General features: G+C 72.7%; 50 protein-coding genes (2 of these 50 only partly in view). 29 read left to right on the top strand and 21 right to left on the bottom strand.

The features are described from left to right. Both ACIQF6_RS26100 and ACIQF6_RS26105 read left to right on the top strand, forming a co-directional pair. Positions 1–333: the final stretch of a hypothetical protein gene (locus ACIQF6_RS26100; protein ID WP_400899091.1), read on the top strand. It extends 336 nt beyond the left edge of the window; the window shows 333 of its 669 coding nt (coding positions 337–669); its start codon lies beyond the left edge, outside the window; it ends in the stop codon at positions 331–333. Between the two features lie 333 nt (positions 334–666). Then, on the top strand, positions 667–858 hold the full coding sequence (locus ACIQF6_RS26105) for a DUF5999 family protein (RefSeq protein WP_387633798.1): 192 nt from the start codon (positions 667–669) through the stop codon (positions 856–858). A 175-nt stretch (positions 859–1,033) separates the two neighbouring features. On the opposite strand, the gene ACIQF6_RS26110 is transcribed toward ACIQF6_RS26105, so the two are convergent. Continuing rightward, positions 1,034–1,753, bottom strand: coding sequence for a GNAT family N-acetyltransferase (locus tag ACIQF6_RS26110; protein ID WP_400899094.1), 720 nt, complete (start codon positions 1,751–1,753; stop codon positions 1,034–1,036). A gap of 278 nt (positions 1,754–2,031) precedes the next feature. On the opposite strand from ACIQF6_RS26110, the gene ACIQF6_RS26115 reads away from it, so the two are divergent. Further along, a complete protein-coding gene (locus ACIQF6_RS26115; protein ID WP_400899096.1) occupies positions 2,032–5,151 on the top strand; it encodes a phosphocholine-specific phospholipase C in 3,120 nt (1,039 codons plus the stop codon). A gap of 58 nt (positions 5,152–5,209) precedes the next feature. Here the strand turns inward: ACIQF6_RS26115 and ACIQF6_RS26120 are convergent, their stop codons facing one another. Together ACIQF6_RS26120 and ACIQF6_RS26125 are read right to left on the bottom strand one after the other, a co-directional pair. Beyond that, positions 5,210–5,563 carry a beta/gamma crystallin domain-containing protein gene (locus ACIQF6_RS26120; protein WP_400899098.1) on the bottom strand — a complete coding sequence of 118 codons (354 nt, stop codon included), beginning with the start codon at positions 5,561–5,563 and terminating at the stop codon, positions 5,210–5,212. 159 nt (positions 5,564–5,722) lie between these two features. After that, positions 5,723–6,457 (bottom strand): SseB family protein, encoded by a 735-nt coding sequence (locus ACIQF6_RS26125; RefSeq protein ID WP_400899100.1) that lies wholly within the window; start codon positions 6,455–6,457, stop codon positions 5,723–5,725. A gap of 217 nt (positions 6,458–6,674) precedes the next feature. Here ACIQF6_RS26125 and ACIQF6_RS26130 point away from each other — a divergent pair, with 217 nt between their 5' ends. Together ACIQF6_RS26130 and ACIQF6_RS26135 are read left to right on the top strand one after the other, a co-directional pair. Beyond that, positions 6,675–6,998, top strand: a complete 324-nt coding sequence (locus ACIQF6_RS26130; RefSeq protein ID WP_400899102.1) for a hypothetical protein — start codon at positions 6,675–6,677, stop codon at positions 6,996–6,998. Between the two features lie 91 nt (positions 6,999–7,089). Next, on the top strand, positions 7,090–8,124 hold the full coding sequence (locus ACIQF6_RS26135; RefSeq protein WP_400899104.1) for an ABC transporter substrate-binding protein: 1,035 nt from the start codon (positions 7,090–7,092) through the stop codon (positions 8,122–8,124). Between the two features lie 177 nt (positions 8,125–8,301). On the opposite strand, the gene ACIQF6_RS26140 is transcribed toward ACIQF6_RS26135, so the two are convergent. After that, positions 8,302–12,678, bottom strand: coding sequence for a hypothetical protein (locus ACIQF6_RS26140; protein WP_400899106.1), 4,377 nt, complete (start codon positions 12,676–12,678; stop codon positions 8,302–8,304). 132 nt (positions 12,679–12,810) lie between these two features. On the opposite strand from ACIQF6_RS26140, the gene ACIQF6_RS26145 reads away from it, so the two are divergent. From ACIQF6_RS26145 to ACIQF6_RS26155, 3 genes are all read left to right on the top strand, one after another. Then, positions 12,811–14,031: an alanine racemase gene (locus ACIQF6_RS26145; RefSeq protein WP_400899108.1), complete on the top strand. Its 1,221-nt coding sequence runs from the start codon at positions 12,811–12,813 to the stop codon at positions 14,029–14,031. 102 nt (positions 14,032–14,133) lie between these two features. Next, entirely contained in the window at positions 14,134–14,544 is a 411-nt protein-coding gene (locus ACIQF6_RS26150) for a YciI family protein (RefSeq protein ID WP_400899110.1), read from the top strand. Between the two features lie 20 nt (positions 14,545–14,564). Then, complete coding sequence (locus tag ACIQF6_RS26155; RefSeq protein WP_400899374.1) at positions 14,565–15,719, top strand: RNA polymerase sigma factor; 1,155 nt, start codon at positions 14,565–14,567, stop codon at positions 15,717–15,719. 16 nt (positions 15,720–15,735) lie between these two features. Here ACIQF6_RS26155 and ACIQF6_RS26160 read toward each other — a convergent pair whose 3' ends face one another. Next, entirely contained in the window at positions 15,736–16,911 is a 1,176-nt protein-coding gene (locus ACIQF6_RS26160) for a DUF2510 domain-containing protein (protein ID WP_400899112.1), read from the bottom strand. A gap of 196 nt (positions 16,912–17,107) precedes the next feature. On the opposite strand from ACIQF6_RS26160, the gene ACIQF6_RS26165 reads away from it, so the two are divergent. Further along, positions 17,108–17,842 carry a gamma-glutamyl-gamma-aminobutyrate hydrolase family protein gene (locus ACIQF6_RS26165; RefSeq protein ID WP_400899114.1) on the top strand — a complete coding sequence of 245 codons (735 nt, stop codon included), beginning with the start codon at positions 17,108–17,110 and terminating at the stop codon, positions 17,840–17,842. A gap of 73 nt (positions 17,843–17,915) precedes the next feature. Here the strand turns inward: ACIQF6_RS26165 and ACIQF6_RS26170 are convergent, their stop codons facing one another. Then, positions 17,916–18,215: a hypothetical protein gene (locus ACIQF6_RS26170; RefSeq protein WP_400899116.1), complete on the bottom strand. Its 300-nt coding sequence runs from the start codon at positions 18,213–18,215 to the stop codon at positions 17,916–17,918. A 97-nt stretch (positions 18,216–18,312) separates the two neighbouring features. Next, positions 18,313–19,608: a chromate transporter gene (locus ACIQF6_RS26175; protein WP_400899118.1), complete on the bottom strand. Its 1,296-nt coding sequence runs from the start codon at positions 19,606–19,608 to the stop codon at positions 18,313–18,315. A 177-nt stretch (positions 19,609–19,785) separates the two neighbouring features. On the opposite strand from ACIQF6_RS26175, the gene ACIQF6_RS26180 reads away from it, so the two are divergent. Together ACIQF6_RS26180 and ACIQF6_RS26185 are read left to right on the top strand one after the other, a co-directional pair. After that, positions 19,786–20,853 carry a cation diffusion facilitator family transporter gene (locus tag ACIQF6_RS26180; protein ID WP_400899120.1) on the top strand — a complete coding sequence of 356 codons (1,068 nt, stop codon included), beginning with the start codon at positions 19,786–19,788 and terminating at the stop codon, positions 20,851–20,853. 74 nt (positions 20,854–20,927) lie between these two features. After that, a complete protein-coding gene (locus ACIQF6_RS26185) occupies positions 20,928–21,833 on the top strand; it encodes a 5'-3' exonuclease H3TH domain-containing protein (protein ID WP_400899376.1) in 906 nt (301 codons plus the stop codon). A 200-nt stretch (positions 21,834–22,033) separates the two neighbouring features. Here the strand turns inward: ACIQF6_RS26185 and ACIQF6_RS26190 are convergent, their stop codons facing one another. From ACIQF6_RS26190 to ACIQF6_RS26200, 3 genes are all read right to left on the bottom strand, one after another. Next, positions 22,034–23,119 carry a hypothetical protein gene (locus tag ACIQF6_RS26190; RefSeq protein ID WP_400899122.1) on the bottom strand — a complete coding sequence of 362 codons (1,086 nt, stop codon included), beginning with the start codon at positions 23,117–23,119 and terminating at the stop codon, positions 22,034–22,036. A gap of 349 nt (positions 23,120–23,468) precedes the next feature. After that, positions 23,469–24,242 (bottom strand): hypothetical protein, encoded by a 774-nt coding sequence (locus ACIQF6_RS26195; protein ID WP_400899124.1) that lies wholly within the window; start codon positions 24,240–24,242, stop codon positions 23,469–23,471. A 2-nt stretch (positions 24,243–24,244) separates the two neighbouring features. Continuing rightward, positions 24,245–24,799 carry a sigma-70 family RNA polymerase sigma factor gene (locus ACIQF6_RS26200; RefSeq protein ID WP_400899126.1) on the bottom strand — a complete coding sequence of 185 codons (555 nt, stop codon included), beginning with the start codon at positions 24,797–24,799 and terminating at the stop codon, positions 24,245–24,247. A 320-nt stretch (positions 24,800–25,119) separates the two neighbouring features. Here ACIQF6_RS26200 and ACIQF6_RS26205 point away from each other — a divergent pair, with 320 nt between their 5' ends. After that, positions 25,120–25,959, top strand: a complete 840-nt coding sequence (locus ACIQF6_RS26205) for an SAM-dependent methyltransferase (protein WP_400899128.1) — start codon at positions 25,120–25,122, stop codon at positions 25,957–25,959. 66 nt (positions 25,960–26,025) lie between these two features. Here ACIQF6_RS26205 and ACIQF6_RS26210 read toward each other — a convergent pair whose 3' ends face one another. Further along, positions 26,026–28,875 carry a DEAD/DEAH box helicase gene (locus ACIQF6_RS26210; RefSeq protein ID WP_400899130.1) on the bottom strand — a complete coding sequence of 950 codons (2,850 nt, stop codon included), beginning with the start codon at positions 28,873–28,875 and terminating at the stop codon, positions 26,026–26,028. Positions 28,876–29,265: 390 nt separating this feature from the next. Between ACIQF6_RS26210 and ACIQF6_RS26215 the strand changes: the two genes are divergently transcribed. From ACIQF6_RS26215 to ACIQF6_RS26265, 11 genes are all read left to right on the top strand, one after another. Continuing rightward, positions 29,266–29,997, top strand: coding sequence for a hypothetical protein (locus ACIQF6_RS26215; RefSeq protein WP_400899132.1), 732 nt, complete (start codon positions 29,266–29,268; stop codon positions 29,995–29,997). 672 nt (positions 29,998–30,669) lie between these two features. Further along, complete coding sequence (locus ACIQF6_RS26220; RefSeq protein WP_100584647.1) at positions 30,670–31,044, top strand: hypothetical protein; 375 nt, start codon at positions 30,670–30,672, stop codon at positions 31,042–31,044. Positions 31,045–31,091: 47 nt separating this feature from the next. Next, the gene (locus ACIQF6_RS26225) at positions 31,092–31,421 is read left to right on the top strand and encodes a helix-turn-helix transcriptional regulator (RefSeq protein WP_033212866.1); all 330 of its coding nucleotides are present in this window, start codon (positions 31,092–31,094) and stop codon (positions 31,419–31,421) included. A gap of 274 nt (positions 31,422–31,695) precedes the next feature. Further along, on the top strand, positions 31,696–33,876 hold the full coding sequence (locus tag ACIQF6_RS26230; protein ID WP_400899135.1) for a prolyl oligopeptidase family serine peptidase: 2,181 nt from the start codon (positions 31,696–31,698) through the stop codon (positions 33,874–33,876). A 65-nt stretch (positions 33,877–33,941) separates the two neighbouring features. Beyond that, a complete protein-coding gene (locus ACIQF6_RS26235) occupies positions 33,942–36,290 on the top strand; it encodes an immune inhibitor A domain-containing protein (RefSeq protein WP_400899137.1) in 2,349 nt (782 codons plus the stop codon). A gap of 64 nt (positions 36,291–36,354) precedes the next feature. Beyond that, complete coding sequence (locus ACIQF6_RS26240; protein WP_400899139.1) at positions 36,355–36,927, top strand: helix-turn-helix domain-containing protein; 573 nt, start codon at positions 36,355–36,357, stop codon at positions 36,925–36,927. After that, entirely contained in the window at positions 36,924–38,222 is a 1,299-nt protein-coding gene (locus ACIQF6_RS26245) for an MFS transporter (protein WP_400899141.1), read from the top strand. Before ACIQF6_RS26240 ends, ACIQF6_RS26245 begins: the two co-directional genes overlap by 4 nt. Positions 38,223–38,401: 179 nt before the next feature. Continuing rightward, complete coding sequence (locus ACIQF6_RS26250) at positions 38,402–38,785, top strand: hypothetical protein (protein ID WP_400899143.1); 384 nt, start codon at positions 38,402–38,404, stop codon at positions 38,783–38,785. Next, on the top strand, positions 38,785–39,873 hold the full coding sequence (locus ACIQF6_RS26255; protein WP_400899145.1) for a transcriptional regulator: 1,089 nt from the start codon (positions 38,785–38,787) through the stop codon (positions 39,871–39,873). Before ACIQF6_RS26250 ends, ACIQF6_RS26255 begins: the two co-directional genes overlap by 1 nt. 37 nt (positions 39,874–39,910) lie before the next feature. Next, on the top strand, positions 39,911–40,342 hold the full coding sequence (locus tag ACIQF6_RS26260) for a roadblock/LC7 domain-containing protein (RefSeq protein ID WP_400899147.1): 432 nt from the start codon (positions 39,911–39,913) through the stop codon (positions 40,340–40,342). A gap of 139 nt (positions 40,343–40,481) precedes the next feature. Then, positions 40,482–40,856, top strand: a complete 375-nt coding sequence (locus tag ACIQF6_RS26265) for a hypothetical protein (protein ID WP_400899149.1) — start codon at positions 40,482–40,484, stop codon at positions 40,854–40,856. Between the two features lie 12 nt (positions 40,857–40,868). On the opposite strand, the gene ACIQF6_RS26270 is transcribed toward ACIQF6_RS26265, so the two are convergent. The 6 genes from ACIQF6_RS26270 to ACIQF6_RS26295 form a co-directional block, all read right to left on the bottom strand. After that, the gene (locus ACIQF6_RS26270) at positions 40,869–42,668 is read right to left on the bottom strand and encodes a glycoside hydrolase family 36 protein (protein ID WP_400899151.1); all 1,800 of its coding nucleotides are present in this window, start codon (positions 42,666–42,668) and stop codon (positions 40,869–40,871) included. A gap of 143 nt (positions 42,669–42,811) precedes the next feature. After that, the gene (locus tag ACIQF6_RS26275; protein ID WP_400899153.1) at positions 42,812–43,828 is read right to left on the bottom strand and encodes an ABC transporter ATP-binding protein; all 1,017 of its coding nucleotides are present in this window, start codon (positions 43,826–43,828) and stop codon (positions 42,812–42,814) included. Next, positions 43,825–44,811: an ABC transporter ATP-binding protein gene (locus tag ACIQF6_RS26280; protein ID WP_400899155.1), complete on the bottom strand. Its 987-nt coding sequence runs from the start codon at positions 44,809–44,811 to the stop codon at positions 43,825–43,827. The genes ACIQF6_RS26275 and ACIQF6_RS26280 overlap by 4 nt, the downstream gene beginning before the upstream one ends. Next, the gene (locus tag ACIQF6_RS26285) at positions 44,808–45,797 is read right to left on the bottom strand and encodes an ABC transporter permease (RefSeq protein ID WP_400899157.1); all 990 of its coding nucleotides are present in this window, start codon (positions 45,795–45,797) and stop codon (positions 44,808–44,810) included. Before ACIQF6_RS26285 ends, ACIQF6_RS26280 begins: the two co-directional genes overlap by 4 nt. Then, a complete protein-coding gene (locus tag ACIQF6_RS26290; protein ID WP_400899159.1) occupies positions 45,794–46,753 on the bottom strand; it encodes an ABC transporter permease in 960 nt (319 codons plus the stop codon). Before ACIQF6_RS26290 ends, ACIQF6_RS26285 begins: the two co-directional genes overlap by 4 nt. Before the next feature lie 17 nt (positions 46,754–46,770). After that, complete coding sequence (locus ACIQF6_RS26295; protein ID WP_400899161.1) at positions 46,771–48,510, bottom strand: ABC transporter substrate-binding protein; 1,740 nt, start codon at positions 48,508–48,510, stop codon at positions 46,771–46,773. 219 nt (positions 48,511–48,729) lie between these two features. On the opposite strand from ACIQF6_RS26295, the gene ACIQF6_RS26300 reads away from it, so the two are divergent. Further along, positions 48,730–50,175, top strand: a complete 1,446-nt coding sequence (locus ACIQF6_RS26300) for an aminopeptidase P family protein (protein WP_400899163.1) — start codon at positions 48,730–48,732, stop codon at positions 50,173–50,175. Between the two features lie 103 nt (positions 50,176–50,278). Here the strand turns inward: ACIQF6_RS26300 and ACIQF6_RS26305 are convergent, their stop codons facing one another. Beyond that, positions 50,279–50,956 (bottom strand): RibD family protein, encoded by a 678-nt coding sequence (locus tag ACIQF6_RS26305; protein ID WP_400899165.1) that lies wholly within the window; start codon positions 50,954–50,956, stop codon positions 50,279–50,281. A 126-nt stretch (positions 50,957–51,082) separates the two neighbouring features. Between ACIQF6_RS26305 and ACIQF6_RS26310 the strand changes: the two genes are divergently transcribed. After that, positions 51,083–51,442 carry a nuclear transport factor 2 family protein gene (locus tag ACIQF6_RS26310; RefSeq protein ID WP_400899167.1) on the top strand — a complete coding sequence of 120 codons (360 nt, stop codon included), beginning with the start codon at positions 51,083–51,085 and terminating at the stop codon, positions 51,440–51,442. 25 nt (positions 51,443–51,467) lie between these two features. Further along, positions 51,468–51,962, top strand: a complete 495-nt coding sequence (locus ACIQF6_RS26315; protein ID WP_400899169.1) for a GNAT family N-acetyltransferase — start codon at positions 51,468–51,470, stop codon at positions 51,960–51,962. 447 nt (positions 51,963–52,409) lie between these two features. On the opposite strand, the gene ACIQF6_RS26320 is transcribed toward ACIQF6_RS26315, so the two are convergent. Together ACIQF6_RS26320 and ACIQF6_RS26325 are read right to left on the bottom strand one after the other, a co-directional pair. Next, positions 52,410–53,429, bottom strand: coding sequence for a nitronate monooxygenase (locus ACIQF6_RS26320; RefSeq protein WP_400899171.1), 1,020 nt, complete (start codon positions 53,427–53,429; stop codon positions 52,410–52,412). Between the two features lie 100 nt (positions 53,430–53,529). Further along, a complete protein-coding gene (locus ACIQF6_RS26325; protein ID WP_400899173.1) occupies positions 53,530–53,766 on the bottom strand; it encodes a hypothetical protein in 237 nt (78 codons plus the stop codon). 711 nt (positions 53,767–54,477) lie between these two features. On the opposite strand from ACIQF6_RS26325, the gene ACIQF6_RS26330 reads away from it, so the two are divergent. Continuing rightward, positions 54,478–55,488: a hypothetical protein gene (locus ACIQF6_RS26330; protein ID WP_400899175.1), complete on the top strand. Its 1,011-nt coding sequence runs from the start codon at positions 54,478–54,480 to the stop codon at positions 55,486–55,488. 66 nt (positions 55,489–55,554) lie between these two features. Further along, the gene (locus tag ACIQF6_RS26335; protein ID WP_400899177.1) at positions 55,555–56,064 is read left to right on the top strand and encodes a hypothetical protein; all 510 of its coding nucleotides are present in this window, start codon (positions 55,555–55,557) and stop codon (positions 56,062–56,064) included. Between the two features lie 42 nt (positions 56,065–56,106). Here the strand turns inward: ACIQF6_RS26335 and ACIQF6_RS26340 are convergent, their stop codons facing one another. Continuing rightward, complete coding sequence (locus ACIQF6_RS26340; RefSeq protein WP_400899179.1) at positions 56,107–56,679, bottom strand: LLM class flavin-dependent oxidoreductase; 573 nt, start codon at positions 56,677–56,679, stop codon at positions 56,107–56,109. A gap of 333 nt (positions 56,680–57,012) precedes the next feature. Here ACIQF6_RS26340 and ACIQF6_RS26345 point away from each other — a divergent pair, with 333 nt between their 5' ends. Then, on the top strand, positions 57,013–57,140 hold the beginning of the coding sequence (locus ACIQF6_RS26345) for a carboxymuconolactone decarboxylase family protein (RefSeq protein WP_400899182.1). Its footprint extends 346 nt past the window's final position; the window shows 128 of its 474 coding nt (coding positions 1–128); the start codon lies at positions 57,013–57,015; its stop codon lies beyond the right edge, outside the window.

Below are 57,140 nucleotides of genomic sequence, written 5' to 3' on the forward strand. Positions count from 1 at the left end.
GTGGCCGCCGCCGAGGTCGCCGCCGGCGCGGACGGGCCGGTGTTCTCGCACCTGCACGCCGGGCCCTACCTGGACTCCACGGTGCGGGCGCTGCGCCAGGCCTGGCAGCTGGTGCACCCCTCCCCCGCCCGCTACGAGCCGCGGCTGCTGTCGCTGCCCGAGCACTACGCGTCCGCGCTGTGGCTGCACAGCGCGCCGCCCGGGGAGGACCTGCTGATCCCGCTGGCCCCCGCCCCGCTCGGGGTGGCGGCCCATCAGGTGCTGCCCGCCGCGGAGCTGCTGGCCCGGCTGGCGCACGCCCCCGCCGCCCGACCCACCGCGCTGATCGGCTGACCCACCGCCGCAGACCACTGCGGCACCACCCGGACGGGCCATGCCGCACTGATCCGATCGGATCGTTGCGGGATGGCCCGTTCGGGCTCGGATCGGACCGCCCGCCGCCCGGTAGGGTGATCTCGACCGATCTTCTGTGGCGCATGTCACCAAATGCCTGCGCGATCGCCCGGAGAGTCGGACACTGGTGTCGGTCGGGAGGAGGACCAGACGTCCTACCCGGCTGACGCCGTTTCACACCTGATGCGGTGAGAAAAAATTTCCGTCGGCAGGGCGGGCGCCCCGGGGGTGGCCGTGCGGCGGCGCGAATCCCGAGCGAAGCGAGGTACAACGATGTGCCAGCACCGAACCGACTGTCCGTCCGCCGAGTCGTCCGACCGTGAAGCGGCCGAGGCGGTCGCCCGCCACCCCGAGCAGGGCTGGAGCCTGCTGTGCAACGGGGTGCTGCTGTTCGACGACACCGGCGAGCTGCTGCCGGACGGCCGCGTGATCGCCCCGCGCCGCACCCTGCTGATCGCCGCCTGAACGCCGCTCCGATCCACCCCGTCGCAACCGATCACCGCCCGCCAGGAGTGCGCCCTCCCGGCGGGCGTCGGCATGTCCGAGCCCCTCGACGCAACGGCACGCCACAACCTCGCGACGCAGCCCCTCGGCCCAGCCGCACGGTGAAGCGGCACGCCACAGCCTGCGCGACGCAGCCTCACGAACCGCCGAGCGGGTGCTCGGTGGGCGTGGACGGGTCGTACCAGAGGCTGAGCATCGGGGCGTGCCACCGCCAGCCGAGGGCGGTGTAGAGGGCGCGCCCCTCGGTGGTGCCGACCAGCAGGCCGGTGCGCGCGCCGGCCGCGTGCGCCTCGCGCTGCAGGGTGCGCATCAGCAGCGAGCCGAGGCCGCGGCGGCGGTGCTCGGGGGCCGTCTCGATCTGGTCGGCGACGGCGAGCAGCGGGGCGTCCGGCGCGACACCGACCGCGGGGCCGGGGCCGACCGCGGGGCCGAGGCCGATCTGCCCGCGTGCGGCGTACTCGCCGTCGACGGTGCGGACCAGGGCGCGGATCACGCCGCCGCGGCTCCAGGTGGTGATCCGGTAGCCGTCCGGGACGGCCGGGTCCTCGGGGCGCAGCCGGCAGGTCATCAGATGGCCGGGGACGTCCACGTGCCAGCCCGGCCCGATCCAGGGCAGGGCGCGTTCGTCCACGTCGAACAGCTTGAGCCAGGTCCACGGGACGGTGGTGCCCTCGGTGAGTTCGCGGACGTCCGTCTCGACGGGGGCGGGCAGCACGTGCCGCCAGGGGTGGCGGGGTTGGCCGACGTCGATGCTCCAGCCCCAGGGCTCGGCCCGGGGGTCGGCGGCGCCGCGGGAGACCGTCCAGCCGCTGATCCAGGCGCGGACGAGGGCGGGGACGGTCGGGTCGTCGGGCATGGCCACACTCCACGGCAGGCAACGGTCTCGCGGGCAGGGGTTCCGCAGGCAAGGGCCTCGAAGGTAAGGGTCCAAGTGCGCTTGTGGATCTTACCGAACGTGGGCGCGGGCCGTCACGGGGTTTTCCCCGCCCGCCCCTCGCCTCCGAGATGTCTGTACAGGTTGCGGAGCGCGTCATCCGCCGGCCATCCGCCGCACCGGTCCAGTCCACTTGGGCGGCCTAGGAATGGTCGCGGCCGGGCGGAGCGAAGCCCGGCACCGTGCACGAGGAGCCCCCGATGAGTCCCGAACTGTCGCGCCGCACCCTGCTGGGCGGCGCCGCCGCTGCGGCCGTGCTGTCCGCGCTGCCGCTGAGCGTCCGTCAGGCGCTGGCCGCCCCCGCCCGCCCGGGCAAGCTGGAGGACATCCAGCATGTGGTGATCTTCATGCAGGAGAACCGGGCGTTCGACCACTACTTCGGCACCCTGCCCGGAGTCCGCGGCTTCGGCGACCGCGCCGCGGTGCGCGGCGTCAACGGCCGCTCGGTCTTCCACCAGCCCGACCCGTCCCGGCCCGAGGGCTACCTGCTGCCGTTCCCGATGAACGCCGCCCACACCAGCGCCTACCAGCAGGGCGCGCCCGCGTTCGGCTACGGCGACTCGATGAACGCCTGGAACGACGGCCGGGCGGACGGCTCGGTGACCCGGCGCTCGTCCGGCTGGCTCGGCCAGGGCTACTACGAGAGCGCCGACATGCCCTTCTACCACGCGCTGGCCTCGGTGTTCACCACCTGCGACGCGTACTACGCCTCGGTGCAGTGCAACACCAACACCAACCGCGAGCACTTCATGTCGGGCACCAGCGGCGGCACCGTCCGCGACATCCCGATGACCGACAACTCCGAGCCCGCCGCCGGCTTCGAGTGGACCACCTACGCGGAGCGGCTGGAGCGCGCCGGGATCAGCTGGCAGACGTACCAGGCGCTGGACAACTTCGACGACAACGCGCTGGCCTGGTTCACCAACTTCATTCAGGCCAAGCCGGGTTCGGCGCTGTACGAGCGCGGCCTGCGGCAGGTCGGCGACCCGGCGAAGAAGGGCGACCCGTTCGCCATGGGCGACGCCCTGGTGGACGCGTTCGCCTCCGACGTGCGGGCCGACAAGCTTCCGCAGGTGTCCTGGCTGATCGCGCCGGCCGCGCTGTCCGAGCACGCCAACTACGCACCCCCGAACGGGGAGCATCTGACGGCCCGGCTGCTCGCCGCGCTGGCCGCCAACCCTGACGTGTGGGCGAAGACCGTGTTCATCCTCAACTACGACGAGCACGGCGGCTTCTTCGACCACCAGCTGCCGCCCGTCCCGCCGCTGGCCGCCGGGCGCGGCGCCTCCACCGTGTCGGTGGACGGCGAGGTGGTGGTGCGGGTGTCCAAGGGCGGCTCGACCTACCACCGGGTGGTCGGGCAGGACGGCCGCTACCGGGTCAGGAACGCGGACGGCAGCCTCGGCTGGTCGACCGCGCTGCCCGCCGGGGAGACCCTGGTGGCCGGGCCGTTCCCGATGGGCCTGGGCGTGCGGGTGCCGATGGTGGTGGTCTCGCCCTGGACCCGCGGCGGCGTGGTCGACTCCACGGTGTACGACCACACCTCGGTGATCCGGTTCCTGGAGAAGCGCTTCGGCGTCGCCGAGCCGAACATCTCGCCGTGGCGGCGGGCGATCACCGGCGACCTCACCAACCTGTTCGACTTCTCCGGGCAGGACCCGGCGTGGCCGACGCTGCCCGACACCTCCGGCAACCGGCAGAAGGTCACCGACACCGGCAAGCTGCCCGCGCCGACCGTGCCCAAGCCGCAGGCCTTCCCGCAGCAGCCGCGCGCCACCCGCACCGCCCGGCCCGTCCCGTACCACCTGCAGGTCAAGGCGCGGGTCCGCAAGGGCGTGCTCACCCTGGACCTGGCCAACCCCGGCCGGCAGGGCGCGGTGATCGCCGCCTACCCGGAGCCCGGCACCGCGCCCCGGCACTACACGGTGGACGTCAAGGGCAAGCTCTCCGACAGCTGGCAGCTCGGCCCGGACGGCTACGACCTGCGGCTGCACGGCCCGAACGGCGCGCTGTGGCACCTGCGCGGCGACGCGGCCAGCTCGTACGAGACGTCCGTCTCCGAGGACGGCGGGGGCGGCTGGCAGCTGGCCGTCGAGGTCGCCAACCGCACCGACGTCAGCCGGGTGATGACCATCGGCGACCTCGCCTACGGCGGCGGGCAGCGCGAGGTGCGGCTCGGCGCGGGCGAGTCCGCGGTCGTCAACCTGCCGGTGGGCAAGGAGGGTTGGTACGACGTGGTGGTCACTGCCCGGGACGACGCCCGCTACCGCTTCCGCCGGGCCGGCCGCCTGCCGAACCAGGCCGTCGGCCGCACCGACCCGGCGATCGGCCTGGCCGACCCGCTGGTCGTCGACGTCTCGCTGGGCTCCGCGTCCGCCACCATCGACGAGCCGCTGCTGCTCGCCGGGAAGCCCACCCGGCTCAAGGCCCGGTTCACCGCCGGCGCCGACCTCACCGCGCTGGACGCCGCGCCGATCCTGCCGGCCGGCTGGAGCGCCGCCCGCGTGGTGACCGCGCCGCCCGCGACTCTGGCCGCCGGCACGGCCGTCGACGCCGAGTGGGAGATCCTGCCGCCCGCCGCGCTGCCCGCGACCGGCACCGGCCGACTGCTGGTCACCGTCCGGGCGAGCGCCGGCGACCGCTACGCCGTCGCCGACGGGGAGGTCGCGGCGCGCATCGCCCCGTCGATGGGCGGCTACCTGCTCGGCGAGGACTTCGAGTCGCTGGCCCCGCAGCTCACCGCCGTCTCCGGCCTGCTCGGCTGGACTCCGAAGGCGCCCGCCGGCTGGTCCGTGGTCAACGCGCCCGGCATGCCGCAGGGCACCGTCCGGCTCCAGGGCTGGACCTTCCACACCAAGCGCGAATGGGCCTCCCTCGGCGAGCAGAACCGCGGCAACTTCACCCGCGGCCTCGGCCTCCTCGCCGTCGCCGACCCCGACGACTGGGACGACACCGGAAACCCGTCCGCCAAGGGCCGGTTCGACTCCACCCTGGTCTCCCCCGCCGTCCCGATCCCGCCCGGCACCGCCGACCTGTACCTCGCCTTCGACTCCCACTACCGCCAGGAGGCCCCCCAGAAGGCGTCCGTCACCGCCGTCTTCGACACCGGCGCCGAAACCCGCCTGCTCGCCTACAGCAGCGACACCACCGGCAACGACAACGCCGGCAAGGACGTCGAGAACACCTTCGTCACCCGCCGGTTCGCCGTCCCCGCGGACGCCAGGACGGTCACCCTGAAGTTCCGCATGTACGACGCGGGCAACAACTGGTACTGGGCGATCGACCACGTCCGCCTGGACGTCCGCCCGATCACCGGCTGATCCGGCGGCCGGGCCCCGTTCCTGACGCCTCGTCAGGAACGGGGCCCGGCCGGGCCGTTCAGAGGATCTGGATCGACCGGACCTTGGCCGGGCGGTTGGGGTAGGTGATGTCCGTCCCCCGGTCGAGGCGCACCGAGTCGCCGTTGACGTCGTAGTAGATCAGGTCGTTGTTGCCGGTGAAGATGCGGTCCACCCACCGCCCGCCGAAGTCGGTGGTGCCGGCGTTGGCGTAACAGTCCACGCGGTCCCCGCCGTCGCCGTGCGACCAGATCTTCAGGAAGTTCTCGCCGCCGACGCACTGCACGTGGTCGATGGCGAACGCGTGGCCGCTCGGCACGGTGACGGTGAACGCGACCGCAGCCGCGAACGCCGTGGCCAGCGAGCAGACGGCCCTCTTGGTCCTCGAGAACACGGGATCTCCCCTTCACGCGGAGCCGGCCGGCGGGCGGCCCGCTGCCGCCCGCCCGCTCCGGGAGCCCTCAAGTTAGCGAGGGCGGTCCCCCGTTCGGCCGCAACACTCCGAACGCGAACCGCCCTCGCGTGACTTCACCCGTTCGTGTCAGGGCAGTTGTCAGGGACGGGAGAAGAACGGTTTCTGGTCCAGCTGTTGGGGCAGGAACGCCAGCTGAAGGCCGTGGTCCAGCCGCAGGCGGAGGGTGTCGTCGGCGGCCAGCGCCTGGGCCAGGCGGCCGGCCAGCGGGCGCGGGTCGGCGGCGGGGTCGGCGAGGACCAGGGCGAGGGTGGCGTCCGCCTCGGGGGACGGGACGAGGTGGGCGGCGGAGACCTCCGGCTCGGCGGCCAGCAGGTCGCGCAGCGCCCGGTGCACCTCGGGGTCGGTGTGCGGCGGCAGGTAGGGCCGGTTCTCGGCGACGGCGCGCAGGCGGGCGCCGCCGAGCAGGTACGTGACCGGGCCGGCCGGGTCGACCAGCAGGATCTCGGCGCGCTCGGAGAAGGCGACCATCGCCGCCTGCGGGGCGGCCACCGGCGCGGGCCGGGCGTCCGCGCGCCAGCGGGTCATCGTCTCCATCGAGGTGAACGCGGGCAGCGCGCGCCGCCCGTCGGCGGCCTCCAGCACCGGCACCGCCATGTCGCTGGTCTTCTCGCGCTTGTGCCCGTTCTCGTCGAACTCCACCTCCCCGAGCACGGCCACGATCGGCACCATCAGCCGGCTCGGCGTCAACGCGGTCAGCAACTCGCCCTCGGTGGAAGGGTCCTGCTGCCAGGCGGCGAGGGCCGCGGCGAGGACGGGGTCGGCACTGCCGTCGTCCTCGGCGAACCCGGGATCGGGGATGTTCTTGCGCTCCACCCGTCGAGCGTATGCCACGTTTACGTCGGGGCGGTCGGCGGGCGCGGGCGCCGGACGGTCGGCGGGCGCGGGCGGGGCCTGCGGGAGGACGTACGGGGGGACGTACGAGCGGCCCGCCCCGGCGGGTTTGCCCGCGGGCGCGGCAGGGATGCGGCACGCTGGGCGCAGACGGTGGAAAAGGGTGGCAGATAGTGGCGGACGGTGGCGGATGCTGCCGGTGGAAGGGGAGCTCGTGGGGTACGACCCGATGTTCGCGGTCCGCAGGGCGGCCGAGGCGGTATCCGACGCGGCGAAGGACGTGGCCGCCGGGCACACCGGGTGGGACCGGCCGGCCGACGCCGCCAATTCGCTGGAGCAGATGGAGAAGCTGACCACCGCGCTGGCGGACCTGATGCGGCAGCAGGCCGAGGTGCTGCCCGGGCTGACCGCGGACCCGCAGGCGGTGGAGGCGGCGAAGCTGGTCTCGGAGGCGGTGGCCGGCGCCTCGAAGCTGGGCGAGCAGATCCGGAAGGCCGGCGGCGCGGCGCGCGCCGTTCGCTGACCCCGGGCCGTCGACGACCGCCCGCCGCCGTCATGATGATCGGATCGGCCCACCGGGTGTGGGCGCGTCGTCGGGCGGGAGTGGTACGGGCATGGGTGGGGTGCGGATCGGCGTCCTGGCGCCGTTGAGTCGGCCCGGCTGGGTCGAGGCCGGTCAACAGCTGCTGGGCGGAATGGAGTTGGCCGCCCGGGAGATCAACGCGGCGGGCGGCGTCGACGGCCGGCCGGTGGAACTGCTGGTGCGGGACACGGCCGCCGACCCGCAGCGGGCCGCCGCGGCGGTGACCGAACTGGCCGGCCTCGGGGTGACGGCGCTGGCGGGCGAGTTCCACAGCGTGGTGGCCCGCGCGGCCGCGGCGCAGGCGGACCGGCTGGGCGTGCCGTTCCTCTGCTCGTCGGCGGTGCTGGACGCGCTGACCGACGGCCCGACGGACGCGGTGGCGCGACTGGCGCCCGCGCAGTCGCACGGCTGGCGGGTGTACGCGGACTTCCTGCTCGCCGCCGGCCACCGCCGGATCGCGGTGGCGACCCAGCGCGGCACGTACTGGGAGTCCGGCGCCCGCATCCTGCGCGAGCGCCTCGCGGCGCACGGCGGCAGCGTGGTCGAACTCGATCCGGCCGACGTCCCTGGCGCACTGGCCGCCTCGGGGGCGAGCGCCGTCCTGCTGCTGACGGGCTTCCCGGAACCGGCGGTGCCGCTGGTCCGGGCCGTCCGCGCGGACCGACGGCTCGCCGACGTGCTGATCGGCGCCCCGGCCGGGCAGCCCGAATTCGCCGAGTGGGCAGCCCTGTTGGGCGCAGCGGGTGCGGGCGTGCCGTTCCTGCGCTACCTGCCGCGGCGCCTCGACCCGCTCGGGGCGCGGGTCGCGGACGCGCTGCGCGAGCACCTCGGCGGCGAGCCGTCGTTCGTCGCGTTCGAGGGCTGGGACACCGTCACCGTGCTGGCGGCGACGGCGGGTTCGGGCGCCGTCGACTGGTCCGCCGTGCGGGTGGCCGGCAGCCGGGGGCCGATCCGGTTCGAGCGGGTGCCGGGGATCGGCGTGTGGCAGTGGGCGTGGGCCCCGGTCCAGGTCGTCGACCGGGATCCGGCCGATCCGGCGCGCCTGCGGGTGCTGCACGGGGGTTGAGCCGCCGGACAGTGAGGTGCCCGCCCCCCGGGATTGCGTCCGGTGGGGGCGAGCACCGTGTCTCCCGGTCGGCCGTGGCGTCTGCGGACGGACAGCAGACGGGGGTTGAGCTGCCGGACAGTGAGGTGCCCGCCCCCCGGGATTGCGTCCGGTGGGGGCGGGCACCGTGTTTTCCGGTCAGCCGTGGCGTCTGCGGACGGACAGCATCAGGACCGTTCCGGCCAGCAGGATCAGTGCCGCGTACCCGAGCACGGGCGCGGTGGCCGTGCCGGAATGGGCGAGTTCGTGGCCGGGACGGGTCGGGCCGGGTGTCGGCGGGGCCGGGGGCGCGGGCGGGACGGGGCCGGTCGGCTCGACCGCCACCAGGGCGGTGGACTCGGGCGAGGTGACGGTCTCGCCGCCCGGCGCGTGCCCGGTGTCGATCGCGGTGTTGCTGATCAGGCTCTCCCGCAGGTCGTCCTCGGTGACGGTGTAGTCGGCGGTGCAGACCACCTGCTGGCCGGGGAGCAGCCGGGCGGTGTCGGCCGCCGGGCAGTCGGGTGTCGGCGGGGTGCCGTGGCCGGTGAACGCGGTCTCGGTGACGGTGATGTCGGTCTCGGTGACGTTGCCGGTGTTGGTGACGGTGAAGGTGTAGTGGACGGTTTCGCCGGCCTGGTGGACGACGGTCGGGGTCGCGGTCTTCACCAGGGTCAGGGCCGGGGTGGCCCGGGCGGGGAAGACGGCGGTGGCGTCCTCGGCGTGCACGGTGCGGCCGTCGGGGTCGGTGGCGCTCGCCGTGGCGGTGTTGGTGATCCGCCCGGCGTCGGCGTCGGCCGCGGTGACGGTGTAGGTGGCGGTGCAGGCGATGGCGACGCCGGGGGCGAGGGAGGCGGCCTCCGGCGGGCAGGTCACGGTCGGCGGGGTGCCGTGGCCGTCGAACGCGGTCTCCTGGACGTCGAGTCCGGTGAGGGTGACGTTGCCGGTGTTGGTGGCGAGGAACTGGTAGGTCACCGTGCTGCCTTCGGCGAGCGGGGTGTCGGCGGGGCCCGCGGTCTTGGTCAGGGTGAGGGCGGGCGCGGCGGTGGCGGTGACGGTGGCGCGGGCCTCGGCGGAGACGGGGTTGGCGAAGCCTTCCGGTGCCTGGCCGGTGGCGGTGGCGGTGTTGGTGATCGTGCCGGCGTCGATGTCGGCCTGGGTGGTGGTGTAGGCGGCGGTGCAGATCACGGAGGTGTTCGGGGCGAGGGTGAGCGCGGCGGCCGGGCAGTCGACCAGTGGCGCGCCGCCGGAGCCGGTGAACGCGGTCTCGTCGATGTGCACGTCGGTGAGGGTGACGCCGCCGGTGTTGGTGACGGTGAAGGCGTAGGAGAGGACGGCGCCCGCCCGGTCGACGGTGCCCGGGGTGACGCTCTTGGTGAGTGCGATGCCGGGTTCGGCGACGGTGAGCACGGTGGCGGTGGCGGCGTTGCTGACCGGGTCGGGCCCTTCTGCCGCGGTGCCGGTGGCGGTGGCGGTGTTGGTGATGGATCCGCCGGCCACGTCCTGCGCGGTGACGGTGTAGGTGGCCGTGCAGGTGGTGGTGGCGGCGGGGGCGAGGTCGGCGGGCAGGCAGACGGGGGCGGGTCTGCCGCCACTGCCGGTGAAGACGCTCTCGGTGATGGTGACGCCGGTGACCGGGACGGTGCCGGTGTTGGCGACCTCGTAGGTGTAGGTGATGGTGTCGCCGGTGGTGGCGGCGGCCCGGTCGACCTTCTTGCTGAGGCTCAGTTCGGCGTCGGTGCCCAGCGGGGTGGAGCTGATGACCTGCTGGTCGGCCTGCGGGCCGAGGCTGGCGATCACGGCGGGGTTGATCACCGTGGGGCCGGTGTAGTGCAGGCCGGCGGGCGGGGTCGGCGGCGGGTCCTCGGTGATGGTGCACTGCTGGCCGTCGTAGAAGGTGAGCGGTGCGGCGGTGGCGCTGCTCGCGCCGGCGGGGATGGTGACCGTCCAGGTCTGCGGCGGCTGGGTGCCGCAGGTGACGGTGCCGGTGAAGGTGAGCGGGGCGGGTAGGCCGCCGGCGGGGAGGCCGGTGAGCTGCTTGGTGACGGTGATGGTGGAGGCGGTGTTGTAGACCTGGAGCGAGACGGTGCTCTCGTTCGAGGCGGGGATGGCGTCGAGGAAGGCGTCGGGGCCGGTGGAGGACCGGGCGGTCGCGGTGTTGGAGTAGGTGCCGGGGATCGGTCCGGCCTTGCCGGTGACGGTGATGGTGACGTAGTCCTGTCCGCCGGCGATCTGCGGGATGGTGGAGGTGATGGTGCGGGTCGCCGGGTCGAACACCAGCGGGCCGCAGACCGAGGCGGCGGAGTTCGCCGTGCAGGTCGCCGAGCCGTACTCGAACGCGGTGGCCGGGGGCAGCGGGTCGGAGAACTCCACCGACTTGGCGGTCTGCGGCGCGGCGTTGGAGACCTTGATGGTGTAGGTGACGTCCTGTCCGGCCTGGACGGCGGCCGGCGTCACCGCCTTGTTGACGGCGATGTCGGCGCAGGGAACCGCCGCCGAGGTGGCGGCGCTGCTGCTGCCGGTGTTGACCAGCGGCTGCGCGACGAAGAAGTTCGTGCTGTTGGCGACCGTCAAGGTGGTGTTCGGGCAGGCCGCCAGCGGGGTCGGGTCGACCGGGTCGAGGGTCAGCACAATGGTCAGTTTGGCGCCGGGCGGGAACGCCCCGATGGTTCCCGAGAAGGCCATCTGACTGTCGTTGATGGTGGTGTCCTGGAGGAACGACGGGCAGCTGGCGCCGCCCTCGGCGGTGCACGACACGATGTGCACGTGGTAGGAGCGGTAGAGGGTCGTCTGCTGGCTCGGGTAGTCGCGGATCGTCGCGCCGTCCGCCGCGTTCGGGCCGTTGTTCGTGTAGGTGACGGTGTAGGTGTTGGGCATGCCCGGCAGCAGCAGCGGGTTGCTCTGCGTCTTGGTGACGGAGATGTTCGTCTCCGGGCACTTGTCGGGGGTCAGCCCGGTCGCGGTGGTTCCCGCCGTGCTGGTGCCGGTGTTGACCAGCGGCGCGGCGGTGAACACCTGCGCGGTGTTGAAGATCCGGTCGACGGTCGGGTTCCGGGTACAGGCGGTGGGCGTGCCGGACGGGTCGACCGTCATGACGACGGTCAGCACGGCGCCGGGCGGGAACGCGCCCAGGTCGCCGGAGTAGACCATGGTGTTGTTGGTGGCCGTGGTGTCCTGGATGAACGACGGGCAACTCACCCCGCCGGTGCCGTCGCAGGAGACGATGTGCACGGCGTACGAGGTGAAGATGTTCTGGTCGGAGCTCAGGTAGTCGCGGATCAGTGTGCCGTCCGCCGCGAGCGGGCCGTTGTTCTTGTAGGTGACGGTGTAGGTGTTGGGCATGCCCGGCAGGATCTGTGTGTTGGCCTGCGTCTTGGTGACGGAGATGTTCGTCTGCGGGCACTGGCTCGGGGTGAGGCCGGTCGCCGAGACGTACGCCTGGCTGGACAGGGTGTTGGTGACACCGTTCGGCGTGAAGAAGTTGGCGGTGTTGCCGACGATGTCCGCGGCCGGCGCCGAGGAGCAGGCCGGCTCCGGACCGAACGGGTCGACCGTCATCACCACCGTCAGGCTCGCCCCGGGCGGGAACGGCCCGGGGTCACCGGAGAAGATCATGGTGCTGTTGGTGGCGGTGGTGTCGTGGATGAACGACGGGCAGGACGCGCCGCCGGTGCCGTCGCAGGACACGATGTGCACGGCGTACGAGGTGTACAGCGACCTCGACGAGGACAGGTAGTCGCGGATCAGCGAGCCGTCCGCCCAGCCGTCGCCCTCGTTGCTGAACGTGACGGTGTAGGTGTTCGGTTGGCCCGGCAGGATCGTGGTCGACGATTGGGACTTGGTGACCCGCAGGCTCATCTGGTTCTTGATCGTGGTGCTGACCGAGCTGTCGTTGGAGCTCGGGTCCGAGTCGGTGGCCCCCGGCGGCGGGTCGATGTGGGAGGACGCCGTCACCGAGGACGGCGAGGGGGCGCCGTAGCGGCCGGTCACGGTCAGGGTCAGCACGCCGAGGTGCGGCAGGCTGACGGCGGTGCCGGAGATCTGACTGTTCGTCACCGTCAGCGCCGCCGGGCAGGCGGCGCCGGCGGCGGCCGAGCAGGTGGCGGCCACGTTCGTCGCGGCGGCGGGCAGGGTCACGGTGAACGGCGCTCCGTCGGCCGCGGTCAGCGTGTTGTCCGTCATGGTCACCGTGTAGGTGAACTCCTGGCCGGCGGAGGCGCTGGTCGGCCCGGAGATGTTGGTCGTCACGTCGACGACGTCCCCGGCCGCGGCCGGATCCACCGGAGGCGCGACGCGTTCCGGCTGCGGCGCGACGGGCTCTGGCGACGCAGCCGGGGCCGCTGCCGGCGCCAGCGGGTCGGCTGCGGCCAGCGGCGGGGCGGAGAGTGCCACCAGCCCCCAGGTCAGCAGCGCGGCCAGGAAGGGCGCACACCGTCTCCGTCGAAATGCCGACCACGCCTCGACCATGTAGGACCAGCCCTCGGTGTCGGCCGATCGGGCCGGGCAGCCCCGGGTCCTGACCGGCGGATGAGCACGCAACGGGCCCCACGCTCGCCCGCCGACGTGCACCCGACCGGCAGGCAGGCACGGAGAGCGCCGGAAAATCAGTCGTATGAACTACCCGGAACGGGGATCTACCGCCCGGTAGGGCGATGTGGCAGGGTGCGGGCCATGGCTCTCGCTGAAACCGCCGCGACCAGCGGCACCGTGTCCGACCGCGCCAGGTACGACCGGGCGACGGCCCACCTGGACGCGCCGCTGGCGATCGTCGACCTGGCCGCGTTCGACGCCAACGCGGCGGACCTGGTGCGGCGGGCCGGCGGGAAGCCCGTCCGGGTGGCGTCGAAGTCGGTGCGCTGCCGGGCGCTGCTGGAACGGGTGCTGGCGCGGGACGGCTTCGCGGGCGTCATGAGTTTCACCCTCGCCGAGTCGCTGTGGCTGGCCGGCAGCGGGTTCACGGACGTGCTGCTGGCGTACCCGTCGGCGGACCGGGCCGGGTTCGGCCGGCTGACGGCGGACCCGGAGCTGGCCCGGCAGGTGACGGTGCTGGTGGACGACGTGGCGCAGTTGGAGCTGATCGACGCGGCCCGGGAGGGTTCGGCGACGGTGCGGGTCTGCCTGGAGCTGGACACCTCGCTGCACCTGCTGGGCGGCCGGGTCCGGGTCGGGGCCCGGCGCTCCCCGCTGCGGACGCCCGAGCAGCTGGGCCGGCTCGCCGAGACGGTGAACGGGCGGCGCGGCTTCCAGGTGGTCGGGCTGATGGCGTACGAGGGCCATGTGGCGGGCGTCGGGGACGCGCTGCCGGGCCGGCCTCTGCGGTCGGCGGCGATCCGGCTGATGCAGGCGAAGGCGCGGGCCGAGCTGGCGCAGCGGCGCGCCGAGGTGGTGCGCCGGGTGCGGCAGGTCGCCGACCTGGAGTTCGTGAACGGCGGTGGCACCGGCAGCGTGGAGTCCACGGTGGCGGAGGCGGCGGTGACGGAGGTGGCGGCCGGTTCGGGGCTGTTCGTGCCGCGGCTGTTCGACAACTACCGCTCGTTCCGGGGCCGTCCGGCGGCGCTGTTCGCGCAGCCGGTGGTGCGCCGGCCCGGGGTCGGCGTGGTGACGGTCCTCGGCGGCGGCTACCCGGCGTCCGGCCCGGCGGGCGCGGACCGCTCCCCCGTGCCGTACCTGCCGGCCGGGCTGCGCTACGACCCGCAGGAGGGCGCGGGCGAGGTGCAGACGCCGCTGCTGGGCTCGGCGGCGGACGACCTGCTGATCGGCGACCGGGTGTGGTTCCGGCACGCGAAGGCCGGTGAGCTGTGCGAGCGGTTCGCGCAGCTGCACCTGGTCGAGGGCGACGCGGTGGTGGAGACGGTGCCGACGTACCGCGGCGAGGGCCGCACGTTCCTCTGACCGGATTTTCTTCGGCCGGCCGTGTCGAGAACGCCGTCGCGGCTCCGTCCCCGGGGTGAAGGCGACCACAATGGGTCGCGTCACCACCGAGGAGTGAGAACCATGGCGAAGTACCTGCTGCTGAAGCACTACCGGGGCGCCCCGGACGCGGTGAACTGCGTGCCGATGGACCGGTGGACGCCCGAGGAGGTCTCGGCGCACATCCAGTACATGAACGACTTCGCGGACAAGCTGCGGGAGAGCGGCGAGTTCGTCGACGCGCAGGCGCTCGCCCCGCAGGGCACCTGGGTGCGGTCCGACGGCGAGGGCCGCCCGCCGGTCACCGACGGGCCGTTCGCCGAGACCAAGGACCTGATCGCCGGCTGGATGGCGATCGACGTCGACTCCTACGAGCGGGCGCTGGAGTGCGCCGCCGAGCTGTCCGCGGCGCCGGGCGCGAACGGCGAGCCGATCCACGAGTGGCTGGAGCTGCGCCCGTTCCTGACCGAGATGCCGGACACCGTCACCGAGTGAGCGACCACCCGCAGGACGGCATGCCGGACGAGGCGCTGCTGCGCGCGTTGACGCCCGAGGTGCTGGCCGTCCTGGTGCGGCGCGGCGCGGACTTCGCGGCGGCCGAGGACGCCGTCCAGGAGGCGCTGCTGGAGGCGGTGCGGACCTGGCCGGCCGATCCGCCGCGCGACCCGAAGGGCTGGCTGATCACGGTCGGCTGGCGGCGCTTCCTGGACGCGGCGCGCTCGGACGCGGCGCGCCGCCGCCGTGAGGACCTGGTGGACGAGCGGCCGGAGCCCGGTCCGGTGCCGGCCGCCGACGACTCGTTGCAGCTGTACTTCCTGTGCGCGCACCCGTCGTTGACGCCGGCCTCGGCGGTGGCGCTGACGCTGCGCGCCGTCGGCGGGTTGACGACCCGTCAGATCGCGCAGGCGTACCTGGTGCCGGAGGCGACCATGGCGCAGCGGATCAGTCGCGCGAAGCGGACGGTGAGCGGCGCGCGGCTGGACCGGCCCGGCGACCCGGCGACGGTGCTGCGAGTGCTGTACCTGGTGTTCAACGAGGGCTACTCGGGGGACGTCGACCTGGCGGCGGAGGCGATCCGGCTGACCAGGCAGCTGGCCGCCCGGGTCGACGATCCGGAGGTGTCCGGCCTGCTGGCGCTGATGCTGCTGCACCACGCCCGCCGGGCCGGGCGCACCGCGCCGGACGGCAGTCTCGTCCCGCTGGCCGAGCAGGACCGCTCCCGCTGGGACACCGCGCTGATCGCCGAGGGGGTGACGGTCCTTCGATCCGCCCTCGCCCGCGACCGGTTGGGCGAGTTCCAGGCGCAGGCCGCGATCGCCGCGCTGCACGCGGACGCGCCGACGGCCGAGGAGACCGACTGGGTGCAGATCGTGGAGTGGTACGACGAACTGGCCGCGCTGACGGACAGTCCGGTGGTGCGGCTCAACCGGGCCGTGGCCGTCGGCGAGGCGGACGGCCCGCGGGCGGGCCTGGCCGCGCTCGCCGAGCTGGACGACGCGCTGCCCCGGCACACCGCCGCGTCCGCGTACCTGCACGAGCGCGCCGGCGAGCTGCGGACGGCGGCCCGGCTGTACGCCGAGGCGGCGGCGAAGGCCGGGGCGGTGGCCGAGCGGGACCATCTGGTGCGGCAGGCCGCGCGGCTCAACACTCTTCTGCGCGAGGAGGGTTGAGCCGCGGCGGCACCGCTCAGGTGGTGGTGCCGGGGCCCGTTCCGGTGGCGCCCTGGAAGTCGGCGATGCCCTTGACGATGGTGTCCATCTGATCGACGCCCGGGGCCTTGTCGGCGATGTCGAAGCCCAGGTGGACGGCGACCAGCGCCTTGCCGTTCGCGGCCGGGAAGACCACCGTCTCCACGTACCCGTTGTTGCCCTTGGGCGCGTCGACCTGCCAGCGCACCAGCCAGCCGGCCCGGCCGGCCACCGTGACCGCCTCGTTCTTCAGCTCCTGGTGGCCGGTGATGTCGCCGTAGGAGTCCTTCGCGGCGGCCGCGATGTCCTGCTGTGCGGCCTGCTTGGCGTCACTGCCGCTGATCTTGCTGGTGTTGACGCCGCCCAGCGAGCAGCTGTCCGAGCCGTCGACGCAGGTGTACTCGCCGACCAACGCGCTGGCGAAGCCGTCCGTGGTGGTGCCGCCCGTCCAGCCGTCCGGGACCGGCACCGAGACGCCGTTGACCGCGTCGACGGCGAGGTTCGCGCTCGCGCCGCCGCCCTTCCCGCCGCCCGGGCCGTTGCCGCCCCCCTGGCCGGGGAACCCGGGGAAGCCCGGCAGGCCGTTGCCCGAGCCGTTGCCCTTGCCGTTCCCGCCGCTGCTGCCGTTCCCGCCGCTCCCGCTGCCGCCGCCGTTCTGGCCGCCGGAGCCGTCGCCCGGGTTGCCGTTGTAGCCGTGCCGGCCCTGCGACGACGGCTTGGCGGCGGCGGACGTGTCGGAGTGCCCGTCCATCGCCAGGTAGGTGACGCCGGAGCCGACCGCCAGGCCGAGCAGCGCGGCCACCGAGGCCGCGATCACCACCGGCTTGGACGGTCCGCGGCGCTGCTTGGCCGACGGCTGCTCGGCGTACGGGGGCAGCGGCGGGTACTGGACGGCCTGCCCGGAGGCATCCAGCACGGTGCCCTCCAGGACGGTGGTCTCCTCGGTGTCGGACGCGGGCGGCACGGCGTCCGCGGGCGTGCCGCCCGGCGGGCCGGCGGGGGCGTCGGTGGACGCGCCGGTGTAGGCGTCCGCGGGCGTGGCGGCGGGGGCGGCCGGGGCCGGACGGGTGCTGGCGGTCCAGCCCTTGCCGTCCCACCAGCGCTCGGGGCGGGGGTCGCTGTCGGTGTCGACGGGGTCCGGGTACCACCCGGCCGGAATCTGCTGCTCACTCACACCCAAGACCCTAAGCGGCCGCGGATAAGTGGGAAATCAGCGTGCGGCCACAATCCGGGGTCCGGCGATGAGATTCGGGTGAGAATCGCGCACAACCGCCATTCGGGTGGTCCCGATACGCCGGCCGGGGCGCGTCGGGCGCACGCCGATGGCGCGTCGCACTACCGGGGCGCGACGGCGCGACAGGATGCGCGCCATGACCTCTCGACCCGTGATCGGGATCAGCACCTTTCTCACCGACGCCGGCTGGGGACGGTGGGACAGCATGCGGTCGGTGCTGCTCCCCGAGCGCTACCCGGCCCTCTTCCAGGAGGCCGGCGGCATCGCCGTCATGCTGCCGCCCGACGCACCCGAACACGCGGCGACCGTGGTGTCCCGCCTGGACGGCCTGGTGCTCGCGGGCGGCGAGGACGTCTCCCCCGCGCTGTACGGCGAGCCCGCCCACCCCCGCACGGTCGCCACCGCACCCGAACGCGACCTGTGGGAGGCCGCGCTGATCCGCGCCGCGCTCGCCGCCGGAACCCCGCTGCTGGGCATCTGCCGCGGCATGCAACTGCTCAACGTGGTCTGCGGCGGCTCACTGATCCAGCACCTGCCGGACGTCGTCGGCGAGCACCACGACCACCTCGGCGCCCCCGCCGAGTACGGCCGCCACCCGATCCAGCCGGTCGCCGGCACCCTGCTCGCCGACCTGCTCCCCGAGCCGTCCGTCGTCGTCCCCACCTACCACCACCAGGCCGTCGCCCGCCTCGGCGAAGGCCTCACCGTCTGCGCCCATGCCACCGACGGCACCGTCGAAGCGGTCGAGGGCCCCGGCTTCACCCTCGGCGTCCAGTGGCACCCCGAGCAATCCGAGGACCGCCGCCTCGCCCACGCGCTCGTCCACGCCACCCGCCGTTCCGGCGTCCCCGTCCCCGTCCCGGCCGTCTGAGCCTCACCGACGGCCGTCGTGCGGGAGTGGTGACTGTCGTGCGGGAGCGGTGGCTGTCGTACGGGAGCGGTGGTCAGGGCGCGCAGTAGGCGTCCAGCGCGTTGATGTCCCGCTTCAGCGCCTCGGTGGCGGGGCCGTCCCAGGGGTGGTCGTCGAGGAACTGCTGGGCGTCGTTGCGGACGTCCTGCCAGTCGGTGTCGTCGGTGGGGGCGCCGGCGTTGGCCAGGTCCTGCCGGGTCCGCTCGACGGCGTCGCCGCAGGCGCTCGCGGTCCGGGCGGCGGCCGGCGGAGCCTGCACCGCCGTCCAGACCAGTGCGGCGAGCGGCAGGGCGGCGAGCAGGGCGGCAACGCGCTTGCGGGGCACGGCAGTCATTCGGATCGACTCCTGTTCTGACGGTTCGTCAGTCACTGTACGAACCCGACGTGCACTTCCCCAGGCACCACGCCACCGTCCCCCCAACTCCCTCCGGTCACGGGAGCGCGAGGCCGGCCGCTGCGGCGACGGTGCCGAGGGCCGCGGCACCCAGCAGGCAGGGGACGACGCCGCGGCGCAGGGCGAGCAGCCACAGCGCGGCGAGGGCCAGGATCGCGTACTGCCACGGCTGGTGGAGGGCCAGCGCCAGCGGAATCGCGGAGCCGGCGATCGCGCCGATCACGGCCGGGCCGGCGCCGGTCAGGAAGTCCTGGACGGCGGTGTTGGCGCGCAGGCGGTCGAAGTGGGGCGCGCCGAGCAGGACGAGTAGGAAGGACGGGCCGAACGCCACCGCCGCGGCGAACAGTCCGCCGAGGACGCCCGCCACCGCGTAGCCGACCACGGCGACGGTCTGCACGACCGGGCCGGGGGTGATCTGGCCGAGCGCGACCGCGTTCAGGAACTGGCCGTCCGTCATCCAGTGGTAGCGGTGCACCGCGTCCTGCTGCATCAGCGGAATGATCACGAAGCCGCCGCCGTAGGACAGCGCGCCCACCTTGAAGGCGACCCAGGCGAGCGCGCCGAGTCCGCCGGTCGCGGCCAGGCCCGGGACGAGCAGCGGCAGCACCGCGCGCGGGGCCTCACCCTCCGGTCGGGGCAGTGCGGTGTCACCCGTTCGGCTGGTTCGGCGAGCGCCACCGTCGGTTCGGGCGGCACCGCGGTTGTCTCGCCGGGCACCGCCATCGATTCGACCGGCGCTGCGGTTGTCGCGGAGGACACCGCGATCGGTTCGGCGGGTGCCGCGCCGGAAGGCGATCTCGGCGGCACCGGTGGCCAGCAGGACCAGGACCAGCCACGGGCCGGTGAGGATCGCCGCCGCCGCGCCGAGCAGCAGGTAGCCCGCCCAGCGGACCCGGGCCGCCCCGTTGCCCGAGCGCTGGAGGCTGGCCGGGACGAGCGCGCTCGCGGCCTGCGCGGCGACGGCGGCGACCGCCGCGCCCGCCCCGGCCGCCGCGCCGAGCACCCAGCGGGGCGGGTTTCCGGCCAGGAACAGCGCGGACAGCAGCAGGATCAGCAGCAGCCCGGGCAGGATGAACGCGGCCCCGCCGACCAGCGCGCCGACTGTCCCGCGCACCCGCCAGGCGGTGAGGATCGCCAGCTGGGTGGAGGCGGGGCCGGGCAGCAGATTGGTGGCGGCGATGCCGTCCTCGAACTCGCTCGCGGCGAGCCAGCCGCGCTGCTCCACGCACAGCCGGCGCAGCAGCAGGATGTGCGCGGGCGGTCCGCCGAACCCCAGCACGCCGATCCGGCCCCACTCCTTGGCGATCACCGTCAGCGGCACCTGCTCCGTCACCACTGCGCGCTCCTGTCCACCGACTCGAAAACCCGCACGACCTGCGCGGATGCGGGCCGCACCCTACCTGACCCGAATGGCCTACAAGGGAACGACAACGGTCACCAGTGCAGCCTTTGGATCTTCCTCCGAATTGGGGTTCACTTCGGGGTCGGAGACCGGAGCGGAGGAGCCTCGATGGCCGAGCACGAGCACGCGCACGCGCACGACGACCACGATCACGGCCACGATCACGGCCATGGGCACGGCGGCCACGGCGGCCACAGTCACGCCGTCTCGGCGGATGCGGACCGCCGCTGGCTGTGGAGCGCGCTGATCCTGCTGGTGGTGTTCATGGCCGGCGAGGTGGTGGTCGGTTTCGCGGCCCAGTCGCTGGCGCTGATCTCGGACGCGGCGCACATGCTGACCGACGCGGCGTCGATCGCACTGGCCCTGGTGGCGATGCGGCTGGCGGCGCGTCCGGCGCGCGGCGGCTACACGTACGGCCTGAAGCGGGCGGAGATCCTCTCCGCGCAGGCGAACGGAGTCACTCTGCTGGTGCTGTCGGCGTGGCTGGGCTACGAGGCGGTCTCCCGGCTGATCGCGCCGCCGGCGGTGGAGGGCTCGCTGGTGCTGGTGACGGCGCTGGTGGGCGTGGTGGTGAACCTCGCGGCGACCTGGTGCATGTCGAAGGCGAACCGGTCCTCGCTGAACGTGGAAGGCGCTTTCCAGCACGTCCTGACGGACCTGTACGCGTTCATCGCGACGGCGGTCGCCGGTGCGGTGGTGCTGTTCACCGGCTTCGCCCGGGCGGACGCCATCGCCTCGCTGGTCGTGGTGGCGCTGATGCTGCGGGCCGGGATCGGGCTGGTCCGGGACTCCGCGCGGATCTTCCTGGAGGCGGCGCCGGCCGGCATCGACCCGGACCAGGTGGCGGACCAACTGGTCGCCACCCCGCAGGTCGACGAGATCCACGACCTGCACATCTGGGAGATCACCTCCAACCAGCCCGCACTGTCGGCGCACATCCTGGTCGCCCCGGGCGGCGACTGCCACGCGGTGCAGCGCGAGTTGCAGCGCCGGCTGCGCGAGGAGTACCGGATCACCCACGCCACCCTCCAGGTCGACCACGTCGGCGAGAGCGGCACGGACGACCTCCTCCAGATCTCGTCGGACAGCGCGGCGGCAGCCGCCGAACAGGAGGCCCGCGAGCACTGCGAGGACGCCCACGGCCCGGTGCACCGCTCCGGCCCGCACCCGCACTGACCCCCTGTCAGGGCCTGACTGTCACCGGCATGCGGCATGATCGGGGGGTGACCGCACCGAACACACCGCGCCTGATGCTGCTCGACACCGCCAGCCTCTACTTCCGCGCCTATTTCGGCGTACCGGATTCGCTGCGCTCGCCGCAGGGCGAGCCGGTGAACGCGGTGCGCGGGCTGCTGGACTTCATCGCCCGCCTGGTCCAGGACCACGGCCCGGACCACCTGGTCGCCTGCATGGACGCCGACTGGCGCCCCCAGTGGCGGGTCGACCTGATCCCCACCTACAAGACCCACCGCGTCGCCGAGACCGCCACCGCCGGCGAGGAGGAGGTCCCCGACACCCTCGCCCCCCAGGTCCCGGTGATCGAACAGGTCCTGGACGCCATCGGCATCGCCCGCGTCGGCGTCCCCGACTACGAGGCCGACGACGTGATCGGCACCCTGGCCACCCGCGCCACCGGCCCCGTCGAGATCGTCACCGGCGACCGCGACCTGTTCCAACTGGTCGACGACGCCCGCGCGGTGACGGTCCTCTACCCCGCGAAGGGCGTCGGCGCCGCCCAGCGCATGGACGACGCGGCCCTGCTGGAGAAGTACGGTGTCCCCGGCTCGTCCTACGCCGATCTCGCCGCCCTCCGCGGCGACGCCAGCGACGGCCTCCCGGGCGTGAAGGGCATCGGCGAGAAGACCGCCACCCAACTGATCCAGACCTACGGCGACCTCCCCGCCGTCCGCGCCGCCGCCGCCGACCCCACCTCCAAACTCACCCCGGCCCGCCGCAAGAACATCCTCGAAGCAGCCCCCTACCTCGACGTCGCCCCCACCGTGGTCCGCGTCGCCACCGACATCCAACTCCCGCCCTTCGACCCCCAGTTGCCCCGCGAACCCCGCGACCCCATGGCCCTCGAACACCTCGCCACCCGCTGGGGCCTCGGCACCTCGCTGACCCGCCTCCTGGACACCCTCGCGGCCAACCACTGAGTTCAGCGGTTGGCTCCCGGCCGTGAGTTCTCCGCGAGGCGTGTGCCTGGCGGGTACCACGAGCGTTCCGCCAGCGCCGGTGTACGCCATGGCGGCCACAACGGGGATGCGGAGCCGGATGCAGGTCTTCACCATGCGGGGGGGTGCGGGCGGCCGTCACACCGGCGGAGCCTCCGTCACTTGTCCGCAGTGGAGGGCCGTCAGGTCTTCAGGCCCGTCATCTCGCTGAAGGCTGCCGTGCCGGAGTAACCGATCAGGAAGCCGACCAGCAGACCACCCCAGAAATCCTCAACGGTGATGAAGGACTGCGCCTCTGACTTCCGGGCCGAGAAGATGATGGCGGCCCAGCTGAGGATCGCCGAGAGCGCCAACGCGAGGAGGGCAGCCCCGGTATGGCCATGATCGAGGAGGCCGTCGGTCCTTGCGCCCTGCAGGGATCGCGCGGCACTCCCGACCACCCCGCCTGAGGCCCCGCCCAGCATGACGTTGCGCATCGCGGACTTGACGGGAACGGTGAACGAGGTGGTGTTCGAGAAGACCCGCCTGCGCCCGCCCGCGGTACCTCCGGATTCCGGTGGCGGGCGCTCCCCATCGTCGGCGGGCTTCGATGTCGGCCTGACCTCGAACCCGTAGATCACCGTCAGCTGCAGGTGGTACTTCGCAGGAATGAAGAAGGGGCTACGACCGGTTCCCAGCCGGATGGTCCAGACGTCGGTGCAGCCCGGCTCGAGTGCGGCGCTGGCCGGAAGCGAGCCAACCAGTTTGGCTCGCTCGCCGCTGTCGCGCATAGTGACGTTGGTATCGCCGTGTCTGTTGGTGACGCGCACGTTCCGCAAGTAGCCCGAGATGTTGACGTCGCCATGGATCGATTCGACATGGAGCTGGGACTTGACCTTCAGCCAGGTGACTCGATTCGCCCGTTCCAACTCGCCCACCTGGCGGCGGATTCGCCTGCCCTGCGGGCCCTCGCGATCCGCCAGGTCCGCGAACTCCTCCTCCAGGTCCGCGATGCGGCGGTCACGGGCCCCGATCTCCTTGACCGCCTTCCGTTCCGCGCGGCGGCCGCGCCACCCCAAACCGGGTTCGGGCGGGCCGTTGGGACGCTGGCGGAGCTGTGTCGGCAGGCTCAATTCGACCGAGTCGATCCAGGCGGACTGGGCGAACGGATTCTTGATGTGCAGGTAGAGCGTGAAGTCAGTGCCGGAGTAGACGTCTGGGACTGAGAGGTCAACCGACAGGTCCAGCAAGCCCAGCTGAGCCGGAAGCTCGTTCGGTGGGATCGTCACACCGGTAGACGCTATCGGCCGACGAACGCTCGCGCGGCCGTTTCCACCGGACAGCGTTCGACCCACCGCACAGCAGCCGGACACGCTCTACGGCACCATCGCGCAGTCGCAGCACTCGGACCTCGTCCCTGCACAGCGGGCCGCCGGCTGACGATCACGTACACGTCGCCGCCCCTCGCCGAATTGCAGAGAGCTCACAACAACTCCTCCCCACAGCCGAGGAGTTCCGTACCGACGGCGGCGGCCGTCTCCATGCACCCCATGGCCCTGGAGTCCCTCGCCGAACGCTGGGGCCTCGGCACCTCCCTGACCCGCCTCCTGGAGGTCCTGGCCGCGCGCCGGTAACGCGTCAGCTGCACGGGTTCCGGGTGGCTGTGGGAGTGTTCCCGGCCGGGGGGCGGTGGAGGTCGTACCAGAGGACGGGCTCGTCGAGGCGGGCGGCGTCGCCGGCGATGGTCAGGTTGGGCAGCAGCGAGGGGTCCGGCTGGGGAATCTCGCCGTAGTCCTCGTCGTCGGCGGCGACCGGGAGCTGGTGAATGATGGCGGCGATCCGCGCCGGAAGGTGAATGTCCAGGCCTTCGCGGCCGCGGGCGATGATGTCGTCGCGGACGTGGGTGGGGAGCAGGCTGCCGTCGAATGCGACGGGGGCGACAGGTGAACGGGGCTCCTCGGCCATCGCCTCGGCCCGATAGCGCCACAGGTCGGCGTCCTCGAACTCGGCGCAGCTGCGGTGCAGCAGGTTGAGGCAGCTGGCGGCGGTGTAGCTGCCGGCGCCGGCGGCGAACTCCCACCAGAACTGCGCGGCCTCCCGGTGGCCGGTCGCCTGGAGCAGGGCCCCGAGGACCAATGCGCCCCCGGGGTGGATGCGGTGACTGTTGACCAGTTGCCCCAGCGAGGTGGGGGCCTGGGGCTGGGCGAGGACGAGCGAGACGGCGAGGCCGAGTTCGTGAGCCGCCTGGTCATGTTCAGTGCCCATCGGGTGCGGCGCACCGAACAGGCGGCTCCAGACGTTGCGGGCCGCGACCGCCGGTTCCGGCTCTGACGGGTCGTGGTGCCCCTCGTCGGTCGGTCCGGTCCGCTGTCCTGCGCAGGAGGAGGCGGAGCCCGAGCGGTCGCGTCCCATGGTCACTCCTCGTTCTCTGTTTCCTCTGCACCCAGCAGGCGGCGGAGCTTGCGCATTCCCTGGTGGACGGTGTCTTTCGTACGTTCCTCGGACATGCCCAGGCTCTCGGCGATCACCGGGTAGTCGTGCCCATGGCCGTGACGCAGGAGCACTGCCGTGCGCTGGATCTCGGGGAGGCGCCGCAGCGCCCGATCCACGTCCTGGCGCTGGCCGAGATCCCTCAGTTTGCCCTGGGCCCGCTCGACAGGCCGGCGACCGCCCTGCAGGTTGCGGGGCGGCTGTCCGGCACCGAGGACGGTCTCGGTGGTGTTCACGATCAGGTTGGCGAGCAGCTTTCGGGCCGCATAGGCCGGATACTCCTTGCGCCTCAGGGCACACCATTGGTCCTTAACCTGCCGCTTCAGCTCCTCAACCGCCCGCAGGGCGCGCTCCTCCTCGTGGAGCCTGTCGCAAGCAAGGTCGAGCCAGACGCCGCTGTACCTGTCGCAGAACGCGTCGTACGACCGTCGCAGTTCTGTCCCCTGGTGGAGGCGCGGCGCCTTCTCGTGCTGATTCACGTATTGATTCCTCCATCGGCCGGCCTCTCTGCCGACCTCAAGTCTTGTTCCGTAGCGACCCGTTCACTCTCCGCATTATCACCATGAAAGCGCATCGGACCATCGCATATGAAGTCGATCACACAACTGAACCTTATGACACCATAATTGACGATCATTCAAATGATGAATCGTCAATTACCGCTCGGAGACGATCGAACTGGAGGCGTTGAGTGGCAGGCCGTGGCACTCGGTGGCGAACCCCACAGCTTCGCCTTGATTGCCCGCCGGGAGCTGTGGGCATAGTGGGAGGAAGTCACGCCGAGGACTGGGGGGAACTGATGGCGGACGAAACCACGGGAAGCGACGACACACCCGGTGCCGAGGTGACCCTCGACATCCACCGCCCGCACTCCGCGCGGATGTACGACTACTTCCTCGGCGGCACCACCAACTTCGAGCCGGACCGGACCGCCGCCGCGCAGACCCTCGCGGTGTTCCCCAACGCGCCGGTCGCCGCCCGCGCCAACCGGGCCTTCATGCGCCGGACGACCAGAATGCTGGCCCGGCACGGCATCACCCAATTCCTCGACATCGGCACCGGCATCCCCACCTCGCCGAACCTGCACGAGGTCGCCCAACAGGTCAACCCCTCCTGCCGGGTGGTCTACGCGGACAACGACCCGATCGTGCTCACCCATGCGCGGGCGCTGCTGCGCAGCACGCCGGAGGGCCGCACCGCCTACATTCAGGCGGACGTGCGTGACCCGGAGCACGTGCTCGACGCCGTCAAGATGACCGGGGTGATCGACCTGGACCGGCCGGTGGCGCTCAGCATGAACGCGCTGCTGCACTTCGTCTCGGACGGCGACGGCGCGTACGAGATTGCCGAGGTGTTCAAGCGCAGGCTGCGCGCGCCCGGGAGCGCCTTGGTGCTGTCGCACATCACCCCCGACTTCGCGCCCGAGGAGACGGCTCGCGGCGTCCGCGCGTACCGGGCGTCCGGCACGTACGTCCAGACTCGCGCCCAGGCCGAGTTCGCCCGTTTCTTCGAGGGCTGGAAGCTGGCCGACCCCGGCATCGTGTCCACCCCGCGCTGGCGTCCGGACGCCGAATCCGCCCGGATCGAAGTCACCGATGCGCAGGCTTCCTGCTACGGGGCGGTGGCGTTCCGTCCCTGAGCCCGTGAACGGCGTCGGGCCCGGCCGCTGCGGAGAGCAGCAACCGGGCCCGAGGTGTGGAGAAGGTCAGCCCACCGACGAGTAGGCGATGATGCCGCGGCGCATGCCGTCGACGGCCTTGCGGGCGGTGCGGCGGAGTTCGACGTTGTCGCCGGCGGCGTCCTGGATCTGGCCGAGGACGTCGATGAGTTGCTTGGTCCAGCGGACGAAGTCGCCGGCGGGCATGTCGGCGTCGCGCAGCACGGCGTCCAGGTCGTGGCCGAGCGCCCAGCGGTAGGCGGCCCAGGCGAAGCCCAGGTCGGGTTCGCGCTGGCCGACGCCCTCGGCGGTGGAGATCTTGTGCTGTTCCTCCAGGGCGTCGAGTTTGCCCCAGATGCGGACCATCCGGCCGAGTGCGTCCTTGGCGCCGCCCTCGGGGACGCGGGGGGCGGTGGCGTCGTCGGACTGCCGGGCCTCGTAGACCAACGCGGAGGCGCAGGCGGCGAGTTCGGCGGCGGCGAGGCCGTCCCAGATGCCTTCGCGGATGCATTCGGAGGCGAGCAGGTCGAGTTCGCCGTAGAGCCGGGCCAGGCGCTTGCCGTCGTCGGTGACGGTGTCGCCGCTGAGGTAGCCGAGCTCGGTGAGCAGCCCGCAGACGCGGTCGAAGGTGCGGGCGATGGTGTGGGTGCGGGAGCGCATCCGGCGTTCCAGCAGTTCGGTGTCGCGGTGCAGGCGGTAGTAGCGCTCGGACCAGCGGGCGTGGTCCTCGCGTTCGTCGCAGCCGTGGCAGGGGTGCTGGCGCAGGGCGACCCGCAGCCGGGCGATCTCGGGGTCGTCGGCGGCGGCGGCGCGGCCCTTGCGGTAGCGCTCGGGTTCGAGGTGGCCGGCCTTGGTCCGCAGCGCGGAGGCGAGGTCGCGCCGGGACTGCGGGCTGCGCGGGTTGAAGGACTTGGGGATGCGCATCCGGTCCATGGCGGCGACCGGGTACGGGAAGTCGATCATCGCGAGGCGCTTGACCTGGCGCTCGGCGGTGAGCACGACGGGGCGCGGCCCGTCCTGGTAGTCGGGGTGGCGGGGGCCGGTGCGGCCGTGCCGCCCGCGGACGTCCGGCGGCAGGCCGGGGTCCAGGACGAGGGCGAGGCCGGCGAACTTGCCGGTGGGGACGTGGATGATGTCGCCGGGCTTGAGCTGCTCGATGGAGTCGACGGCGGCGGCGCGGCGCTGCGAGGAGCCTTCGCGGGCGAGTTCGTTCTCGCGGTCCTTGAGCTGCCGGCGCAGCGACATGTATTCGTCGAAGTCGCCGAGGTGGCAGGTCATCGACTCGCGGTAGCCGTCCAGGCCTTCTTCGTTGCGCTGGACCTGGCGGGCGATGCCGACCACCGAGCGGTCGGCCTGGAACTGCGCGAAGGAGGTCTCCAGCAGTTCGCGGGAGCGGTGCCGTCCGAACTGGCCGACCAGGTTGACGGCCATGTTGTAGGACGGGCGGAAGGAGGACTTCAGCGGGTAGGTGCGGGTGCCGGCCAGGCCGGCCAGCGCCTCCGGGTCGAGGCCGCGCTGCCACAGCACCACGGCGTGGCCCTCGACGTCGATGCCGCGGCGGCCGGCCCGGCCGGTGAGCTGGGTGTACTCGCCGGGGGTGATGTCGGCGTGGGTCTCGCCGTTCCACTTGACCAGCTTCTCCATGACCACCGAGCGGGCGGGCATGTTGATGCCGAGGGCGAGCGTCTCGGTGGCGAAGACGGCCTTGACCAGGCCCTTGACGAAGAGTTCCTCGACGACTTCCTTGAACCGGGGCAGCATGCCGGCGTGGTGGGCGGCGATGCCGCGCTCCAGGCCGTCGAGCCACTCGTAGTAGCCGAGCACGTTGAGGTCCTCGTCGGGGATGTCGCGGCAGCGTTCCTCGACGAACTGGCGGACGGTGAGGCGGTCGGCGTCCCGGTTCAGGCGCAGGCCGGAGTTGAGGCACTGCTGGACGGCGGCCTCGCAGCCGGCCCGGCTGAAGATGAAGGTGATCGCGGGGAGCAGGCCCTCGGCGTCGAGCCGGTCGATGACGTCGACCCGGCCGGGCGTCCACACCCGGCCGGGGCGGCCGGTGGGCATCGAGCGGCCGCGGCCGCGGGCGAACCTGTCGCGGCCGCGGTCGGACTCGGAGCGGGCCAGCCGCACCAGTTCGGGGTTGACCGCCTTGGCGGGGTTCTTCAGGCTGCCCTTGGGGCGGCCGTCCCGGTCCGGGCTGGCGAACAGGTCGTACATCCGGTTGCCGGCCATCACGTGCTGCCAGAGCGGCACGGGACGGTGCTCGGAGACGATGACCTCGGTGCCGCCGCGGACGGTGTCCAGCCAGTCGCCGAACTCCTCGGCGTTGGAGACGGTCGCGGACAGCGACACCAGCGTCACGGATTCGGGGAGGTGGATGATGACCTCCTCCCAGACGGCGCCGCGGAAGCGGTCGGCGAGGTAGTGGACCTCGTCCATCACCACGTAGCCGAGGCCGTCGAGGGCGCTGGAGCCCGCGTACAGCATGTTGCGCAGCACCTCGGTGGTCATCACGACCACCGGTGCGTCGCCGTTGACGGAGTTGTCGCCGGTGAGCAGGCCGACCTTGGCCTGGCCGTAGCGCTTGACCAGGTCGCCGTACTTCTGGTTGGACAGCGCCTTGATGGGCGTGGTGTAGAAGCACTTGCGCCCGGCGGCCAGCGCCAGGTGGACGGCGAACTCGCCGACGATGGTCTTGCCGCTGCCGGTGGGGGCGGCGACCAGGACGCCCTTGCCGCTCTCCAGCGTCTCGCAGGCGCGGAGCTGGAAGTCGTCGAGCGGGAAGTCGTACAGCTGCTTGAAGCCGTAGAGGGCCGTTGCCTGCTCCTTGGCGCGCTCGCGGGAGGCCGCGTACCGCTCGGCGGGGCTGAGCTGCTCTTCGGGCGTGGGGTTGCCGTGCACTGGCGTCACCTTTTCTTCCCGTGGGTGTGGCTGGACGGGGGCGCAGACGGCGACGCCTGCGGCTGCGGGGCCGTGGCCTGGAACGGCGACGGGGCGCAGCGGGTGCTTGGGGTGTGGTGATCGAGCATCTCAGCCTGAGATTACCCGCCTGGAGTGACATCAACATCAGACTTTTCCGGCAGCTGAAAGCGGGCCGGGCGGAGCGTGCGAAGCGTGAGCGGGCCGCTGCCCGGGGTGATCGGAAACGGGCCGTGGGACGACATGGAACGGGGCATGGGGTATGGCGTGTGGCATGGCGTGGGACGCGGCGCGGGCGATGGCGTGGGGCGCGGTGGAACGGGCGGGAAAACCGGGTGCGGGTCGAACTCGCGTTCCGCTAGCGTCCTGCCCGTGGCCAAGTTGAACCAGATCATCGCCGTGGAAAAAGGCGTCAAGTCGAAGTCGTTCCAGGAGCTGACGCAGGCTCACCAGGATCTGCAGAAGCCCGCCCTGCTGGCCGGCATCTCCCGGGCGTACCAGCCGAAGGACGAGGAGGGCGAGCAGTTGCCGCCCGAGTCGACCAGGGTGCAGGTCAAGGCGGAGGACGTGCTGCGCACCACCGCCGCGACGCTCACCCGGCTGTTCGACGTCACCGCGACGAAGGACTGGGCCAACACCGAGGCCCGGGCGGACGTGGTGGTGGACGGGCGGACGCTGGTGGCCGGCGCGCCCGTCACGTACCTGCTGTTCCTGGAGAAGCAGTTGACCGACCTGCGGACGTTCGTCCGCAAGCTGCCGGTGCTGGACGCCGCCGAGTCCTGGTCGCACGACCCGTCCTCGGACGCGTGGAAGACCGAGGCGGTGCGCACCATCCGCACCAAGAAGGTGCCGCGCAACCACGTGAAGGCGGAGGCGACGGAGAAGCACCCGGCGCAGGTCGAGGTCTACTACGAGGACGTCGCGATCGGGTACTGGACGACCGTGAAGTTCTCCGGCGCGCTGCCGGCGCGGCGGGTGAACGAGCTGCTGGAGCGGGTGGAGAAGCTCCAGCAGGCGGTGCAGTTCGCCCGTGAGGAGGCGAACGCCGCGGAGGTCACCGACCGCCGGGTCGGCGACGCCGTGTTCGGCTACCTGTTCGGGTAGCCCCAAGAGCCCCCCGGGTGAGACCGGGGGTGGCGCGAAAAGCGCAAGCTGACACTGAAGTTGAAGCTGACTTCGGGGTACACGGTGGAGGTTCGAGTCCTCCCCCCGGCACCAACGCGCGCCGGGGTGGCCCAACTCGGCAGAGGCAGCCCCGTCAATCTCAGACTCTCGCTCAAGTCTCAGCATTCGCCGCCGAGCGCCGGATCGACCGGCCGAGGGCCGGTGACGTCGGATGCGGGTTCGACTCCCGCCTGCACCTCTCCCTGGTGCGGTAGCTTCAATGGCAAAGCACGACGTCGTGAGAGTGACCCTCGGCCTTAAACGTGCCGGCGCAGAACAATTGGGTGGCACCTCAGGGGCCCGGGAGCTGGATACCGCTCCCGGGCCCCGTCACGTTCCGGGGCCCGGTCGGGTTCCGGGGCCCCGTCAGGTTCCCGGTGGTGGTCGACCTTCCCGGCGGCCGACGTTCCAGTGGTCGACGTTCCAGTGGTCGACGTTTCCGAGAAGTGTTCACATCCTGAGTTTCAAATGTCTTCAAGTGGTCGCGGCTTCGACCGTTTTCGATCGGAACACGACCAGCTTCGAACGATTTCGGTCAACACTCGGCCGAACTGCGATCCGGTTCCTACAGTCGTGCCGACCGACCCGGCCACGACAGCAGAAGGACAGGCAATGGCGAACCTCGAGACCTCGCTCAAAGAAGCCATGACCATCGAAGGCGCCATCGGGGTTGCCCTGGTGGACTACGGCAGCGGGATGGCGCTCGGCACCCTCGGCGACGGCGGGGAGATCGACCTGAATGTCGCCGCGGCCGCCAATACCGACCTGGTGCGTGCCAAGATGCGGGCGATGGAGATGCTCAACCTCCACGACGACGGCATCGAGGACATCCTGGTCACCCTGACCGGGCAGTACCACCTGATCCGCCCGCTGACCACGGCCGGCGGACGCGGCCTGTTCCTCTACCTCGCGCTCAACCGCAGCCGGTCCAACCTGGCGATGGCCCGGCACCAGTTGAAGCGCATCGAGGCGTCCCTGGAGGTCTGAGCGCGGGGCGGCGGCCCGCGGGCCGCCGGAAACAAAGGGGAGGAAGCATGCCCGTACCGCTGTACCAGGCCAAGGCCGAGTTCTTCCGGATGCTCGGCCACCCGGTCCGGATCCGAGTGCTCGAACTGCTCCAGGCCGGGCCGACGCCCGTCCGGGACCTGTTGCCCGAGCTCGACGTCGAACCCTCCAGTCTCTCCCAGCAGTTGGCCATCCTGCGCCGCTCCGGCCTGGTCACCGCCACCCGGGAGGGCTCCACCGTGGTCTACGCACTCGCCGGCGCCGATGTCGCCGAACTGCTGCGCACCGCCCGCCGGATACTCACCGAGCTGCTCGCCGACCAGGGCATGCTCCTGGAGGAGCTCCGCGCCGCCCGCTGACACCCCGACGGGCCACCCGCCGGCACTCGGGGTGGCCCGCGAGGGCTGCCCGCCCGGGCGAGTTCGAGCGCGAGTTCGGGACGAGAACCGAACTCGCGCAACCACATGCAACCACTCGACCACTCCTCCTGCTCGACACCTTCGCCCCCCCGGGCGTTCCGCGGGCGTCCCCGGGGTGTCCCTCCAGGCATCCCCCGGTCGCGGTTTATGTTGTGTGACATTTCACAGGTCATACTTCTAGCCGAACCCACCCCTGCCCGGCAACCATCGGCGGGTGACCCACACCGACCCCTTCCTCGCGCTGAGCGCCGCCGCCGGCCGCTTCAGCTACGGCTCGCCCCGCGCGGTCACCCTCGCCGCCGATGCGAGCCGCGCCCTGTTCCTGCGCTCCGCCGGACCGACCGACCCGGTCGAGCGCCTGTGGAGCTACGATCTGACGACCCATCAGGAATGCCTGGTGGCCGACCCGTCGACGCTCGCTCCCGACCGCACCGGCGCGGTCGGGAAGCTGCCTCCGGTGGAGCGCCGGCTGCGCGAGCGGATCCGGGTGTGGGCGCCCGGCATCGGCTCGTTCGCCGCCACCACCGACCTCGGCACCGCGGTCTTCGCCCTCGACGGCCGGCTGTTCCACTGCGACACCACGACCGGCGACTGCACCGAACTCCCCGTCGCCGGGCCCGCGTTCGACCCGCGCCCGAGCCCGGACGGCTCGCTGGTCGCGTACGTCGCCGACGACGCCCTGCACCTGACGCCGACCGATCCGACCGGCCGGGCGGACGGGGCAACCGCCCCGCGCAGCCGGACGGAGGGCAGGCTCAGCCCGGCGGACGGCGCGCGCTGGGGCGTGGCGGAGTTCGCGGCGGCCGAGGAGCTGGGCCGTTCCCGGGGGCACTGGTGGTCGCCCGACGGCGCCGCGCTGCTGGCCGCCCGGGTGGACGAGTCGGCGCTGCCGCTGCGGCACCTCGGCGACCCGGCGCACCCCGAGCAGGCGCCGGATTCGTTCGCGTACCCGCAGACGGGCGGCCCGAACGCGGACGTCCAGCTGTGGGTGCTGCCGCTGAACGGCGGGGGCACGCAACTGCGCTGGGACGACGCCGAGTTCCCGTACCTGCTGGCGGCCGACTGGGACGGCGGCGGGGAGATCCTGCTGACCGTCGCGGACCGGCTCCAGCAGCGGGTGCTGCTGCTGACCGCCGACCCGGTCACCGGCGTCACGCGCGAACTCTCCCGCACCGAGGACGAGTTCTGGGTCGACCCGCTGCCGGGCACGCCGCAGCGGCTGCCCGACGGCCGGGTGCTGACCTCACTGGACACCCCGGCGGCCCGCGGGCTGGCGCTGGACGGCAAGGCGCTCACCGACGAGCGGCTCCAGGTGCGCCGGGTGGTCGGCCCGTGGCAGGGCGGCCTGCTGGTCGAGGCGGGCGACGGCGACCCGGCCGACCAGCAGGTGTTCCTGCTGGACCCGGACGGCGGCGCCCCGCAGCGGCTCACCGACGGCCCGGGCGTGCACACGGTGGCCGCGCACGGTGACGGCGTCCTGCTGCTGACCGAGGCCGGCCCCGACGGCGTCCGCCGCACCTGGCACCACCACGGCGCCCGCACCGCCTTCCCCGACCTGTCAGCCGAACTCCCCTACCGGCCACAGCCGTTGCTGCGACGCGTCACCGAGCACGGGCTGCCCTCGGCGGTGCTGTACCCGCGCGACCACGTCGCGGGGAACCGGCTTCCGGTGCTGCTGGACGTCTACGGCGGGCCGGGCTACCAGGCGGTCGCCAACGAGCCGCGCCGCTGGCAGCTGAAGCAGTGGTGGGCCGACCGGGGCTTCGCGGTGGTGACCGTGGACAACCGCGGAACGCCGTTCGTGTCACCGGAGTTCACCCGGGCGATCTTCCGTCGCTTCTCGCAGGTGGCGATCGACGACCAGGTGGCGGCGCTGCACGCGCTGGGCGCGGCGCACCCCGATCTGGACCTGACCCGGGTGGGCGTGCGCGGCTGGTCGTACGGCGGGTACTTCGCGGCGCTGGCGGTGCTGCGCCGTCCGGACGTGTTCCACGCGGCGAGCGCGGGTGCGCCGCCGACCGACTTCCGGCTGTACGACACGGCGTACACCGAGCGGTACTTGGGCCTGCCGCAGGACAACCCGGAGGGGTACGCGGCGGACTGCCTGCTCGCCGACGCGCCGTCACTGCGCCGTCCGCTGCTGCTGATCCACGGGCTGGCGGACGACAACGTGCACCCGTCGCACTCGCTGCTGCTGTCGCAGGCGCTGACCCGGGCGGGCCGCCCGCATGCGGTGCTGCCGCTGCCCGGGGTGAGCCACATGCTGCCGGACGGGGAGCTGGAGCGGGTGGCCGCGGCCGAACTCGCGTTCTTCCGCGAGAAGTTGGGCCTCCCGGCGGAGCGGGGACTCCCGGCGGATTTCCAGGAGGAGTTGGGCGCCACCCCTTCCGCCTAAAGCATCACATGTGAAATATTACAGGCCATTCCTTTACCTCCCCCTTCCATCAAGGAGAAGGTCACTTGCGCAGACTCCCCACAGCCCTCCTGGCTGCGCTGACCACCGGCGCGATAGCCCTGACCGCCACCCCCGCGCAGGCCCAACCGCCGTCCACCACCGCGCAGTCGGCGCCGACCGAGGGCCGGGAGGCCCCGCCGTCGCCGGTGCCGCCGCAGGAGCGGGCCCGGCAGGCGCTCAAGGCGCAGGCCATGGCGCAGGTCAACCAGGGCCAGGTCGCCAAGAGCGACAAGGGCACCACCCCGGCCAAGGTGAAGATCGGCAACGACTACGTCCAACTCGCCCACCAGCGCACCGACAAGGTGTTCGTGATCCTCGCCCAGTTCGGCGACCAGGTCGACAACACCACGCTGTACGACGGCAAGCCGCGCTACGGCGGCACCCCCGGCCCGCAGCACAACCGGATTCCGCAGCCGGGCACGAACGACACCCACACCTACTGGCAGAGCGACTTCAGCCGCGACTTCTACCAGAAGATGTTCTTCGACGACACGCCCGGCGCGAACTCGATGCGCAACTTCTACCGCACCCAGTCCTCGGGCCGGTACGACATCGAGGGCACCGTCACCGACTGGGTCACCCTGCCGTGGAACGAGGCCCGCTACGGCTCCAACAAGGGCCCGCAGGGCGGCGGCGGTTGGACGCAGGCGCAGGAGTTCGTCCGGGACGCCACCAAGGCCTGGTACGACGGCGAGATCGCCAAGGGCCGTACCGCGGCGGACATCAGGGCGCAGCTGTCGCAGTACGACGTCCAGGACCGCTACGACTACGACAAGGACGGCGACTTCGACGAGCCGGACGGCTACCTCGACAACGTGATCGTGGTGCACGCCGGCGTCGACGAGACCTGGGGCGGCGGAGCGCAGGGCGGCGACGCCCTGTGGGCGCACCGCAGTTGGACCTTCCCCGACCCGTCCGGGCAGACCGGCCCGGCGGGCAACCGGATCGGCGGTGCGCCGGTCGGCGACACCGGGCTGTACGTGTACGACTACGTGCAGGCGGGCGAGAACAGCGGGGTCGGCCTGTTCTCGCACGAGTTCGGGCACAACCTGGGCCTGCCGGACCTGTATTCGACCAACGGCGGCGACAATGCCGTCAGCTTCTGGTCGTTGATGTCCTCGGGCTCGTACCTGGGCCGGGGGAAGAACACCACCGGTGAGTTCCCGGGCGATCTGGACGCCTGGAGCAAGCTGCAGATGGGCTGGCTGAACTACGACGAGGCGCAGGCCGCCACGCGTTCCAGCCACACCCTGGGCGTGTCCGGGTACAACACCGATCAGGCGCAGGCCGTGCTGGTGCACCTGCCGCCGGGTTCGACCACGACGACGCTGGCCGACCCGTTCGAGGGCGGCGCGCAGTGGTGGAGCGACACCGGCGACAACATGGACGCGTCGCTGGCCCGCACCGTGGACCTGACCGGCGCCTCCGCGTCGGCCGCGCTGGACGCGGCCGCCTGGTGGGACACCGAGCAGGACTACGACTTCTTCACCGTGGAGGCCTCCGCCGACGGCGGCCGGACCTGGACGCCGCTGCACGGCACCGCCGACGGGCGGCCGATCGGCGACACCAGCGCCAACACGCCGGGGCTGAGCGGCAGTTCGGGCGGCTGGCAGCAGCTGCACATCCCGTTGGACGGGTTCCTGGGCAAGCGGGTGCAGGTGCGGTTCCACGTCACCTCCGACACCAACACGCACGGCCGGGGCGTGCTGGTGGACGCGGTGAAGCTGACCGCGGACGGCGCGGTGCTGCTGTCCGACGGTGCGGAGAACGGCCCGGGCGACTGGGCGGCCGTCGGGTTCTCGGTCATCCACGGCAAGGACGCCGTCAAGCAGCACCCGCGGGCCTACCTGGTGGAGAACCGCCGGTACGCCGGGTACGGCGCGTTCCTGAAGACCGGGCCGTACAACTTCGGGTACTCGGGTGTGCCGGGCAAGTCCGATGTGATCGACAACTACCCATACCAGGAGGGGGTGTTGGTGTGGCTGTGGGACACCTCCTACGACGACAACAACACCGTTGACCACCTGGGCGGCGGGCTGATCCTGCCGGTGGACGCGCACCCGAAGGCGCTGCGGTTCGCGGACGGCTCGCTCACCAACGGGCGGTCGCAGTCGTACGACGCGACGTTCTCGCTGAAGAAGACCGACGCGTTCACGCTGCACAAGGCGGGCGCGCCGACCAAGGTGGCCTCGGAGCCGGCGGTGCCGGCGTTCGACGACCACCGCGGGGTGTACAGCGACCCGGCGATTCCGCAGCTCGGGGTGAAGGTGCCGGACACCAACACCCGGATCGAGGTGGTCCGCGAGACCCAGGGCGGGAAGCTGACCACGGTGCGGGTGGGCCCGGCGTCCTGAGTTCCGCACCGGCCGACGGCTGCTCCGCTTGTAAAGCTTTCTTTCGAAAGATAGCTTTAGATGCATGAGCGAACAGCCGTCGGCCGTCCGGCTGACCGACCCGCGCGCCCTGCGCGCCTACGCCCATCCGACCCGGATGGCCCTGGTCGGGCTGCTCCGCGTGCACGGGCCGCTGACCGCGACCCGGGCCGCGGAGCTGCTCGGCACCGAGTCCGTCGCCAGCTGCTCCTTCCACCTGCGCCAACTCGCCAAGTACGGGCTGGTGGAGGAGGCCGGCGGCGGGCGCGGCCGGGAGAAGCCCTGGCGGGCGACCGCGGCCTTCACCAGCTGGGACGCCTCCCCCGCCGACCCGGACCAGGCGGCGGCCGTCGACACTCTGCAACGCGCGGTGCTGGACGGCTACTTCGCCCGCGCCGCCGCCTGGCTGGCGCACCGCGCCGAGGACCCGCCCGAGTGGCGCGAGGCGGCCGGCTTCGGCGACACCGTGGTCCGCGTCACCGCCGAGGAGCTCACCGAACTCCTCACCCGGATCGAGGAGTTGACGCTCCCCTACCTGGAGCGCACGGCGGACGCGCCCGACGGCGCGCGCCCGGTCCAGCTGATGCAGCTGGTCGTGCCGACGGACGTGCGCCCGTGATCGCCCGCCTCCGGATACCCGAACTGCTGCGCGAGCCGGCCTTCCGCCGCTACTGGAGCGGACAGACCGTCTCCTCACTGGGCGATCAGATCACCCTGCTGGTGATCCCGCTGATCGCGGTCTCCGCGCTGCACGCCGACGCCGCGCAGATGGGCTACCTGGCCGCCGCCGGCTACCTGCCGTACCTGCTGCTGTCGCTGCACGCGGGCGGCTGGGCGGACCGCTACGGGCGGCGCCGACGGGTGATGATCGCCACCGACCTGGGGCGCGCCGCGGTGCTGCTGACCGTGCCGCTCGCCTGGGCTGCGGGCGTGCTGACGCTGTTCCAGCTGTACGCGGTGGTGCTGGCGGTGGGCGCGCTGTCGGTGTTCTTCAACGTCTGCAACCCGCCGCTGTTCGTCGCGCTCGTCCCCGCCGACCAGTACCTGCGCGGCCACGCGCTGATCAACGGCAGCCGCGCCGCCACCTACGTGGCGGGCCCCGGCCTGGGCGGTCTGCTGGTCCAACTGCTGGCCGCGCCCATGGCGTTGGTGGTGGACGCGGCGTCCTTCCTGGTGTCGGCGCTGTTCCTGCACCGGATCGACCCGGCGGAGCCGCCGCCCGTCGAGGCCGGTCGCGGCTCGGCCGGCGAGGGCCTGCGCTGGATCCGCCGCTCCCCCGTGATCCGGGCCTCGCTGCTGGGCACCGCCACCGTCAACCTGTTCACTTTCGTCATCGGCGCGCTGTTCGTGCTCTACGCCACCCGGGAACTCGGCTTCAGCGCGGGCCTGTTGGGCACGGTGCTGGCCGCCGGCGCGGTCGGCACGCTGCTCGGCGCGGCGGTCACCGGACGGCTGGCCGCCCGGATCGGCGTCGGGCCGGCCTTCCTGTTCGGGCTGGTGCTGTTCCCCGCGCCGCTGCTGCTGATCCCGCTGGCCGGCGGCTCGACCGCCACCGCCGCCGCGCTGCTGTTCGGCGCCGAGTTCCTGTCCGGCGTCGGTGTGATGATCCTCGACATCTCGGCCGGCGCGATCTTCGCCGCCTGCATCCCCGACGCCCTGCGCTCCCGGGTCTTCGGTGCCTACCAGGCCGTCAACTACGGTGTGCGGCCGCTCGGTTCGCTGCTCGGCGGCCTGCTCGGCGCCACCCTGGGCCTGCGCCCCGCGCTCTGGATCGCCGCGATCGGAGCGGTGGCTTCCGGACTGTGGGTGGTTTTCTCGCCGATCCCCCGGCTGCGCGAACTGCCCGCCCAGGACTCGGCGGTGGACCGCGACGAGGCGGCTGACCAGGAAGAACTGATCGAACACCCGGCCTGACCCCGGGGCGCAAGGGGCGCGCACGATAGCGCATTCGGGCATATGCCCGACGGATATGGCTGAAAGTCTCGCCCTGCGGGGGCCCCGCCGGTAGCGTTGCGTCCCGGTCAGACTACCGCAGGTGAAAGCGGTGGCCAGGGACGCACCGTGCACCGCACGGTGGGGAGGGAACGCCGTTCGTGCCCGGGATCGAAGAGTGCCTTGCGGAAGCCATGGGGATCACCGGCGCGCTCGGGGTCAGCCTGGTCGACTGGACCAACGGCCTGGCCATCGGCACCGCCGGGCTCGGCCCCGACGGTGACCACGAGGTCGGGGCGGCCGACGCCACCGAACTCGCCCGGGCCGTCACCCAGACCCCCTCGTTCGCCGACCCGGACTCCGGCGCCCCGCCGGCCGAGGACGTCATCGTCACCTCGGCCGGCACCTACCACTTGATCCGGTTCGTCCCCACCGCCTTCGACGCGAACGTCTTCCTCTACCTCCGGCTGGACCGCGACCACGCCAACCTGGCGATGGCCCGGATCCGTCTCGCCGCCATCGCCGACCGACTGGTGCTCACCTGATGTGGCCCGCCGACACGCTCAGCCCCGCCTCCACCATCGACCCGCACCTCGTCCCGCCGATGCCGACGGTGCCGCCGCTGCTGGTCGCCTCCCCCCTTCCCGCTCCCCAACTGACCGCCGCCGCCCAGCCGTCGAACCCCCGGCCGCGGCACGCCCACGCCACCACCGCCCCGCAGCAGACCCCCCGGCCGCGGCACACCCGGGCCGCCCCGCTGCCCCGCCGGCGGCGGTCCAGCTGCGCACCGGCGACCACCTTCGAGGCGGCGCTCACCGACCTGGCCGCCGAGGGCGCCACCGGCGTCCTGCACGGCCCGGCCGGCGCGGTGCACCTGGCGGCCGGCCTGGTGGTGCACGCCGAGTCCCCGCGCGGGGCGAGCGTCGGCCACCTGCTCACCGGCGCGGGCCGGATCACCGTCCGCGACTGGGAGGAGAGCGCGGTGCTGAGCGGCGGACACCCCGCCGACCACCTGCTCTCCACCGGCCGGATCGGCCGCGCCGAACTCGAACTCGCCCGCCTGGCCGCCACCTTGGACGGCGCCCACGACGCGCTCGCCCAGCACGACGGCGAGCTGCGCTTCGACTCCGCCGTCCGGCCCGCCTTCCGGCTCGCCCGCCCGCTGTCCGTCCTGGAGCTGCGCGGCGCGGTCGGCCGACGGCGCGCCCTGCTGGACGCCTGCTGGCCGGCCGCCGACCTCGACTCCGTCCCGCCGGTCGCCACCGGCGCCGCCCCGGTCCGCCGCACCGCCGTGCCGCGCCACCGGCGGCAGGCGCTGCTGGCCGCCGCCGACGGCACCCGCACCGTGCCCGAACTGGCCCGGCTGCTCGGCCGCACCACCTTCGGCACCCTGCTGGACGTCCGGCAGCTGGCCGCCGCCGGGCTGCTCACGGCCGTCCCCTCCGACCCGCCTCCGGTCACCGGTCCGCTCCCGGCCGTCCGGCCCGCCGTCCTCCCCGCCCCGCCACCGGCCGCCGGGCCAAGGCCGGCGCCGCCGGACGTGCTGCTGCCGCCCGGCCCGCGCTCCTACGACACCTCGGACCCGGAGGTGGGCCTGCTGCTCCGACTACGTGCCGCCCTGGAGGCCCTGTGACCGCCCTGCCCGCCCGCGCCTGCCTGCCGTCCGAGTCATGAAGCGCACCTTTCGTCAACTGACCGCGAGGAGGACGTCCGTGCTGCCCGAAGCCGAGGTCCAGGCCGAACTGCGCGGCCTGCGGTCCCGCGTCCCGCATCTGACGGGTTCGCTGGTCGCCACCGTCGACGGCCTGGTGGTGGCCCACGACACCAGCGCCCTGGAGGCGGAGAGCGTGGCCGCGCTGACCGCCGCGGCGCTCGGCGTCGGCGCGCGGCTCACGGAGGCCACCGGGCAGGGCGCCTTCCTGGAGCTGATCACCCGCGGCGAGCGCGGCTACACGGCGACGTACGCGGCCGGCTCGTACACGGTGCTCACCCTGCTGGCGGGCGCGCAGGCCAACGTCGGCCGGCTGCACCTGGAGGCCCGCCGGGCCGGGGCCCGGATAGCTGCCCTCGCCGACACGGACCTCGACCGCAGCCCGCTCTGACGCTCCTCCCCTCCCCCCTTTGACGCTCGTCTCAGCTCGTGTCAGCTCGTGTCAGCTCGTGTCATCTCCGCACACCCGGTCCGTCGATCCGACGTGCCGTCAATTCGCTCATTCGCTCATCGGAAGAGGTACTTGCTCCATGTCCACCCTGGAAACCGCGCTCAAGGACATCATGGGGTCGATCGAGGGCACCATCGGTGTCGCCCTGGTCGACTACAACAGCGGGATGGCCCTGGGCCTGATCGGCGGCGGCCCGGACCTGGACCTGAACGTCGCCGCCGCCGGCAACACCGACGTGGTCCGCGCCAAGCTGCGCGCGATGGAACTGCTCAACCTGAACGAGGCGATCGAGGACATCCTGATCACCCTCTCCACCCAGTACCACCTGATCCGCCCGCTCACCTCCCGCTCCGGCCAGGGCCTGTTCCTCTACCTGGCGCTGGACCGCAACCGGGCGAACCTGGCGATGGCCCGCCACCAGCTGAAGAAGGTCGAGACCGACCTGGAGGTCTGACGCCCAATCTGCTCACGCTCCGGCGGCGCGGCCGAGCGTGAGCAGGCCCCCGGTGGGCACCCGGACGGCGAGCTCGATCCCGTCCACCGGGGTCTGTGCCCGCGCCACCTCCCCGCCCAGGCAGTCCTGCACCAGCAGCTCGACCCGGCCGGGCGGCCGGTCGAACTCGATCCGCACCAGGGTGTCCGGGTCGGCGTTCGCCACCAGCAGCCGCCGCCAGTCGCCGGTGACGCGCAGCGGCAGCGGGGCGTAGCGACCGAAGGCGAGCGCGTCCGCGCTCCGCGCCTCGATCACCGGGTAGGCCAACTCGGGTCGGTGCGGGCGCAGTTCGCCGCGCTGGAGCAGGTCGCGGTGCTCGGTCATGACGCCCAGCCAGAACTTCAGCGCGGCCAGCTGGTCGGCGCGCTGCGCGCCGAGGTCGACGGAGACCTGGGCGGTGGCGAACAGCACCGACTGGAGCAGCACGGCGATCTGTTCCGGGCTCTCCTGCGGGTGCCAGGTCAGCGGGTCGGCGTGCACGGCGAGCGGCCCGGCGGTGAGGCGCAGGTCGGCGGTGCGGACCCGGTTCTCCACCGCGTTGTGCGGGCAGTCCGCGGCCCGGACCATGGTGGCGTACGGCCACAGGCCGGGCCCGAGGTAGTCCTGCCGGTGCTCGACCAGGACGTCGGGGCGGGTGGCGCGGAGGCGTTCGTCGAGGGCGGCGAGCAGTTTCTGCACGCCTTCGGCGACGGTGGCGCAGTCCGCTTCGGGCGAGGCGGCGTGCGGTGCGGCGCCGGGTGCGGGCCGGCGGGCGAAGGTGTCGACGAAGTCGACCTTCAGGCCGTCGACGCCGTACTGCTCGACGGCGGCGGCGAGCCGTTCGACCTGGTGGGCGCGGACGGTGGCGCTGCGCGGGTCGAGCAGGAAGGTCTCCAGTTGCGGCAGGTGGGCGAGGGTGTGTCCGGCCAGCTGTTGCGCCGCTTCGCTGCGGTCGCCGACGAACGGGACGGCGTGCCACAGCAGGTAGTTGAGGCCGAGGCTGCGGACGCGGGCGACGTGCGCGGCGAAGTCCGGGAAGTCGGTGGGGGCGGGCCGCCAGTCGCCGGTGGTGGCGTAGGAGCGGGTGCGTTCGTCGGTCTGCCAGCCGTCGTCGACGATCAGGGTGCGGAAGCCGAGCGGGGCGGCGAGGGCGGCGAGGCGTTCGACGTCGGCGGCGGCCATCGCCAGGTGCAGCGCGTACCAGGTGCAGAACACCGGCTCGAAGGCGGCGTCGGGGACGGTCCGGACGGGCGCGAGGCCGGCCCACCACCGGGCGGACTCCCGTACGGTGTCGGCGAAGTGACGTCTGCTCAGGTCGATGCGCAGCAGGGCCCGGGGGCCGTCCTGTTCGATCCACCAGCTGTAGCGGCCGGTCTCCTCGACCGCGCCTTCGCCGATGGCGACGGGGCGGACGAGCTCGCCGACGGCGAAGGTGCACAGTGCGCGGTCGCCCGGGCCGACCAGGCTGCCGACGGGTGCGCCCTTGGGCAGTGACGCTTCCCGGGGTGTCGCCCAACTCGGGGGCAGCCAGCGGGCGTTGGTGTTGGGCGTCCAGTAGCCGGTGGCGCCGGTGCAGGGCAGTTGCCACTCGATCCGCAGGCGGGCGTCCGGTTCTGCGGTGACGGCCTCGATCACCAGCACACCGGGGGCGGCGAGTTCGGTCACGGTCACGGCCGGGGCCGTCCCGCTGCCGACCGCCGTCACCCGGACGGCGAGCGGGCCGGCGTCGACGGTGCGGGAGGTCTCGGTGCGGCCGGACGGCGGGGCGGAGCCGTCCCAGGACAGTGCGGTCACGCGGGGTTTCCTTTCACGGGGTGGTCCCGCCCCGGCCGGCCGCGGAAGCGGGAGGACGGCCGGTCGGGGCGGGGGTTCTCGGTGCGGCGGCCTGCGACGTGGGCCGGGCTGCGGCGCGCGGCGGGCCTTCGGCCCCGGCGGCGCTATGCCTCGGGGAAGTGGCAGGCGACCTGGCGGGTGGGGGTGTCCGGGGCGAGCTCCGGCGCCTCGGTGCGGCAGAGTGCCTGTGCCTTGGGGCAGCGCGGGTGGAAGGTGCAGCCGGGCGGCGGGGTGGCGGGGCTGGGCGGGTCGCCGAGCAGGACGATGCGTTCGCGGGTGCGTTCGGCGGCGGGGTCGGGCAGGGGGACGGCGGACAGCAGGGCCTTGGTGTAGGGGTGTGCGGGCCGCCGGTAGACGTCGTTCTTGTCGCCGATCTCGACGATCCGGCCGAGGTACATCACGGCGACCCGGTGGCTGATGTGCTTGACCACGGCGAGGTCGTGGGCGATGAACACGTAGGCCACGCCGAGTTCGCGTTGGAGGCGTTCCATCAGGCCGACGATCTGCGCCTGGATGGAGACGTCGAGGGCGGAGACGGGTTCGTCGGCGACGACGAGTTCGGGGCGGGTGGCGAGCGCGCGGGCGATGCCGATGCGCTGGGCCTGGCCGCCGGAGAACTGGTGGGGGTAGCGCTCCAGGTGTTCGGGGGCGAGTCCGACCAGCCGGATCAGGTCGCGGATCTCGCTCGTGATCGCCGCGGCGGACGCGCCCTGGGCGCGCAGGGGTGCGGCGATGATCTGCTGGACGGTCTGCCGCGGGTTGAGCGAGGCGAACGGGTCCTGGAAGATCATCTGGAACTTGCTGCGCAGCGGCCGCAGTCGGCGCTGCGGGGTGCGGGTGATGTCCTGGCCGCGGAAGCTGACGGTGCCTTTGGTCGGGTCGAGCAGCCGGACCAGCATCCGCCCGGTGGTGGATTTGCCGCAGCCGGATTCGCCGACCAGGCCGAGGGTCTCGCCGGGGCGGACGTCGAAGGTGACGCCGTCGACGGCCCGGACGCCGGGGAGGCGGCGCAGCGCGCCGCGCGCGCCGGGGAAGGTAATGCCGAGGTCGCGGACGCTCAACAGGGCTTCGGGGGCGTCGGGTTGGGTGCGGTCGGCCCGGTGGGCGGTCTCGGTGGTCATGCGGTCACCTCATCGAGGACGCAGGCGCTGCGGTGGCCGTCGGCGACGGTGCGCAGCAGCGGCCGGTCGCCGGTGCAGCGGGCGTCGACGGTGGCCGCGTAGGCGGGGCAGCGCGGGTGGAAGGCGCAGCCGGCGGGCGGGGCGAGCAGGGAGGGCGGGGTGCCGGGGATGGCGCGCAGGTCGGTGCCGTCCTCGGCGTCGAGGCGGGGCAGGGAGTCGAGCAGGCCGCGGGTGTAGGGGTGGCGCGGGCCGGCGAACAGCGTGTCGGCGGGGGCCTGTTCGGCGGCGGAGCCGCCGTACATGACGAGGACCTCGTCGGCGACCCGGGCGATCACGCCGAGGTCGTGGGTGATCATGACGATGCCGAGTCCGTGTTCCTGTTGGAGGCGCGTCAGCAGGTCGAGGACCTGGGCCTGGACGGTGACGTCCAGGGCGGTGGTCGGTTCGTCCGCGATGATCAGGTCGGGTTCGCAGGACAGTGCGAGGGCGATCATGGCGCGTTGGCGCATGCCGCCGGAGAACTGGTGCGGGTGTTCGCGGGCCCGGCGGGCGGGTTCGGGGATGCCGACGTCGCCGAGGACGTCGACGGCTCGGGCGTGGGCGGCCTTGCGGGTGCCGCCGAAGTGCTGGCGGTAGGCCTCGGCGATCTGGTCGCCGACGGTGAAGTAGGGGTGCAGGGCTGTCAGGGCGTCCTGGAAGACCATCGCCATCTTCCGGCCGCGCAGGGTGCGGAGCCGGTCGTCGGGGGCGCCGATCAGTTCGGCGCCGTCGAGTTTCGCGGAGCCGGTGACGGTGGCGCCGCGGTGCAGTCCCATGACGGCGAGGGAGGTGACGGACTTTCCGGAGCCGGATTCGCCGACGATGCCGAGGGTGCGTCCGCGTTCGACGGTGAAGTCGACGCCCTTGACGGCGCGGACGGGTCCTTCGGGGGTGGGGAACTCGACGGTCAGGTCGCGGACGTCGAGCAGGGGGTGGGTGGTCATGACAGCCTCGCCCTCGGGTCGATCCAGGCGTAGACGAGGTCCACGACCAGGTTGGAGGTGACGATGAAGAAGGAGGCGAGCAGCGTCACGCCCATGATCACCGGCTGGTCGGACTTGTTGAGGGAGTCGGCGAAGAGCTTGCCGATGCCGGGGAGGCTGAACAGCGATTCGGTGATCAGTGCGCCGGCCAGCAGCCCGCCGAGGTCCATGCCGAGCATGGTGGCGACGGGGGTGAGGGCGGGGCGCAGTCCGTGCTTGCCGACCACGCGGCGCTCCGGCATGCCCTTGGCGCGGGCGGTGCGGACGTACGGTTCGGCCATCGTCTCGATGACGGAGCTGCGGGTCATCCGGGCGTAGATGGCGGCGTTCAGCAGGGCGAGGGTGATCCACGGGAGGATCAGGTTGGTGACCCACTGGCCGGGGTTCTCGCCGAAGGCGATGTACCGGGGGTAGGGGAGGATGCCGGCGACGGTGACGACCACGTAGAGCAGGATCATCGCGGTGAAGTAGACCGGCAGGGCGGCGATGCCGATGGTGCCGACCATCAGGGTGCGGTCGATCCAGGTGCCGCGGCGCAGGGCGGAGACCACGCCGGCGCCGACGCCGAGGACCAGCCAGAGCACGGCGGCGCCGAGCGCGAGCGAGATGCTGGTGGGGAGCCGGTCCATCATCAACGCCCATACGGGCTGGGCGGATTGGAAGGAGTAGCCGAAGCAGGGGAAGCCGCAGTGCACGGCGTACGGGCCGGTGCCGAGGGTCTGGCCGGCGAAGATGCCTCGGACGTAGTGCCAGAACTGGACGATCAGGGGGTCGGCCAGTCCGAGTTGCTGCCGGACGAGTTCGATGCGTTCGGTGGAGCAGTCCTTGCCGCAGAACTGGGCGGCGGGGTCGCTGGGCAGCAGGTAGAAGACGGCGAAGGTGAGCGCGCAGACGATCAGCAGGGTGGCCGCCATCGCGGCCAGCCGGCGGAGCAGGTATCCGATCATGCCCGGCTGCCCTTCGGGTCGAGGGCGTCCCGCAGGGCGTCGCCGACCAGGGTGAAGGCGAGGACGACCAGGAACAGGCAGGCGCTGGGGAGGACGAAGAACATCGGGTCGACCTTGTAGTAGAGCACCGCGTCGGCGATCATCTGGCCCCACGAGGGCGTGGGCGGGCGGATGCCGACGCCGAGGAAGCTGAGCGCGGCCTCGGTGCCGATCAGGCCGGGGACGGCGAGGGTGATGTAGACGATGATCGTGCCGGTGAGGTTGGGCAGGATCTCGCCGAACAGGATGCGGGCGCTGCTCGTGCCGCTGGCGCGGGCGGCCTCGACGTACTCGCGGTGTCGCAGCGAGAGGGTCTGGCCGCGGACGACACGGGCGATGTAGGGCCAGGAGAACAGCGACATGACGCCGATCAGCAGCAGGACGCGGTTGACGTCCCGGGCGACGGAGAGCAGCGCGATCATGAAGATCAGGCTGGGGAAGGACATCATGACGTCCATGAACCGGCTGATCAGGGCGTCGACGCGACCGCCGAAGTAGCCGGCGGTGATGCCGAGGACGGTGCCGATCAGGGTGATCAGCAGGGCGGCGCTGAAGGCGACCAGCAGGCTGATCTGGGCGCCGTAGAGCAGCCGGGCGAAGATGTCGCGGCCGAGCAGTGGTTCGACGCCGAGCCAGTGGTGGGCGCCGATGCCGCCGAGGGAGCCGCGGGGCAGGCCGCCGAGGTAGGGGTCGACGGCCTTCTTGTCGACGGTGTCGGGGCGGGTGCCGCTGATCGCGGTGAGCACCGGGGCGAGGAGTGCGGCGAGCACGAAGAAGGCGATGATGCCGGCGCCGACGAGGGCGGTCCTCTGCCGGCGCAGGCGGTGCAGGGCGAGGGCCCACGGGGAGGCGGGGGCGGCGGCGGTGGCCGGGGCCCCCGCTTCCTCGGCCGGGGCGGCCGGGAGCGGGGTGGTCATGGTGGGCAACTCCCGGTCTAGTTCACGGACTTGAGGCCGATGACCGCGTAGTCCAACTGGCCGGCCCAGACCGGGTGGGCGTAGGCGCCGGCGATGTTGGAGCCGACCAGCACGGGCTTCTTCTGCCAGACCATCGGGACGGCGGGCGAGGCGTCCATGATCTTGGCGTCCAGGGCGAGCCAGGCGGAGTTGGCCTTCTGCAGGTCGTCCATGGCGGCGATCCGGTCGAGTTCGGCGTTGACGGCCGGGTCGTTGAACCGGGTCATGTTGCCGTTGTTGCCCTTGTCCTTGATCGCCCGGCCGTCGAAGATCATCGGCAGGAAGGTGGCGGCGGACGGGTAGTCGGGACACCAGCCGAGGCTGGTGAGGCCGGGCTGCTTGTCCTTGTCGCCGACGATGGAGTTGACGGCGGTGGGGTCGACGGTGGTGATGGTGACGTTCACGCCGGCCCGCTTCAGCGCGGCCTGGACGGCCTCGGCCTGCGCCTTGCCGCCGGTGGAGGTGACCAGCTCGGTGGAGAAGCCGTTCGGGAAGCCCGCCTCGGCGAGCAGCTGCTTGGCCTTCTCGGGGTCGCCGCCCGGCTTGATCATGAAGTGGTCGACGGGCGCGCCGGCGGTGAGCACCGGCGGCAGGTAGGTGGTGGCGATGTCGTTGAACGCGGGGCCGCCCATGGCGGCGGCGAAGGACTCCTTGTCCACCGCGTACTGCATGGCCAGGCGGACCTTGGCGTTGTCGAACGGGGCCTTGGTGGTGTTCATGTCCAGCTTGGTGGTGCAGCCCGCGTTCTCGCTGACCAGCCGCTTCTTCACGTCGGGGTTGGTGAGCACCTCGGAGATCTTCGCGGGCACCAGGTCGACGTAGGAGACGGCGTTCCGGTCGTCGCCCTGGTCGGCGATCAGGCGGTCGGCGATGCCGGTGCCCTTGAGGGTCTGGTCGACGACGATCCGGTCGGGGTAGGCCTTGCGGACCGGGTCGGTGGCCTGGTCCCAGTTGGTGTTGCGGACCAGCACCATGCGCTTGCCCCGGTCGTAGCTCTCGATCTTGTAGGGGCCGGAGGAGACCGGGTGGTTGGAGTAGTTGGCGCCGGTCTCCTTGGCCTTGGGCACCGGCGAGAAGGTGGGCAGCGAGACGGTGAAGGCGAACTCGGCGACCGGGCGCTTGAGGTGGAAGACGATGGTCTTGGCATCGGGGACCTCGATGGCCTCCTTGCCGAGCCGCTCACCGCCGAGCGGGCCCTGGTAGCCGGCCGGGGCGTTGAGGTAGCGCACCGCGTAGTCGGGGCCGCCGGGCAGCTCCGGGGAGTACGACCGCTCGACGTTGTACTTGATGTCGTCGGCGGTGATGGGGGTGCCGTCCTCGTACTTGAGGTTGTCCTTCAGGTGGAAGGTCCAGGTCTTCGCGCCGTCGCTGGGGGTGCCGAGGTCGGTGGCCAGGTCGGGTTCGAGCTTCAGGCCCTCGGCGCCCGGGGCGGCCTTGAAGGTGGTCAGGGTGCGGTAGAGCATGCGCACGCCGACGTCCATCACGGGCATGGTCCAGTTGCGGGCCGGGTCGAGCTGGTCGAAGTCCTGGTTCGACAGGATGGTCAGGGTGCCGCCCTTGACCGGCGTGCCGCCGACGATGCCGTTGCCCGCGGTGGTCACCCCCTGCTGTCCGCCGGTGTCGCCGGTGTCGCTTCCGCTGCTGCTGCACGCGCCGAGGGCGAGGGTGAGGGATGCCGCGATGGCCGCCGCGAGGGCGGTGTGGGTACGCCTGTTCATGAGTGCACTCCGAAACTGGGGGCCGCTCAACCGGGGATCCGTGCCGCCGGGGTCTGGCCCGCTCTGAGGTGTGACCCGTAACATAGTAATGTGAAATTGCACTGCGCAATGAGGCGGCCCGACCGTTACCGAGCCGTGTCATTGCCCGCCGCTCAGCAGTGCAATGTCCTTGCCGCTCACAACAGTTGACCCTGCCCCGCTTCGAGGAGTCCCCCCGCGATGGCCGACCAGCCCGCACTGAACACCGGCAGCCACGACCTGCCCATCACCCCCGCCCTGGCCGCCTACATGGCCGGCCAGTGGGCCGCCACCCCCCTGCCCGCGGACGCCCGCGTCCCCGGCCACGCGTACTTCCCGGCCCGCCGGGCCCGGATCGCCGCCGCCTTCCCCGGCGAGCGACTGTTCGTCCCCGCCGGGCAGTTGAAGATCCGCAGCAACGACTGCGACTACCGCTTCCGCCCGAACAGCGCCTACGCCCACCTCACCGGACTGACCGGCGAGGAGCAGGTCGGCCACGTCCTGGTGATCGAGCCCGACGGCGAGGCCGTGCTGTACCTGCGGCCCCGCTCCGACCGGGCCGACGGCTCCGCCGAGTTCTACCGCGACCGCCGCTACGGCGAGTTCTGGGTCGGCCGCCGCCCCGACCTCGCCGAGGCCGGCCGGCTCACCGGGCTGCGCACCGCCCACCTCGACGACCTGCCGAAGCTGTTCACCGGCAACACCCCCACCCGCGTCCTCGCCGGCGTCGACCCCGCACTCGACGCCCTGGCCGGCCGCCCGGCCGCCGACCGCGCCGCCGGCGACGGACAACTCGCGGCCGCGCTCAGCGAGTTGTGCCTGATCAAGGACCCGTGGGAGGTCGAGCAGCTCCAGCTCTCCGTCGACCACACCGCCACCGGCTTCGCCGACGTGGTCCGCGCCCTGCCCGACGCCCTGCGCCACCACCGCGGCGAACGCGTCCTGGAGGGCGCGTTCAACGCCCGCGCCCGCGCCGAGGGCAACGGCACCGGCTACGAGACCATCGTCGCCTCCGGCGCGCACGCCTGCGTCCTGCACTGGATCCGCAACGACGGCCCGCTCGACCCCGCCCAACTCCTGCTGCTGGACGCGGGCGTGGAGACCGACACCCTCTACACCGCCGACATCACCCGCACCCTGCCGCTGTCCGGCGCCTTCTCCCCCGCCCAGCGCGACGCCTACGAACTCGTCCTCGCCGCCCAGAGCGCCGGCATCGCCGCGCTGCGCCCCGGCGCGTCCTTCCGCGACTTCCACCGCGCCGCGATGCGCGTGATCGCCGAGGGCCTCGCCGAGTGGGGCGTGCTCCCCGTCCCCGCCGAGCAGGCGCTGCGCGAGGACTCCGGCCTCTACCGCCGCTACACCCTCTGCGCCAGCGGCCACATGCTCGGCCTGGACGTCCACGACTGCGCGAAGGCCCGCGCCGAGACGTACCTGGACGGCGTCCTGGAGGAAGGCATGGTGCTCACCGTCGAGCCCGGCCTCTACCTCCAGCCCGACGACCTCACCCTGCCGCCCGCCCTGCGCGGCATCGGCATCCGCATCGAGGACGACCTGGTCATCACCGCCGACGGCGCCCGCCTGATGTCCGCCGCACTGCCGCGGACGGTGGACGGCATCGAGTCCTGGATGGGCGAACTGCTGGCCTGACAACCGGGGCCGCCGGGCGGGTGCGCAGGCTGCTCACTGCCGCACCCGCCCGCGAACCGGCCACGACCCGCCCGCGAACCGGCCCGCCCGGGCCGACGCCGCGTCAGTTCTCCTTCGGCGCGTAGCGCAGCACCACCACGTCGCCCACCGTCTCCGCGCCCAACAGCCTCATCCGGCGCGTGCTGCCGCCCGGGAACGCGGCCGGGTACACGAACCGCGGCGCACCGGCCTCGCCGACCAGCAGCGGCGCCACCGCCAGCCGGACCTCGTCGGCCAGGCCCAGCGCCAGGAACTGGGTGTGGATCCGGCCGCCGCCCTCCACCATCAGCCGCCGCACACCGCGCGCGGCCAGATCGTCGAGCATCGCCCCGAAGTCGACGGAGTCCCCGATGCCGACCACCTCGGCCAGCCCGTCCAGACTGTCGCCCAGCCTCGCCGCGCCGGCCCTGGTGGTGTAGACGACCTTCCGGTCGCCGAACTGCCAGAAGTTCAGGCCCCGTTCGAGGTCGCCGCTCGCCGTGACCGTCACCTTCAACGGGTACGCCGGCTTCCCGGCGGCCACCCGCTCGGCCCGCCGCTGCTCGCTGTTGACGAGCAGCCGCGGATTGTCCGACCGCAGCGTGTTGCCGCCGACCAGGATCGCGTCCGACTCGGCCCGCAGCCGGTCGACCCGGTCGAAGTCCTCGGCGTTCGACAGCAGCAGCCGCGACGGCGAGGTGTCGTCGATGTACCCGTCGATCGAGGTGGCGACGCTCAGCAGCACGTGGGGGCGCTCGGCCATGGTGGCTCCGTTCTTCGCGGTCGGACTCGGGCGGTCCTCCGGCATGATCACACGCCACGGGCGCCCGCCCGTCGCCCCGTCGAAAATTCCCGGGCACGGGCGGCGCGAGCCCGGCACACTGTGCCGGTGACCGATTCGACCGTCGCCGCCGCCATCGGCGAGCACATCCGCGCCTTCAACCACCGCGACCTCGCCGCACTCATGGACGGCTTCACCGAGGACGCGGTGTGGATCACCGGGACGACGGTCGTCCGCGGCCGCACCGCGCTGACCGAACTGTTCGCCGACGCCATGGCCGGCCTGCTGCCGAGGCTGACGGTCCAGAACCTCCTGGCGGACGCCGACCGTGCGGCCTGCCAACTCGTCGAAACGATGACTGTCGCGGGCGAGGAACGAACCTGCTCCGTCGCGGGCTTCTACCGGCTGCGCGACGGCCGCATCACCGCGGCGAAGATCTACCGGGAGGGCAGCGCCGATGTCGTCTGAGCACCGCCCCTGGCACGGTCGGGCCATGCCCGAGCTGACGCCGCTGCACGCCGACCACGCCCCCGCCGTCCTGGCCTTCGAGCTGGCGAACCGCGCCTACTTCGCCGCCTCGATCACCGACCGCGGCGACGCATACTTCGACGAGTTCACCGACCGCCACCGGGCCGCGCTCGCCGAGCAGCAGGCCGGCGAGTGCGCCTTCTACCTGTACATCGACGAGGACGGCTCGGTGCTCGGCAGGTTCAACCTCTACGACCTGGCCGACGGCGCCGCCGTCCTCGGCTACCGGGTCGCCGAGCACGCCGCCGGCCGCGGCGTGGCGACCGCGGCCGTCCGAGAGCTGTGCCGGACAGCCCCGGCCGCACACGGCCTGCACACCCTGCGGGCGGCCGTCTCCGACGACAACCCCGCCTCCCGAAAAGTCCTCACCAAAACCGGATTCGTCCCGATCGGCCCCGCCACCCCCGCCGACCTCGGCGGCAAACACGGCACCTGGTACCGCCACACCCTCCACCCGTAAACCGGCCCTACGCCCCGCGCGCCGAGCGTCCCCCCAGAACACCCAAGCCACCTCCACCGCGCCGCCCGCCCGCCCGCCCGGACCAACGCATGCGCGGCACCCGCCCACAGGCACCCTCCAAGCGGCAACCGCCCAACACCTCACCCCGCGCGCAGCGCATCCCCCCACAACACACGCGTCACCACCCCCGCACCCCCCTCACGAGCCAACCCGTGCGCAGTGCCCGCCCACAGATGCACACCGTCCGGATCCTCACGCCTGACGGCAGCCGCCCAACACCCCCCCTCACCCTCACCCCGCGCGCAGCGCATCCCCCCACAACACAAGGCACGCGTCACCACCCCCGCACCCCCCACACCAGCCAACGCGTGCGCGGCACCCGCCCACAGATGCACACCCTCCGGGCCCTCACGCCTGACGGCAGCAGCCCAACACCCCCCCTCACCCTCACCCCGCGCGCAGCGCGTCCCCCCACAACACACGCGTCACCGCCCCCGCACCCCCCTCACGAGCCAACGCGTGCGCAGTGCCCGCCCACAGATGCATACCGTCCGGGTCCTCACGCCTGGCGGCAGCCGCTCGCAGGGGCTGGGTGAGGTAGTGGACTTCGGGGTACGCCGGCGGGGCGTCGGCGTCGTAGCGGGTGACGAAAGCGTTGCGCAGGGCCCGGGCCGGGCGGCCGGTGAAGGCGCGGGTGACGGTGGTGTCGGGGAGTTCGACCAGGGCCCGACGGTGGGCGGCCGAGGCGCCGGATTCGTCGGTGCGCAGGTACGCGGTGCCGAGCTGGGCGGCAACCGCGCCGGCCCGCAGCGCGGCGGCGACGGCCGGCCCGTCGCCCAGGCCGCCGGCGGCAATGAGCGGTAGGGCCGTCACCTCCCGTACGGCGGCGAGGAGTTCGAGCAGCGGGAGAGTGCCGGGGACATCCTCGGCGCGGTGGGTGCCCCGGTGGCCGCCGGCCTCCGGGCCCTGGACGGTCAGGGCGTCCATGCCGAGTGCGGTCGCGGCCCGGGCCTCCTCGGGGCTGGTGACGGTGCCGAGTTGGCGGATTCCGGCGGCGCGGAGCGCCTCGGCCTCGGCCCGCTCGGGCAGGCCGAAGGTGTAGGAGACGTACGGCACGGGGTCGCGCAGCAGCGCTTCGAGCTTGGCCTCCCAGTCGTCCCGGTCGGACCTGATCTCGGCGGGCAGTTCGACGCCCCACCGCTCGGCCTCCGGCCGCAGCAGCTCGCGGTAGGCGGCGACCGGCCCCGGGTCGGAGGGCGGCGCGGGCACGAACAGGTTGACGCCGAACGGACGGTCCGTCAGCTCGCGGGTCCGGCGGATCTGATCGAGCGTCCCGTCGACCGTCCGGTACCCGGCGGCGAGGAACCCTAGGCCGCCCGCGCCGTTGACGGCTGCGACCAGCTCGGGCGTGCTCGGCCCGCCCGCCATCGGGGCCGCGATCAGCGGCACCTCCCAGTCGAATGCCATGCCGTCCCCTCGCCTCCGTGCGCGCCCACTGCGGTCGCTGCCCACCCTACGTTCACGGTGGATCGCGCCGGCGGCCATTCGACGGGGGTCGGCCGGTGTTTCAGGACCGGTAGTCGCAGTTCTGCACGTCGGTCGTCACCGTGAAGCCTTCGCTGCGGCAGGCGTCGAGGACCTTCGCCGTGGCCCCGGTCCAGAGGTAGTGGTGGCGCCCGTCGACGGTGCGCAGTCCGACACCCCGCGTTCCGAAGCGGCCGAGGCAGGGGACGACCTCGACGATCTCCTCCGGTGTGCCGTCCGGCAGCTCCACTGTCATCAGCCGCCGCACGAACCCGGGCATCGTGCGGATCCCCGGCCGCACCCGTCCGCCCCCGACGGTGAGCACACCGAGTGGCCGGATCGCGTCGACCCGCCCCTGACCGGAACCCCCTGCCGGAATGTTCGCCCCACCCGTGATCTTCACACGCCCAGCCTGCCCCGCGCGTCTTCGCTCCTCTGCCTCGGAAGTCAACTGCCGCTCCGAGCAGGTGTCATGTCCTCCGAAAAGCTCGCCGACGTTTCAACAACTCGAAAAAAGCGAGTAAATGACGAACCTACAATCGCGCGCCGCCCTGCGCACGGGCCTCGGACCCTTGCGCGGGAAACGCCGGACGCCGAGGGGCGAGAACCGGCCGACTGCACCGGGAAGCGCCGCACCCGCCGCGTGCCGCGCGCCCACTCCCCCGGCCGACGGTCGCGGCACCTCACCGTGGCTGCACGCCTTTCCCTGTCGCCACGCATCAGGCGCGGAGCAACTTCCGGCACTGCGCGCCTCGGGAGTGTCCTGACTGCCGGTCTTCTCCGCTGCGAACCACCCCGCGCATGTCCGGAACGGCCTACGCCTCCCTTGTCGGGCTCCGTCCCGGTGCTGACCATCAGTCACGTCGGCGCAGCAACCGCACCGATCGTCCCGGTTGCCCGCCGGACGATTCCACGGATTCACGCCAGTAGCGACCGGGAGGCAGGGCCTCGGCCGGCGCTCGTCGCACAACTTCTTTCGGGGGAAACGACCTTGTCCAAGACACTCACGTCCCGACCGGCACTCGCCGCCGGCATCCTGGCGGCCGCCACCGTGCTCGCCATGACGCCGACCGGCTCGGCCTCCGCCGCCACGGCCGCCGGCCCGGTGGCCGGCGTCAGTCACGCACGCGTCGCCGCACACTTCGACCTGGCTGCCGGCCAGACGGCGGAGAACATCACCGTGGAGCCCGACGGCTCGGCCGACGTCACGTTCTCCGTGAGCCACCAGATCGCACACGTCACTCTCGACGGTCGCACCCGGGTGCTGGCCACGCTCCCGACCCCGCCCGACGGCGGCGTCCACACCCCGGTCTTCGGTCAGCCCATCGCCATGGGCATCGCCCGCGGCGAGGACGGCACCCTGTACGCGCTGTACGTCGCGGGCCGCCCGGACTTCACCGGCGTCTGGCGGCTGAGGCCCGGCCGCAGCACACCCGAGCACATCGTCTCCCTCCCGGCGGACAGCCTCCCCAACGGCATGGCGCTGGACGGGCGCACCGGCACCTTCTACATCGCCGACTCGAACCTGGGCACCGTCTGGACCGCCCCCGTCACCGGCGGGACCGCCACCCGCTGGGCCACCGCCCCGGAGTTCGCGCCGACCGCCGACAACCTCGGCGCCAACGGCCTGAAGGTGCACGACAACGCGGTCTGGGTCGGCAACATCTCGCACGGCACGATCCTGCGCGTCCCCATCGGCCGGAACGGCCGTCCCGGCCCGGTCGAGACCCGGGCCACCGGCCTCGGCCCCGTCGACGACTTCGACTTCACCGGCCGGGGCGACCAGCTCCTCGCCGCCATCGCCCAGGGCCCCAGCCAAGTCCTCCTGGTCGACCCCGACGGCACCCACTCCACCGTCCTCACCGCGGCGGACGGCCTCCAGAACCCGACCTCCGTCGCCGTCCACGGCCGCACCGCCTACATCGCCAACGCCGCGTACTCCACCGGCATTGACCCCAACCTGACCGTCGCCCACCTCGACCGCGGACCGACCCGCCACTGAACCAAGAGGCCATGGCCGTTGCTCCACCGGTTTGCGGAGCAACGGCCACGCCGAAACACTCGCCGGATGCTGTTGACCTGGATCGCCGAGGTGGCGGACGAACCGCTGGCGCTGGAGCCGGCCGACCGGCGGGTGGAGTGGGAGACCAACACCTGGTGGCTGAGCACCGACGACGAGGACCGGCGGGCGCTGTCCGTGCCGGAGGTGGTCGCCGCCTTCGAGCACACCGCCGAACGCATCGGGCAGCGCATCCACACACTGGGCTTCACCGGCATGGCGACCTTCTACGTATGGCACGACGACCAGGCCGGCCAGCTCCGTTGCTCGACCGGGTCGGTGCCCGCCGAACAGTTGCCCTTCGGCGGCGCGTACCGGCCGGTCGACGACCTCGGTCCGGTCGTCGAGGGCTACCTGCGCGACGAGCAGCCGGGCACGGTCCCCTGGACCGAACTCGACTTCACTCCTGACGACGCTTCCGACGACGGTCTCGACGACGTTCCTGACGAGTCGGCGCCCGAACCGGAGTTCCCGCCCTTCCCGGTGTGGGTGCGCAGCGTCGGGACGGGCCCGCACTGATCCGGTCAGGGCAGCAGGCGGGTGGCCGGCTGTTCCATTGGGTCACGGCCAGGAGTGCGTCGGGGCCGAGCGCCGTCCGCGCCGTTCGTGTGTGCTCGACGGGCATGCCCAACACGGTTGCGCCCCGAGCGCGTTCGGAGGCGATCGCGAGCATGCCCCGGTCCAGGCGGCGAGCAGACGCGGCTGCGGAGCTGCCGTGCCGGGTGGACCGAACGGGGAGCCGTCCAGCATGTCGAGGTGGGTGCGCATCGCGGCCGGCGGCGGGTCGAAGCGGTGCCCGCGGACGTTCTCGGCGAGGCTGAGGTGGCTCTCCCACAGCCCGAGCACGAATCGCCCGGGGAACGCCTCCTCCAGGGTCCGGTGGGCGGCGCCGGTCGTCACCGCGTCGCGCGCGTGGATGTCGGCCATGCCGGCGGCCACGGTGATCCGCCCGGTGGCGGCCGGCAGGATCGCGGCCTGCGCCATGGCCTCCCGCCCGGTGGCGGCCGGCAGGATCGCGGCCTGCGCCATGGCCTCCCGCCCGGTGGTCTCGGCGAACCACAGGGTGCCGTAGCCGAGGTCCTCGACCGCGCCCGCCGCGCGAACGCCGCACGCCCAGACGTCCCCATCACCCAACTGCTCAAACTCGTCGGCGCCATCGCTTCGGCCACCAGGGAGGACCCGGCGGCGCGGCCGAGGCCGACCGACTGCTCGACCTGTCCATCGACGGGGTCCGCGCGCACTGAAGCTCCATCCCGCAGCCAGGGAGCGCAACGCCCGTTCTCGGCCGGCCTTGGCGCCGACAACCGTTCCGCCGATTCCCGGCGCCGCGATCCGGCCGGGCCTGCCTGCGCGGACTGACCGGCCCGGACCGGTAGCGTGACGGGCGTCACATCTGCGGGGCCGTCACATTCGGGGGCGCAGCGGGGTCAGTCCTTGCAGAAGTACACACGACAAGGAGCCCGCACCGTGAACGCTCGCCTCAACTACTTCGGCAGCCCGCTCGCCGGGAAGATCATCAAGCACATCAACTCGGCCGGCGCGGCCATCGGCGGCTCCTCGCTGCCCGCCGCCACCCAGGAGTTGGTGAAGATCCG

This window comes from Kitasatospora sp. NPDC092948, assembly GCF_044754805.1.
GTDB lineage: Bacteria > Actinomycetota > Actinomycetes > Streptomycetales > Streptomycetaceae > Kitasatospora.

What these genes read in the sequence shown, in the direction of transcription:
- ACIQF6_RS26325 (WP_400899173.1), bottom strand. Translation starts at nt 53,766, where the DNA reads ATGCCCGGGTTCGTGCGGCGGCTGATGACAGTGGAGCTGCCGGACGGC.
- ACIQF6_RS26170 (WP_400899116.1), bottom strand. Translation starts at nt 18,215, where the DNA reads ATGACTGCCGTGCCCCGCAAGCGCGTTGCCGCCCTGCTCGCCGCCCTG.
- ACIQF6_RS26295 (WP_400899161.1), bottom strand. Translation starts at nt 48,510, where the DNA reads ATGAACAGGCGTACCCACACCGCCCTCGCGGCGGCCATCGCGGCATCC.
- ACIQF6_RS26280 (WP_400899155.1), bottom strand. Translation starts at nt 44,811, where the DNA reads ATGACCACCCACCCCCTGCTCGACGTCCGCGACCTGACCGTCGAGTTC.
- ACIQF6_RS26145 (WP_400899108.1), top strand. Translation starts at nt 12,811, where the DNA reads ATGGCTCTCGCTGAAACCGCCGCGACCAGCGGCACCGTGTCCGACCGC.
- ACIQF6_RS26300 (WP_400899163.1), top strand. Translation starts at nt 48,730, where the DNA reads ATGGCCGACCAGCCCGCACTGAACACCGGCAGCCACGACCTGCCCATC.
- ACIQF6_RS26290 (WP_400899159.1), bottom strand. Translation starts at nt 46,753, where the DNA reads ATGACCACCCCGCTCCCGGCCGCCCCGGCCGAGGAAGCGGGGGCCCCG.
- ACIQF6_RS26105 (WP_387633798.1), top strand. Translation starts at nt 667, where the DNA reads ATGTGCCAGCACCGAACCGACTGTCCGTCCGCCGAGTCGTCCGACCGT.
- ACIQF6_RS26320 (WP_400899171.1), bottom strand. Translation starts at nt 53,429, where the DNA reads ATGGCATTCGACTGGGAGGTGCCGCTGATCGCGGCCCCGATGGCGGGC.
- ACIQF6_RS26195 (WP_400899124.1), bottom strand. Translation starts at nt 24,242, where the DNA reads ATGGGACGCGACCGCTCGGGCTCCGCCTCCTCCTGCGCAGGACAGCGG.
- ACIQF6_RS26225 (WP_033212866.1), top strand. Translation starts at nt 31,092, where the DNA reads ATGCCCGTACCGCTGTACCAGGCCAAGGCCGAGTTCTTCCGGATGCTC.
- ACIQF6_RS26305 (WP_400899165.1), bottom strand. Translation starts at nt 50,956, where the DNA reads ATGGCCGAGCGCCCCCACGTGCTGCTGAGCGTCGCCACCTCGATCGAC.
- ACIQF6_RS26285 (WP_400899157.1), bottom strand. Translation starts at nt 45,797, where the DNA reads ATGATCGGATACCTGCTCCGCCGGCTGGCCGCGATGGCGGCCACCCTG.
- ACIQF6_RS26255 (WP_400899145.1), top strand. Translation starts at nt 38,785, where the DNA reads ATGTGGCCCGCCGACACGCTCAGCCCCGCCTCCACCATCGACCCGCAC.
- ACIQF6_RS26240 (WP_400899139.1), top strand. Translation starts at nt 36,355, where the DNA reads ATGAGCGAACAGCCGTCGGCCGTCCGGCTGACCGACCCGCGCGCCCTG.
- ACIQF6_RS26180 (WP_400899120.1), top strand. Translation starts at nt 19,786, where the DNA reads ATGGCCGAGCACGAGCACGCGCACGCGCACGACGACCACGATCACGGC.
- ACIQF6_RS26110 (WP_400899094.1), bottom strand. Translation starts at nt 1,753, where the DNA reads ATGCCCGACGACCCGACCGTCCCCGCCCTCGTCCGCGCCTGGATCAGC.
- ACIQF6_RS26220 (WP_100584647.1), top strand. Translation starts at nt 30,670, where the DNA reads ATGGCGAACCTCGAGACCTCGCTCAAAGAAGCCATGACCATCGAAGGC.
- ACIQF6_RS26150 (WP_400899110.1), top strand. Translation starts at nt 14,134, where the DNA reads ATGGCGAAGTACCTGCTGCTGAAGCACTACCGGGGCGCCCCGGACGCG.
- ACIQF6_RS26135 (WP_400899104.1), top strand. Translation starts at nt 7,090, where the DNA reads ATGGGTGGGGTGCGGATCGGCGTCCTGGCGCCGTTGAGTCGGCCCGGC.
- ACIQF6_RS26260 (WP_400899147.1), top strand. Translation starts at nt 39,911, where the DNA reads ATGAAGCGCACCTTTCGTCAACTGACCGCGAGGAGGACGTCCGTGCTG.
- ACIQF6_RS26265 (WP_400899149.1), top strand. Translation starts at nt 40,482, where the DNA reads ATGTCCACCCTGGAAACCGCGCTCAAGGACATCATGGGGTCGATCGAG.
- ACIQF6_RS26165 (WP_400899114.1), top strand. Translation starts at nt 17,108, where the DNA reads ATGACCTCTCGACCCGTGATCGGGATCAGCACCTTTCTCACCGACGCC.
- ACIQF6_RS26275 (WP_400899153.1), bottom strand. Translation starts at nt 43,828, where the DNA reads ATGACCACCGAGACCGCCCACCGGGCCGACCGCACCCAACCCGACGCC.
- ACIQF6_RS26185 (WP_400899376.1), top strand. Translation starts at nt 20,928, where the DNA reads ATGCTGCTCGACACCGCCAGCCTCTACTTCCGCGCCTATTTCGGCGTA.
- ACIQF6_RS26155 (WP_400899374.1), top strand. Translation starts at nt 14,565, where the DNA reads ATGCCGGACGAGGCGCTGCTGCGCGCGTTGACGCCCGAGGTGCTGGCC.
- ACIQF6_RS26335 (WP_400899177.1), top strand. Translation starts at nt 55,555, where the DNA reads ATGCTGTTGACCTGGATCGCCGAGGTGGCGGACGAACCGCTGGCGCTG.
- ACIQF6_RS26205 (WP_400899128.1), top strand. Translation starts at nt 25,120, where the DNA reads ATGGCGGACGAAACCACGGGAAGCGACGACACACCCGGTGCCGAGGTG.
- ACIQF6_RS26315 (WP_400899169.1), top strand. Translation starts at nt 51,468, where the DNA reads ATGCCCGAGCTGACGCCGCTGCACGCCGACCACGCCCCCGCCGTCCTG.
- ACIQF6_RS26115 (WP_400899096.1), top strand. Translation starts at nt 2,032, where the DNA reads ATGAGTCCCGAACTGTCGCGCCGCACCCTGCTGGGCGGCGCCGCCGCT.